We start from the raw sequence: 55,804 nt of genomic DNA on the forward strand, positions 1-55,804 counted from the left end.
CACGGCCGGCTCGGCGCCGGCCGGCGGCGCCCGATCCGGCCGCCATGTCGGCAGCGGCACGTCGGCATATTCCTGCCCGGAGGCGTCGAGCATCGCCTTCGGCTTCGGCCCCGTGGCGCCGCCGAGGCCGACGGCGATCAGCGTCGGTACATGGTCGAGCTTTTCCTGATAGGGCGATTTCGGCACATCCTTGCCCTTGTCGCCGACGGCGGGTGCGGCTTCCGACTGCTCCTCGACCGGCTTCTTCTTGCAGATCTCGTCGTTCATGTCGTTGGCCGACATGGTGTCGCCATAGGCAGGCAGCGCCGCCACCGTCAGCCAACTCGGCGCCGGGGTTGCAAAGCCCTGGTCGAGCAGTTTTGCCGCCGCCTCGGCGCGGGTGACGGCCGATTGCTCGCCGAGCACCACGGCGACCAGGGTGCGGCCGTTGCGGGTCGCCGAGCCGATCATATTGAAACCGGACGAGCAGACGAAACCGGTCTTCATGCCGTCGGCACCCGGATAGCGGCCGATCAGGAGGTTGTAGTTGGAGATCGCCTTCTTGCCGACGGCAAGGCCTTCGATCGAGAACCAGGGGGCATATTGCGGAAATTCCTTGCGGATCGCCATCACCAGCAAAGCGAGATCGCGCGCTGTCGTATACTGGTCCGGCGAATAGAGCCCGTTCGGATTGACGAAATGGGACCCGCTCATGCCGAGCCTCCGCGCCTCCGCGTTCATGCGTTCGGCAAAGGCCGCTTGCGAACCGCCGATATTCTCGCCGACCGCCATGGCGATATCGTTGGCCGATTTGACCAGCATCATCTTCAGCGCATTGTCCAGCCGCATCACCGAACCCGGCTTGAAGCCCATCTTGCTCGGCGGCTCGCCGGCGGAATGTTTCGTCACCTTGATCGGCGAATCGAGCTGGACCTCGCCCGCGGCAATCGCACGAAACGCCACATAGGCGGTCATCAGCTTGGTCAGCGATGCCGGGTACCAGCGCCTGAACGCCTCCTGATGCTGCAGGATCTTGCCGCTGTTCAGGTCGAACAGGATGGTCGGATTGGCCAAGGCAGGCCCGGCCAGCGCCGCAAGCACCACCGCGCCCGCCACCAACAGTTTGAGGAAATGCCTATAGCGCATCATGAAAACCGAAATAGCCTCTTGCCGCAGTCGCCCCTGGCTCCGTAAGATTTCGTTACACGATCGCCAGGATAATGGTCCGGCTCTCTGTTCCCGGACCACAGTCGCGGTGCTATTTACTCTATGTGACGTCAACATGGCAAAGTGCTGCCGATCACAATGTGGAAGCAGCAGCACAATGCAAAGCAGCGTGCATGGTTGCAGGGCAGCAGGCACAATTGCACAGCAGCAGGTCAAGACCGCCTGCTCCAACAGCGAAATGGAACCATCATGCCGATCCTGAACCGAGCCGCCGAAATGCAGGATGAGGTGGCCGGCTGGCGCCGCCATTTGCATCAGACGCCGGAGCTGAATTTCGACGTCTTCAAGACCGCCGCCTTCGTCACCGAGAAGCTGAAGGCTTTCGGCTGCGACGACATCGTGACGGGTTTGGGCAAGACCGGCGTCGTCGGCATCATCCGCGGCCGCCACGGCGAAGGCTCGACGATCGGCCTGCGCGCCGACATGGACGCCCTGCCGCTCAACGAGATCAGCGGCAAATCCTATGCCTCGACCGTCCCGGGCAAGATGCACGCTTGCGGTCATGACGGCCACACCGCGATGCTTTTGGGTGCCGCCAAATACCTCGCCGAAACACGCAATTTCGCCGGCTCCGTCGCGGTTATCTTCCAGCCGGCCGAAGAGGGCGGCGGCGGCGGCAACGAGATGGTCAAGGACGGCATGATGGAGCGCTTCGGCATCTCCAAGGTGTTCGGCATGCACAACATGCCGGGCCTGCCGGTCGGCCAGTTCGCCATCAGGCCGGGCCCGATCATGGCGGCGACTGCCGAGTTCACCATCACCGTCAAGGGCCGGGGCGGCCACGCGGCGATGCCGCACGGCACCATCGATCCGATCGTCATCACCAGCCAGCTTGTCGGCGCATTGCAGACGATCGCCTCCCGCAGCACCGATCCGGTCGAGGCGGTGGTCGTCTCGGTGACGAAATTCCATGCCGGCGACGCCTATAACATCATTCCCGAGAGCGCCGAGATCGCCGGCACCGTACGCACGCTGAAGAAGGAGGTCGCCAAGAAGGCTGAAGAGCGCATCCGCGCGCTTTGCCAAGGCGTGGGCGCTGCCTTCGGCGCGACAATCGAGGTTGATTACAATGCCAACTACCCCGTCACCTTCAACCATCCGGAAGAGACGGTCTTTGCCAGCGACATCGCGGCCGACGTCGCCGGCGACAGCCATGTGCACCGCGCCATCCAGCCGGTGATGGGCGGCGAGGATTTCTCCTACATGCTGGAAGCGCGGCCGGGCGCCTTCATCTTCATCGGCAATGGCGATACCGCCGGCCTGCACAACCCGGCCTACGACTTCAACGACGAGGTCATCCCGCACGGCATGAGCTATTGGGTGAAGCTGGCGGAGACGGCGCTGGCGGCGTAGCCGTTCGGCATCGGCGGTGCGGCGACCGCCGCACCTCTGGGCGGCAAAATCGGGCAGGACATGTTCTGCTGGTCACTTCCGGCCGGACGACTTCCGGGCAAGGCCGAAGGCAATGCCCAGAGCAATACCTATACCAATGCCCGCAACAATGTTGTCCAACACGGCGCCGATGGCCACGCCGATCACGACGCCGAGTGTGAGGTGTTTGGCATCCATTATGCCCGGTCATGTAGCGTGGAAGGGAAGAGCTGCAACCGCTACGGTCCGCTCTTCGGATCCTCGACCTCCAGCGCCTCCATAACCGGCGCCAGCTCATTGTCGTCGGCAGCCTGCGGCTCTTCGCCTGTCCTTGCCTTCTTCAGGGCTGCCTCGATCGCCTCCTGGATGTTGCCGAGCTCGTCTTCGCGAACCTCGTGGCCGTAGCCGGCAGCATCGGCATCCTGCTCGAATTGCTGCGCCAGGACGGCGACGCTCACCTCGCTCTCGGCCGGCAGATTGCCGACATTCTCCTGCAGCCAGGTTTCAAAGAACTCTTTTGTGGCGCTCATGCGGTGTCTCCTTCGGGACACTAAAGCGCGCCGGCATCCCGAAAGTTCCGCTATCTTAACCGTCTTTGCACCGCTCGCCATGTCGGCTACGCAGGAACCCGCCGCTTCAACCAATCGACCATTAGCGCGGTGACTTCGCCCGGCTTCTCCTGCTGTGACCAATGTCCACAGCCGGCGACCACATGTTTTTCGAGATCGGCGATGTGGGCGTCCATTCCATCCATCATCGCTGGAGATAACACGACGTCGTCCTCAGCGCCGATCATGAGCGAAGGCACTTTTATCGTCTGGTCGACATTCAAGCCGGCTCTCCAATTGCGGGACAAGTTGCGGTACCAGTTGATGCCCGGCGTGAAACCGGTGCGCCCGAAGCTCTCGGCATAGAAAGCAAGCTCGTCTGGCGTCAGGATCAGCTCGCCGGGCAGCGTCTTCGGCTCCGGCTGCGAGAGCGCCTGTAGGAATGTCATGTGTCGGGCCTGCGGCGGCAGCTTGGCGTATTGCGCGGCGGTGATAACACCCTTGCGCATATTGCTCCTGAACACCCGCGCCACGTCGTGCGCCATCAAACGGTCCGCGAGATCACCATCTTCGAACATCAGCACATACATGTCGGGATTGTAGACTTCGCGCATCTGCGCGATCGGGTCTTTTGCCGGGTTGGCCACGAACGGCTTGTCCGGGGCGGTCAGCCCCTTGGTGAGGCTCGGATGCAGCCACAGCATTTCATGGGGAATGAATGGCGTGTTGACACCGATGACGCCAGTGACCCGTCTCTGATGCAAAAGCGGCATCTGCCATGCGACCAGGCCGCCCCAGTCATGGCCCGCGAACACGGCCTTTTCGACGCCGAGAGCATCGAGGAGACCGACGAGATCGCCGGTCAGGTGGACCATGTCATAATCCTCGACCTTGGACGGCCGGTCGGTCAGACCATATCCGCGCTGGTCGGGAACAATGACGTGGTAGCCGGCGGCCGCGAGCGGCGGGATCTGGTGACGCCAGGAAAAGGCGAGTTCGGGAAAGCCGTGCAGCAAAACAACCGCCGGTCCCTTGCCGGCTTCATAAACAGCCATATCGATGCCGTTGGAGCGAACGTATCGGACCGGCGGCATGGCCGGCGACGCGCCAAAGACCGGCAGGCAAGGCGCAAGAAGACTGCCGGCGGTGCCGAGAAGCACCGCCCTGCGGGAAAGGGTGATCATGGCAGAAGTTTCCTTAGCTGCTCGAATTCTGATCGAATGACGGCCGGGCCGGCCGAGACGTCTCGGCCGGCGCGGATCAGCACGAGAATGCCTTGGTAGAGAAGCAGAAGCCTGACGACGTGGAGATCGACCTGCCCTCCACCGATCTGGCGCTCCACGACCTGCCGGATGGCGGCTTCCAGCACGGCGAAGCCTTCCGCGAGACCTTCCGAGGCGACCGACGGTTGCGCACCGAACTCGACAGCAGCGTTCGTTAACAAACAGCCGAGGTCGCCGGATTCCGGGGCGGGCAGCAACAACGACAGGAACAACTGTTCCAAACCATCCAGATCGCTTGCTTCGCCGATGTAGGTCTCGATACGGTGTCGGATGACGGCATCGATATAGTGGCCGAAGGCCGCCCGATAGAGACCTTCCTTGTCGCCAAAGGCATTGTAGATCGAGCCAGACGTCAGGCCGGTGGCATCGCTCAGATCCTTGATCGAAATTCCCGCGAAACCGGCCCGTCGAAACGCGTTCATCGCGTCACCCAGCACAGTGGCTTCGTCAAATAGTCGCGGTCTGGTCATGGAACAACCCAATGTAAAATGATCATTCTAGAATGAGCATTTTACATCGCCAGTCAAGCGACTCTTTTTGCAAAGACAGCTCGACGGGCACACAGGCACGCCAACGATGCCAGGTTGCATCGCGATCTCCCGGAGCTTGGGCCCCTCTGTGAGATTAAAAACCAGGCGGCGTTGGCGCCGCCTGGCCCGGCTGCTTACTGGCTGGCAGCAGTCGTCGGTTCGCACGACACGTTCGGGTTCATGTCGGCGAACGCGCCGGTCGGGTTGCCCTTCCAGGCCCAGACATGCAGCTCGTAAAACGGGCCGAGGCCATAGCGGTTGGGCGCGCTGTTGAAGTTGAACAGATGCCCATCGAGCGAGGCCGGGCCTTTCGAGGTGATGTATTCGACCGCGATCAGTTTTAGCGTGCCGTCGGCCATCGGCTCGTACATCACCGCTTCGGGCTTGGCGACATCGACCGCGTTGTCCTTGAGGTAGCCGGGATTGACGTAGTGGATGCCCATGGCGCCGCCGGTGATGCCGCTGGCGCAGGGGATCGGCGCATAGCCCTCGGCGGTCGCCGCCGCCACATTCTCGAAGCGGCTGTTGGCGGCGCGTACCTTGTCGGCCAGCGGATTGGGACCGGACGCGGGCGCTGCCTGATGCGCCTGCGCCAATGCAGTGCAGGCCGACAGCAGCGCCGCGGCAGCGAGGAATTTGTTGCGAAAGTTGATTGTCATAGTCATTCCATTCTTCTTGAAAAGCACAGCCCGGCCGGCCGCCGGAAGTAAGGAGGTCCGGCAGGTGGGCGCTGTGGCTGTTGTTGCTGGGAGATCCCTGTCCCGATGCGACGAATGCAGGGGAAGATCATCCCTTCGGCAGATACGGGATGGTTCCGGCCAGATCGGAGTTGTCGATCAGCTGGAAACGGCTGTCGCTGCCGCCCTGACGGGCCGAAACGAAGGGTGCGTAGGCGGGATCGTCGGTGAAGGCGCGCGCCGCGGCCTCGGTCGGGAACGCCATCAAGGCAATCAGCGTCGTGTCGAGCGGCTTGCCTTCGAGCGTCTTCACATTGCCGCTGCGCGACAGATATCTGCCGCCGTGCTTGTGAACGAGGTCGTGGACCGACGCGGCATAGGCCGGCATCCACTTCGGGTCCCTCACCTTGATGTCTGCGATAACGTAAGCGGTCATGGGTCATGTCTCCTGGTCGTGCACAGGGGTATCCCGTGCAGCGGCAGAGGGGTCGCATGGCGAGGCCGGCGCCAGCCAGTCCGCGATCTGTACTGGTGCGGCGAATTCGAAATTCGCATTCACTTTGGAGCAACGCAGCGAGCGAATTTCGGATTCAAAAGCCACACCAGCAAGTGCTTGGATTTCCAGTGTGGTTTTGGATTTGAAGTTCCTAACGCTGATGCCACCCAGAAAGCAGGAACTTCAAATCCACCACACTTGGGCCGGTACAGTTTCTGTACTCGCCGCACCGCTGGGAAAGGCCTATGCTCCCGGCTGAGTTTGAGGGGAAGGCAACATCATGACCCAGGCCGGATACAAGCAGTTCTGCCCGTTATCGATGGCCGCGGAGGTGCTGTGCACCCGCTGGACCATGGTTCTGCTTCGCGAATTGGTGGCGGGCTCGACCCGTTTCAACGATCTGCGCCGCGGCGTCCCCAAAATGTCGCCGACCCTTCTGTCGCAACGGCTCAAGGAGCTCGAGCTGGCCGGGATCGTCGAGCGCAAGGAGGTGCGCGGCGAGAAAGGCATCTTCGAATACCGGATGACCGAGGCAGGCAGGGATCTGCGGTCCGTCGTCGAGGCGATGGGCTTTTGGGGGCAGAAATGGGTCGAGTCGCGGCTGTCGCTGAAGAACCTCGATCCGTCGCTGCTGATGTGGGACATGCGGCGCAATCTAAACGCGTCGCCGCTGCCCGACGGGCGCACGGTGATACAATTTCTGTACCAGGAGCTCCCCGCCTCCAAACGGTCGTGGTGGCTGATCGTCGAGAAGCACGGCGAGGTCGACCTCTGCTGGTACGATCCGGGGTTCGATGTCGATCTCTACGTCTCGACCGACCTGCACACCATGACCGAAATCTGGATGGGGCTGATCACCGTCGAGAAGGCCGGGCCGAAAGTCATTCTGACGGGCGATCAGGATATCGCCCGCAAAATGCAGACTTGGCTGGGCCTGAGCCCGTTCGCTGTCGAACCCAAGCGAGCAGCCTAGCTGCCTCTTGGCGAAACGATCCGAAGCGGTTATGTGTCGGGCGCGATGGTCCCGTAGCTCAGTAGGATAGAGCGGCAGATTCCTAATCTGTAGGTCACAGGTTCGATTCCTGTCGGGATCACCAAGTTTTTCAAGCACTTAGCCAACAAGCCGCCGTACTTTTTGGTAAATTAGTACGGCAATTAGTACGGCGAATTTCGCATGAACTTCGGCTTCAGCTGCTCAATCCAACCGAGTTGTGGATTTCCATGATTCTGGAATTGAGTAGATTGTTGGGACGGGCGGCCACCGATGTCGCTTCAGGTGGCGATTTGAGGTGGGGTCTGTCGAGACGCAATGCCGCGCCTCGGCAGGCATTGATTTTACGATGTTTTTTCTAGTCTAGGAGCCCACAGCGATTTGTATCACAGTTTGTATCTCAGTCCGTATCGCACGAGGCTGACCTAGCCACCTGGTAAAATGGCACGTCTTACGAGGCCTGAGCCGTAATCAATGTTGTCGTGCCAGCGCTACATACGGTCCCTTGCACGTTTGGTCTGGAACGACAGCCATGGAGCCGAGAGCGGACTGGCAGCTCCTAGGTGTGGATCACGGAAAAGTTCGCATTCGACGATTAAGAGCTGGATGACTGCTACCGCCCCCCATTTCCGACATTGATGGATGGGACGCGCGTCCCATAAGCAGCCAACGTCAGTGCCGAGGCTGCAAGGTCAAAGGGTGGCTTTCAGTAGGCCGGCTGTGGCTGCCCTCGAAAAATGCGGTACTGCAAGAACGAAATTTGTTGCCGAGGAATTGATCTGCAGCGCCATACTCTCACAGGGTCCTCAGCTCCTCGTCGGCAATCGCGGCTTGGATCGATCGACAGATCTTTCAGCGAATCTACAAATTTGAAGGGGCGCTTACCGGCGCAACCTGATCGCCACGCTTCAGGAACGCGAGGTTGACCGTGCCGGTGGGGAACTGGCGGCGAAAAAGGCACTGCCGTTCCGAGCTGCCGCCGAGGGCGAAACCGTGACCGGCACCTTCACCGGGCCGCGCAGCTATCCAGTGGCAAGTTCGCCATCGTCGAGAAGTCCCACGAGTTCACGCTTGTCCCGTGGCGGCCAGTCATCGACCGCCAGCTCGGCCGCGAGGTCAGTGGCATCGTGCAGGGCGGATCGGTGTCCTGGCAGTTGGGGCGGCAGCGGGGATTGGGGCTTTCGCCCTCAAACCCCTTGACCGACTTCACTGAGCACCCGTCGCAGCCATTGATGCCCTGGGTCGGCGTCGTGGCGCGCATGCCAAGTCTGCACCACTCGAAATGAAGGAATATCCAATGGCGGCGGAAAAAGTCGGAGCGGTAGCCGCCCTGCCAACGGTGCGAAGAGACGACGGGGTTCCGTTGCCACGAGCTCGGAGGCATCGACCAGCATCGGTGCCATCAAGAAGTGGCCGACCGTCACGACGACATTCCTCTTCAATCCTTTCTCGGTGAGCACAGCATCGACATAGCCGCTCGGATTGCCCTTCATCGAAACCTGAAGATGGCGCAGCGAGAGATAGCGGTCGAGGTCGAGACTATCGGCCAGATCGGTGTGATCGCCGCGGCCAGCGCAGATGAAGTCCTCTTCGTATAGCAGTTCTTCTCGCATATGGGTCGGCGGCTGGGGGAAGTTGCCGGCGATGAGTTCGACTGCGCCGTCGTCCAGCATCGGCAAACCGACGCTGCGGCTCGTGTTGCGGACCACCAGAGAAACGCCTGGTGCTTCGCGGCCGAGCCGTGCAGTCAGACGCGGTAGCAGCACGAAAGCGGCATAATCGGAGAGACCGACCACGAATTGCCGAGTGCTTTCGGTCGGATCGAACGAGCGCCCGCCGAGCAGGACGCCTTCAACCTGTTCGAGGATCGACCGAACACTCGGCGCAATGTCCTGCGCCAGTGGCGTCGGCGTCATGCCGCGCGGGGATCGGACAAACAGCGGGTCTCCGAACAGAGCCCGAAGGCGATTGAGCGAATGGCTGACCGCCGGCTGGGTCAGCCCAATCCGCTCGGCCGCGCGCGTGGCGTGCCCTTCGGCAACGAGGGCGTCGAAGACGACCAGCAGATTGAGATCGACGTTAGCGATATGAATCTTCTTCATCACGGCGATGCTAATAATGAATTGGATTTATCGCAATCGCCGATGCAAGGTCTGACCTGAAATAAAGCGGGGGCGGGCAGAGTTAGAGAACATGAGTGTCAGGTCCCACCACCGCAGCAACGGGAAGAGTAAGTTCTCGCCGACGCTTTATTGAGGCTGCCTTCATCGCAGCAAGTTCTTTCGCCATCAGTCGGAGCGGGCAAGCCATGGCCTCGGAAACTCATGAGGATCGATTTTCACGCGGCCTGGAGATGCTCCGCCGGATCGGCGGGGAGAATTTCGATGGACCGATCAATGCTCTGGCGGAGACCTCCGCCGATTTGTCGCGCTTCACCGTCGAATATCCCTATGGCGATGTGTTGTCCCGCCCGGGGCTGGATCTCCCGCTAAGGCAGCTCTGCACCGTCTCGATGCTGCTGGCCGACGGAAGCGCCCAGCCGCAATTGAAGTTTCATATCGCCGGCTTTCTCAATGCCGGCGGCACCCCCGAAGCGATCGTCGAACTGCTCTTCGTCTCGGTCGCGGTCCTGGGCTTCCCTGCAACCGTCAATGCCGTCGGCATCGTCCGGTCGGTATTCGCCGAACGCGAGCTGGCATTTCAGCCCATCAAGCCCGCGACGGGTGACGGAGCGGGACGCGGATGGGCCGGACGCGAGATGCTGGAGCGGCTCGTAGCGGGCGACGCCCAGGGCTATTTTGACCGCTTCGCCGGCACCGCGCCCGACCTCGCGCAGCTTTCGATCGATTTCGGGTTCGGGGAGGCGCTGGCTCGGGACGGCCTCGATCACAAGGCCAAGCTGCTCGCGATCACGATTTGGCTTTCCCGGTCCCGATCGACATAGGTCCGCGACCTTCGACCCACCATGAAGCATCGAATTTTCGACAGCGAATGTATAGCGCTTATCCGGCGCGCATGTCGCTCTGTTCGAGCCTTTGAACCCCGGCGCTGACCACGGATGTGCTGGCAGCATTGGGATCTTTCCGGTTCGGATGGAAAAGATGCAGGAGGGGGCGTCGGCGTGCTCCTGCGGAAAGCCGCACCCCCTCATGCAAACGCAGCCTCCCCGCGTGGGGAGCGCTTGCCTGCGCTACGGCGGCGGCTTTCCATGCGAGCCGCTTCAAAAATGATGCTGCGAAACGGCTCCGGCTTTATCCGACGAACGCCTCACGCATCCGAGCGAACATGCCTGGCTGTCTCCCGGCAATCGCCGCACGGATGTGACGGGCGGCCGTTACGGCGCTCACCGTCGCGCCGAAATGACAATAGCAGATGATCTCATGCAATTGCCTGTCGGTCAGTTCGAAGAACCGCTTCGCTTCGCCGTAGTTGTCGTTTTCCAACCCGGCGGCGCGGAGGACAGGATCCTCGAAAGCGACTGAGATCGGCGAGCCGTCGCCGCGCATGGCCCCGCGTGATCTAACCGGCTGATACTCGGTCTGGTGTAGCGTCGAGAGTCGCCGGTCAGGGTTCCGTTCAAGGAGCTCCGCCCAGCGTTCAAGACGTTCGCTGCGCGACATGGCCTGGCGCAGGTAGTCCTGATCGATCTCGGCGACGATCTGCAGTTGCTCAAGCGTCTGGTGCTTCATTTTAGCCTCCTATTCGGACGATAGTTGGCCCACCCATATCCTTCTTATACCTGCGGCCAGCGTGACTCCGACCGATCGTAAAGTCCAATCACGATGATGCTGGGAGGGCTTCCCCCCCACGAAAATGCGGAGGCTTCGCAAAGATCCGGCCATTAATTTGGCGAACGCGGTCAAATGCGCGGCTGTTCGACGATGTCGGTCTGGAGTCCGTGCCGATCGAGGTGATCGACGGGCAGAGTCTGTGCTGGAGTAGCCCGGCTCCATCGCTGGCCGGGCAGCGGGATCAAGCGAGTGGCAGTTTAGCTTCGAAACCGCCGAAGGCCGGGCTGATGCGAGTTCTCCGCCCGGTCGTTGGGCCCTTGTGGCTGCAGTGTACGACTTCCGGCATGACCTGGCGCCTGGCTACTCCGTAGGATCGCAGTTTGTCCGTGTCGAAACCATTATCGAAGTTACCCGGCCCGATGGCGGAGTGTTGCGGATTGCGCGATCCAAGGACCGGTCCGTCCAACAACCAACAAGTTGCGCGGAAGCCATCTCAAAAACGGTCCAGGCTGTGCGTCGTCAGGATGGTAGCCGAACCAGCGAAACAGCCAATCAGGTGTCCCTTCCTTCGACCTTTAGAGACTGAGCAGTCAGCTGCCGCCAAGCGAGAATGACGATCGCTCTCACTGCTGCGGCGCTGGTATCGGTGTGCCGCCAAACCAACCCGCCGCATACGCAATCACGACCAATACCACGATCACGGCTACCACGCCGTACCAGAGGCGCCTGTCCTTGAGATCCATCGTTACCTCCTGCCCGCTACGTGTTGGCCACTGGGCGAATTCCTTGAGCCTTTAGCCGTCATTTCCCAGATGAGCGACCCATTTGCCGTCTGGCAGGCACACAGTAGGCTGGATAAGGGGTCTTTGAGAAGCGCGCAATACGACCGCGCCGGCATGATCGCCAGCGGCTGCGACCGGCGGCGGCAGGCGTGCTCGACGAGTGGCGTTGCGGCATGGATGTCAAAAGATCGGCGATGCCATCCAGCGCCTGTGTGATCGATGCGGCGCGCGTTATCCTGATCTTCCAGCACGGCTCCGCGCAGCCGCACCCCTCATTAGACCGTTTCGAGACGGCTGAACCGAACCGGGATGAGTTTGCGAGTCTTCAGTTGCCCTGCCGCATCCTTGTCGATGACCGTCAGAAACTGTGCATTTTCAGATCCCAAAGGCAGAACCAAGCGTCCTCCCGGCTTGAGTTGCTTCAGTAAAGCCGGCGGTGTCCGCTCAGCCGCCACCGTGACCAGGACCTTGTCGAATGGGGCGTGCTCAGGCCAGCCGCGAGACCCGTCTCCGACACGAATGCCGACATTGGAGAAGCCGAGACCCTGCAGGAGAGCCTCGGCATGGCTTGCGAATTCCTCGATGATTTCGACGCTCCAAACTTGCCCGGCAAGGTCCGCGAGGATTGCGGTTTGGTAGCCTAGGCCGGTGCCGATCTCGAGCACTACCTCGTGCGGTTGCGGCGCAAGGAGATCGGTCATGAGAGCAACGATGAAGGGCTGCGAGACGGTTTTATCAAAGCCGATCGGCAGCGGCATGTCTTGGTAGGCATAAGGCGCAACTGATGCTGGCACGAAGAGATGCCGCGGTATCCGCCTCATCGCCGCCAATACCCGCTCATCGAGCGCCGCCTTGCCAAGTTCTTCGCTTGCAAGATCGGTGTGAATTGCAATCATCTCGACCATGTGCCTGCGTAGAACCGCGAGATGCTCTTCGTTCATCGGCTTCATGACGGTGGGGCGCTCCTCAACCAGTCTGCTGCCTCATAACCTTATACCCTGTTCGTCTTGTCACAGTAACCATGTCGTCGAGAACGCGGCTTCGGTTGGGGCGGGTTGTACCGCCCTGCTATTTCGTCGCCGTCCTTGGTGCTCTCCCGTTCCTCGCACCGGGGTGGAACGGCGTGCGCATCAGAAGCTCGCCAGCCAGGCGACAACATCGATATAGCGGATCGCCAGCCAATTGAGCACCAATAGGCCGAAGGCCAAAACGACGCCGAACCCTGCGCTGTCGTTCACCGGCTCCATCCCGTGCTGATCGTGCGTGATCTGGCGATTGACGATGGCCGAACCTGGGCGAGCCAGCAGCGCGATTCGCGCTGCAGGCCGGCCATACGATAATCAGCGTTAGCCCGCGTGGCGCTGCTGAGAAGAACCGGAATTTCGTGATGGCTTGCCGCCGCCATTGGCGCGGCACTGGGGGACTGGCTGTCCTTCTGGATCGGCAAACGGCTTGGAAAGCGGGTTTCGCACTATTGGCCCCTCCCCTGTTCTTCGAGCGGTGGGGGGTCGCCGGCGCTTCTTCGGTCCCTTGCGTGCATCCGTACCCATGGTGGCGGGCATCTGCGCGATGCCCGCTCTGACGTTTCAGTTTGCCAATATCGCTTCGGCTCGCCGGAGTTCGTAGCCGACGTTGCACGGTTTTTCGACGTCACGAGAGGACACGTCTTGCTCGCCGGTCCCAAGACGATCGCGAGCGTTCCGGATTTTGCTCGCGCGGATCGGGAACTTGTCGTCGTTCGCTCCAGTATGGATCCCGAGGACACGCTCAAGCGCTTTGCCGGCCGTGTCGTCTTCATCGGCGGCGGTCCACCGGTCTGGGACGCCTACGCGCGCTTCGTCAGCCACTGGGATGTCACGCGGCTGCCCTATGACGGGCCGGCGGACCGCTGGTTCGATGCAAGATGGCTTACGGGGTGGCGAAGTTGCCAGAAATCACCGCGACCAATGAAGGCTCGGCTCGTATCGATCTGGGATTATTTAGATCACCTCGCGACCCAAGTTCCAGACCGCATTTTATGCAACTTTACATCGAACACAGAACCGACAGCGGTGCAGCTTGCAATTATTTCGCCGAACGGCGTCACACGGTGATGGTCGTGCAGCACCAGCCCGCGCACAAAACGATCGCGGACTCCTTCCTGCAACTGGTGCAATCCCCGAAAGTCCTGCGGAACCGTTTGCGGAGGCCTTCACCTCGATACCGACGACCCGACCGCGTCGATCCTCGATCACGACGCCGACCTCGTCCTGATCCTTGGTCCGGTAGTGTGAGAAAGACACCCGTCGCTCTGACCACCATGCGAGCTTCAGGAATTCCGACACCACGAACCTCTCGAGCAAAGCACCGAACCGCGATCGGTCCTACGTCCTTCGTCTACGGCCGCTCACAAGATTGTCAACAATCTGATAAAGTTTTGTTGACAGGTGATTGATTTGAGCCTTCACTCACAAAAATCCGCGTATCGGTCGAGTTCTGTCGCAACAATGCGCGGCCTCCAAAGGGGAAAGAACAATGATCAACAGACGTTCAATAATCACATCCGCGGCGCGCGGCGCCGTCTCCGCGCTGGCAATCATGGCCGGCGGCACAATAGCGGTGCACGCCGCCAACAAGGAACTCAAGATCGGCTTTGTCGGCGTGACGAGTGGCGCGGCCGCTGCGTGGGGCACATCCAACGTCCGCTCGATGCAGACGCGCGCCGCCTGGATCAACGAAACCGGCGGTGTGAAGATTGGTGACGAGACCTATGACGTCAAAATCGTCACCTTCGACGACCAGAAGGACCCGAAGCGGGCGATCGCCGGCATGGAGAAGATGGCCCAGGAGGGCATCCACTATGTCGTCGGTCCGAATGTCGACGACGGCGCGGCGGCGGTGCGTCCCGTGGCAGAATCCAAGGGCATCATCTATTTTCCCTACGCATTCCCGAAGGAACTCTACACCCCGCCGGCATCCAACGCCGTGCTCGGCATGATCGCCAACTACCAGTCGGCTCCGGCGATCTACAAATATCTCATGGAAAACAGGGGCGTGAAAAAAGTTGCCTTTGTCGCCGCCAACGAATCCGATCCGCTGAGCCAGCGGGATGGCGGTGTTGCCGCGGCAAAGGCGCTCGGGCTCGAGGTTGTGGCTGCCACGGATGTCTACCAAAACGATACCCGCGATTTCACGCCGGTACTGACGCCGATCGTTTTGCAAAAACCGGACCTGCTGGTGCTTTCGGGCGTCGCGCCGGGCAATGCGCCGCTGCTGATCCGCGCCGCGCGCGAGCTCGGCTACGAAGGCCTGATCTCCACCGAAACGGCGCAGGATGCCAAGGTGTTGGAAGAGGGCGCGGGCGAGTTGGCCAACGGCTTCATCTCGGTCGGCGGCGCATCGACGCCCGAAATCGCGTCCGACACGATGAAGGAGTTCGTCGAACGCTATACGAAAATGTTCGGCGAATACAATGACGAGTCCAACACCAAGGTCTACGCGCTCGAATACATCATCGAGACGCTGAAGGCGAACCCGGCCGCGATCGACAATGTCGAGGAGTTCAAGAAGACGATCGACACTTTCTCGGCGCCCAATCCCTATCTGAAGGACGATGCCAAGCTGACCTATGTCGGAATGACGTCATTTGGCCAGAAGCGCCAGCTTTCGGTCCCGATGGTGGTCACGGAATACCGCGACGGCAAGTTCGAGACGCTCTTCGTCGCTCAAGTCGATTGACGCAACTGCACTGAAGCGGATTGCCGCAGAGACTCGAGCATTCGTCTTCAGCCTCTGAACGGCCGGAACCATCCTGATGGAACAAGTCATCGCCAACGGGCTTTATCTTGGCGCGCAATACGCGTTGATCGCGCTCGGTCTGACCCTGATCTTCGCGCTAATGAACGTGCTTAACTTTGCCCATGGGCAGATGTACGTTCTCGGCGGCTTCGTCACCTACACCGTCTATGGCCAGCTCGGCATGCCTTTCGTCGTCGCGCTCGTCGCGTCCGGGGTCACGCTGCTGGTCATTGGAGCGCTTGTCGAGAAATTCCTTTTCAGGACGGTGATTAAGCGAAGCGTGCGGGAGGAAAGTACGATGCTTCTCGCGGCGGCGGTCGCATTCTTCCTCGACGCCGTGATCCTCCTCCTGTTCGGCGAAAAGCAGCGCGGCGTGCCGAAGATCGTCAAAGGCGTCTTCGTCTCCGACAGCCTCATAATGCCTTACGACCGGCTGCTGGTCGGCGCACTCGCCATACTGTTCATCGCCTCCTTCGTGCTTTTCATGCAGTACAGCAAGCCGGGACGTGCCATGCGGGCGCTGGCGCAGGACCGGGTCGCGGCGCAGCTGATGGGCGTCGAGGTCGACCGCTATTCGATGATCGGCTTTGCGCTCGGCGCCATGCTTGCCGGCATAGTCGGGGGGCTGCTGGTCGCCATCACCGGCGTCAATTCGGGCATCGGCGGGCCGATCTCGATCAAGGCGTTCTTGATGGTGATGATCGGCGGGGCCGGCGTGGTCAGCGGAGCGATCGCCGGCGGCTTCATCCTCGGCATGATGGAATCGGTCGGCCTGACGGTGCTACGCCAATATGGCGACGTCACTTATCTCGTCATCTTCGCCGCGCTGATGGTGTTCCTGAGCATCCGCCCGAACGGGCTCATGGGCAAGCCGTGGGGATGATGGACATGAAGCGTACACGCAACATCCTCGTCGTCGCTGTCTTCCTGCTGGTCGTACTCGTCGGCGTGCCCTGGCTGATTGAGGCGACCGGTCGGCTCGACCTCTACTACACGCTGACCTCGGTCGCGCTGCTCAGCATCGCCAGCGCCGGGGTGTGGGTGACTTTCTACATCGGCCGCATCAATATCGGCCAGGGCGCCTTCGCGCTTATGGGCGGCTATGTTTCGGCCATTCTTGTCGTCCAGTACGGTGTGTCGTTCTGGCTGACACTGCCGCTGGCTGGGCTGTTCTGCGCCGCTGCAAGCGTGCTGATCGGACTGCCCATCCTCAGGCTTCGCGGCGTCTATTTCGCCATGGTCACGCTGGTTTTGACCGAAGTGGCGCGGCTGCTCGCGCTGGCGCTGCCGATCACCAACGGAGCCAAGGGCATGGTCAGCATTCCGCTCCCCGGCGGCATCTCGATCTTCGGGCTGACCATCCTTCCAGATTTCGCGACGCTCCCCAATCCGCGTCCCGCCTTCTATCTGGTGTCGGTTGTGCTGATGGTGCTGTGCTTTGCGGCGCTCTACCGCCTAGTCCATTCGCGCATTGGCAAACTCTGCCAGTCGTTGCAGCAGAACGAGGAACTGGCCTCCTCGATCGGCGTCAACATCGCCTATCTGCGCGTTATCGCCTACGCCATCTCCTCATTCCTCGGCGGTCTCGGCGGTGCGATGTTCGTCGCCATCTCGCAGTCGATCTATCCGTCGAGCTTCACCGTCACCGACTCGGTGAACTTCATGCTGAACTGCTTTCTCGGCGGGCTCGGCCACGTCTTCGGGCCGATGATCGGCACCTTCGTGCTCTATTTCGGCTGGGATTTCCTGTTCGAGACCGGCGAGTTCCAGTTGCTGATCTTCTCTTCGGTGCTGATCGCGCTGATGCTGTTCCTTCCCAACGGCCTGCTCAGCCTCAGGCTGTTCGGCAAGAAGCAGGGCTAGGACCATGACTGAGCTTCTCCAGATCAAGGCAGTGACCAAACGCTTCGGCGGGCTGGTCGCGGTCAACAATGTTTCCTTCGCGGTCCGCGAACGCGAAATCCTCTCCGTCATCGGCCCCAACGGCGCCGGCAAGTCGACGCTGTTCAAGTTGATTTCCTCTTTCCTCAATCCGACCTCGGGCGAAGTGCTATTCCGGGAAGAGCGGATTTCAGGCCTGGCGCCGCATATCGTCGCCCGGAAGGGCGTGGTGCGCACGTTCCAGGAGACGACGATCTTCAAGGGCATGACGGTGCGCGACAATGTCATCATCGCGCATCACCTGCGTTCCAATGCCAGCCTTGCCGGCTTCTATCTCGGCACGAACACCGCACGGCGCGACGAGGATGAATTCGGCCGCTCGGCCGACGAGATCATCGACTTCCTCGATCTCGGCGCGCAACGGCATGAGATCGCCAGCACGCTGCCGCACGGCCATCTGCGCGCGCTCGGGATTGCCATCGGGCTCGCTACCAACCCGACCGTGCTTCTGCTCGACGAGCCCTTCGCCGGTATGAACCATGACGAAACCGTGCGCGCGGTGGAGATGGTGCGCGGCGTGCGGAAGCGCGGCGTGACTGTCCTGCTGGTCGAGCACGATATGCCCGCCGTCATGAACATTTCCGACCGCATCGTCGTCCTGAACTTCGGTGTGAAAATCGCCGAGGGAACGCCGAAGGAAATCCAGGAGAACGAAAAGGTCATCGAGGCCTATCTCGGCGTCGAAGATGAGACGATCGGATTTTAGCCATGAGCGAACTGCTGAAAGTCTCCGACATCGAACTCTACTACGACCATGTCTATGCACTGAAGGGCGTGTCGCTCAACGTCAACGAGGGCGAGACCGTCGCGCTGATCGGCGCGAACGGCGCGGGCAAATCCTCGATCCTGCGCGCCATCACCGGCCTGAAGAAAGTCCGCAGCGGCGAGATTCATTTCCGGGGCCACCGCATCGACGGAACGCGCCCGGACGAGCTGGTCAGGATGGGCATCGCCATGGTGCCGGAGGGTCGGCGCGTCTTTTCCTACATGACGGTGCGCGACAATCTGATGATGGGCGCCTTCACCCGCACCGACAAGGCCGAAAGCGCCAGGACGCTGGACATGGTGCTCGCGCGCTTTCCGCGCCTGAAGGAACGCTATTCCCAGACGGCGGGCACGATGAGCGGCGGCGAACAGCAGATGCTGGTGATCGGGCGGGCGCTGATGGCCAAACCGAAGCTTCTGCTGCTCGATGAACCCTCGCTCGGCGTCGCGCCGAAGCTCGTCCAGGACATCGCCCGCTCCATCGTGGCGATCAATCGCGACGAAAAGGTCAGCGTTCTCTTGGTCGAGCAGAATTCGCGCATGGCGCTGCGCATCTCGCAGCGCGCCTACGCACTGACGACCGGAAAGATCGCGCTGGCCGGACATTCGGCTGAGCTGCTTGGCGACGACCGGGTCAAGAAACTCTATCTCGGCGGCGAAATATGAAAGCGCAAATGGACATACTCGTCGTCAATCCCAACACCACTGCGTCCATGACCGAAAAGATCAGCGAGGCGGCGCGCGGCGCGGCTTCGGCCGGCACCAGGATCATCGCCGTCAATCCGAAGGACGGGCCGCCGAGCGTCGAAGGCTATTTCGACGAGGTCTTCGCCATCCCGGGAATGATCGGCGAGATCCAGAGATATCCGGCGGCGAGCGCCTGCGTCATCGCCTGCTTCGACGACACCGGCCTCGACGCAGTACGCTGCGTCGGCGAGATGCCGGTGGTCGGCATCGGCGAAGCGGCGTTTCACATGGCAAGCCTAATTGCCGGCAAGTTCAGCGTGGTGACGACGCTGTCGCGTTCGGTGCCGGCGATCGAGCACAATCTGGTGCGCTACGGCCTCGCCAGCCGCTGCGCTAGGGTGCGGGCAAGCGACGTTCCCGTTCTGGAGCTCGAAGTGCCCGGCTCCGACGCCCGCCATCGAATTTCGGAGGAGATCGAGCGCGCCATCCGCGACGACCGGGCCGAAGCGATTGTGCTGGGATGCGCCGGCATGGCCGACCTCGCCGCCGCGCTCAGCCGCGAACATGGCCTTCCTGTGCTCGACGGCGTCGCCTGCGCGGTACAACTCTGCGAGAGCCTCGTCAGCCTTGGCCTGTCGACCTCGAAGCGCGGCGGCTACCAGGTTCCACTCGAAAAGTCCTTCGCCGGAATCTTTGCGTCCTTTTCGCCCTCCGGCCGTGTATCCTGATGCGTGCAAAATTGTTGACATTCCCACACAGGATGTTCGATGTCCGGCCGGAAACGCGGTGTTCGCGCCGCTATGCGATCCGGCCGCCGGGACAATGAGACGATGGACCTGCTTGGACCAAAGACACGGGATGGCGACAAGCCGACGATGCGCTGGTTTCCGGTCTATGCCGGCCTGCGCGACGCCATCGTCAGCCACCGCCTCGCACCGGGCACAAAGCTGCCCGAGGACGAGCTCGCCTCGATCTATTCGGTGAGCCGCGCGGTGATACGCGCGGCGCTGCAGGCGCTGTCGCATGACCGCTTGGCTCGGCTCGAGCCGAACCGCGGCGCGTTCGTCGCCCAGCCGACCAAGCAGGAAGCGCGCGAGGTGTTCGAAGCGCGAGCGCTGATCGAGCCCAAGGTCGCGGCGCTTGCCGCCGAAGTGGCAAAGCCGGCCGAGATCGCGCAACTGCGGCTTCATCTCGAAAAAGAGCACGAGGCCCTGCATGCCGGCCGCGACAGCGACGCCATAATGCTGTCGGCAAAATTCCATGTCGGCATCGCTGAAATCGCCGGCCATTCGATCCTGACCGGCTTCGTCAAGGACCTGTTGTCGCGGTCGTCGCTGATCATCGCGCTCTACTGGCGCCGCCGCGACACCACCTGCGAAAGCCACGCCCATCACGCCCTCGTTGATTCCATCGAAAAGCACGACGCAAAAAACGCGTCCGACCTGATGCAAAGTCATCTCATCGACCTTCTGTCGGGCCTTGATCTGTCGCTTGGCGAGAAGAAGCCCGAGAGCCTGTCGGACATCTTGCGCTGATCTCCGCTGTCAAACTCTTCGCCGGAGTTCGCCTATGTCCGCACGTGCTGGGCGTGATCGAAGCAATGCATAGCATGCATCGGTCCATGAGGACTGCTTCTTCGTTCCTGCCGTCATAACAGTAGCGCTCGTTGAGTCCGCGGCGCTGCCCTCCAGCTTCGGCTACTCCTGCTGCCGCACAACGGACGGGCAATGCGCCGATCAGAGCTTGAGGCACGCAGTCGCAGCAAGGATTGGCAAACTGCCGGTTTTTCTTACGGCCTTTAGATACGACCTGATGCGATCGGTCGATGGCCCTCGCGAGAGGCCAGTTCCAGACTGTCTGTTTATGCGACTTTGGAAGCACAAAAGGGGAACATCTAGCGGCTTATGTGTTTTCGACGTCAACAGCCTCTGGCGGTCAGATCGGCGATCGACCGGCATTGTGAATGCCTGGAAGGGGCCGGAACCGGACTGTCAGCTTTCAAGATGACTGGACAAGATAGCCGGCCCTTGCGTCCAGCCTCGTCTGACCGCTGTGCGCCAGAAGCGACCTTTCGGACCACCGGGGCTAATGGACGACCTCCTGGCTTTGGCCGGGCGGGCTCGTCAGGGCGCCGCGATAGGTGTACAATTTTAGCCATGTTGGGTCCGGGGCCGGATGATGATCGTCCCTCCATTGAACCGGAAACTGCTGGCAATCCTTGCAGCGGATATGGTCGGCTATTCAACGGCGATCGAAATTGACGAAGCTGGCACCATCGGACGCCTGAGAGCTATCCGGGCCGACGTAACCGATACGGCGATCGCTCTGCACCAGGGTCGAATTGTCAAACTATTAGGAGATGGCGCACTTGTCGTCTTCGACAGCGTGGTCGATGCGGTAATCTGCGCAGCCGAAATTCAAAAAGCTGTGGCCGTTCGCAATGGTGGACTGCCGGAGCATGAGCGGATTGTGTTCCGCATCGGGATAAATCTTGGCGATGTGGCGCTCGTGGATGGCGATGTGTATGGCGACGGCGTCAATATCGCCGCTCGGTTGCAGCAACTCGCTGACCCGGGCGGCGTGATCGTATCGGGCACGGCCTTTGACCATCTGCAGGGCAAGCTTGATTGGCCCCTCGATTTCGCTGGCGAGCAGCAAGTCAAGAATATCAATCGCCCCGTGCGGATGTACCGGCTGAGGCTCGATGGCAAGCCGGCGCGCCGCCCGCTTCTCGGAATGATGCCGCGCTGGGCCAGGACGGCTGCGGCGGCCATCGTGGTGCTGGCTCTGGCGGGTGGAGGGACATGGTGGGTCTTTCAGCCTGCGCCACTGGGGGCCAAGCCGTCGATCGCGGTGCTGCCCTTCAATAATTATGGCGGCGACGGGGCCACCGGGCGTTTGGCCGATGGCCTCACCGAAGACATCATCACCGATCTCGCGCAGTTTCCCGAACTCGACGTCGTGGCACGCAATTCGACGCAAGCGTACAAAGGCAAGTCGCTGGATGTCCGCCAGGTCGCGAGTGCGCTCGACGTCGGCTATGTGCTGGAAGGCTCGATCCAGCGCCTGGGCGGTCGGCTGCGGATCACCGCGCAGCTGATCGATGCAAAAACCGGCAACCATCTGTGGTCGGAGCGATGGGACCGGCCTGCTGAAGACGTATTCGCCGTTCAAACCGAGATCGCCGAGCAGGTCACCAACCGCCTCGGCAACGGCGTGGGGCTGATTCAAGGCGCGGGGCGGGCTGCAGCGAAGCGTAAACGGCCGGACAACTTGACTGTCTATGATTACTACCTGCTCGGAACCGAAAGGATTGAAAAGATTGCCGTAGCGGATGAGGAGGAGGCCATCAGGCTGCTCAACCTCGCTGTCGAGCTGGACCCGGGGTTCGCCCGCGCCTGGGTGGAACTTTATCATGCTCATAACATATTGGCTGGCTTCGGTATCAATCCCGAGAGCGAGATCAAGGCGGCTGCCGATGTAGCCGAACGCGCGGTGCGGCTCGATCCGAGCGACGCCGAGGCGCACGCCGTTTTTGGCATGAGCCTCAAAGACAAGGGCGACAACGCCCGCGCCAAGGTCGAGCTGGACACGGCCCTCCGCCTCGCTCCGGGTTCGGCCGAAATCCTGACATTCTATTCCGGCTTTGCGGCAGGCTTCGACGAACCCGAACGCGGCGCTCAGTTGGTCGACCAAGTTATACGGCTCGACCCGAATTACCCGATGTGGGCAACTGCTTTCTACTCCACTGCCTATTTTATGGCTGGTCGCTATGAGGACGCCTTGAAGATGCTGGAGCGCAAGACGCCCGATAACTACGGCAAAGGGGGTTGGGTGGTGCGTAGCAGCTCCTTTGCGGCTCTGGGTCGAATCGATGAGGCGAATGCTTCGGTCCGGGAAACCCTCAAACGGTATCCGGACCTGACCGTCGAGGGCATGGTCAATGAATTCAGCTTGAGCAAGACGGAGCGCGGTCGTTTCATCGAGACAATGCCGCTAGCCGGCTTCCCGGCGTGTGCCAAGACCGGGTCGCTGGCAAAACTCGCCAAACCTGTGCGGCTGCCGGAATGCGAGGCGGGGGAGGCGCAGCCTCTCGGGCAGCCATAGAACAAGCTCGGCGCAAAAGGGAGACGTGAGCCGCGAATCGCCCCGGCACTGGCGGGCGCTGTCGCCGAAGGTTGGAGGCGATGACACATATGGTTGTGACGCCGCGCGAGGCTCCCGCTAGCGAACGAAGAACTCAGGGTCAAACGCTCAAGTGAGTATCCCTACGGTGGAAGCCGGCTGAGCAAGTGATTTTCTGAGCAGTGGCGATTATGTCAGGAATGGGCCGACAACGGATCGGCAGCTTCGAGCCCGTGGATATCGAAAGCGGACATTCACGTCGATGTGGGCATGATCATCATCTGACCCTGAACAGACTGGGAGCGAGGTGCCAAAAGCTTCAACGCCGAAGAGCGATTTAGGTCAAATCAGACGATCCTCATTACGACATCGATGTTGCCCCGTGTCGCTTTGGAGTAAGGACAAATCTCGTGCGCTTCATCCACCAGAATTTGTACCACATCGCGCTCCAGACTCGGCACGGCAATATCCAGTTGGACGCTAAGAAAGTGGCCGTTTTCTCCGTAGTTCAGATTCACCTCGGCCTCGATGCTCATCCCTGCAGGCAGCGCGATTTTTCGTTCGTGGGCCGCAGATGCGATTGCGCCTGCGAAGCTGGCCGACCAGCCGGCCGCGAGCAACTGCTCCGGATTGGTGCCGATGCGCGCCGATCCAGGCGTCGATAGCCAGATGTCCAGAAGGCCGTCGGAACTGCGCGAGGCGCCATTTTCGCGACTGCCCGTGGTTGCGGTCCTGGCCGTATAGACAACCCTTGTGATGTGGCTCATGGGCATTCTTTGCTGGTAGCGGTAACCGCCGCTTCGGCGGTTGCCGCGAACTCGATCAGGCGTCGACTTCGACAACGGCATCGGCAAAGGCCTGCGGCGCTTCCTGGGGCAGGTTGTGCCCGATGCCGCCGGTGACGACCCGATGCGCGTATCTGCCCGGGAACATCGTGGCGTATACGCTGGCGTCCGGATGCGGCGCGCCATTGGCGTCGCCTTCGAGGGTGATCGTCGGCACGCCGATGACCGGTGCCTGCGCGAGTCGCTCCTCGAACGCGTCGTATTGCTGCTCGCCGGCGGCGAGTCCGAGCCGCCAGCGATAATTGTGGACCACAATGGCCACGTGATCGGGATTGTCGAAGGCTGCGGCGCTGCGCTCGAATGTGGCATCGTCGAAATTCCACCGCGGCGACGCGAGTTGCCAGATCAGCCTGGTGAAATCTCGTGTGTATTTCTCGTAGCCGGCGCGGCCGCGATCGGTGGCGAAGTAATATTGATACCACCATTGCAGCTCGGCCTTGGGTGGCAGCGGCAGCTTGCCGGCTTGCTGGTTGCCGATGAGGTAGCCGCTCACCGAGACCATCGCCTTGCAGCGTTCAGGCCATAGTGCGGCAATGATGTTCGCGGTGCGCGCGCCCCAGTCGCAGCCGCCAATCGTCGCCTTTTCGATGCCCAGTGCGTCCATCAGGGCGACAATGTCCGCGGCAATCGCTGACTGCTGACCGTTGCGCATCGTGTCGTCCAACAGGAATCGGGTCGTGCCGTATCCGCGCAGGTAGGGAACAATCACGCGGTGGCCTTTCGCTGCCAGCAGAGGAGCGACATCGGCATAGGTGTGGATGTCATACGGCCAGCCATGTAGCAGGATGACGGGCGGGCCGTCGGTCCGTCCAAGTTCCGCATAGCCGACGCTCAGCACGCCGGCCTCGATCCGCTTCAAGGGCCCAAAGGACGCCGCAGGCTCTCCAGTCGTCTGTTGCGCTTGTGCCGGGCCGATCAGGCCGAACTGAGTGGCGGCGACAGCCATCGCGGCGGCGCCAAAGAACCGACGGCGATCTTGGTCGATTTCATCGGGGATATTGAGCGAATGCATTTGGGAACCTCTATCCTTGCGCGGGCGATCAGCCGAACGTGAATGCAAAGACCTCCACGCCTGAGTCGAGAAACTCGATCTCGAACTGGCGATCGACGATGGGTTTCGATTGTCGGATCAGTTGGTACAGGCGCTGCTCTGTCACTGCGCCTTCGCCCATTTCATTGACGTCGATGCCGTGAGCCGTGCCTGGCGGCTGCCCGTCGATCAGCACGCGAAATCTCACAGACGTTCCCGGCGCTGCCGGACCCATGACCAGATGAAGGTCGCGCGCGTGAAAACGGTACGCGATGCGGGCATCGGACTTGTTCAGTACGGCGGTTTCTTTCCTTACCGTCCAACTGCCAGACAGCCCCCACTCATTCAGGCGTAGTCGCGCCGGCACGTCGTAGATGTGCGGCGCGTCCAAGACCGCTTCACCGCCGGAGGCAGAATTCTGGGTGCGTTCGTAGCCGAGATAATTTTCCGGAGACTTGAGGGTCTCCCAATCGGCCGCGGCCTCGATGCCGCGGGCATCCACCGACACAGGCTCACGGTCGAATCCGCCGGCGCCAGCCTCAGTCAGCAATTCCTGGATGACCATTTCCGACTGTTGGTATGAGCCCTCGCCAAAGTGGTGATACCGGACGCGTCCCCGCGAATCGACGAAATAGAGTGCCGGCCAGTACTGGTTGCTGAAAGCCCGCCATATGAGATGGTCGTTGTCGACGGCGATCGGGTAATCGATCCCCAGGTCTTTCACCGCCCGGTGCACGTTGTTCAGGTCTTTTTCGAACGAGAACTCCGGCGCGTGGATTCCGATCACCACCAAACCATGCTTCCGGTATTTCTCGTCCCAGGCCTGAACGTAGGGAAGCGTGCGCAGCCAGTTGATGCAGGTGTAGGTCCAGAAATCGATGAGGACGACCTTGCCATGCAAAGCCGACGCCGTCAGCGGCGGCGAATTTATCCACTCGTGCGCCACGCCAAGCGAAGCAAGCTCGGATTGACCCTCGAACTGGTCGGAGGAAAGTCCGTGAAGGAACGGAACCCTCATCGGTGCGGAGGCTATCGGCTGAGCCACATTCGTGTCTCCCAGAAAACTGGCAATCGGAGCCCCGATTGCCATTGCGAGCGCCACGGCGACGAGCAGCTTAATTGCTTTCATCGACGACGCCTTTTCAGTTTCGATCAATATCGCCGCGCAGACGGTTCAGCGGCGCGCTGCGCGCTGAATCCTTCAGAGCGGAAGCTCTTTGCCGGCCTGCTCAGCCACCATGTATTCCGCGTACCAGTCCGGCCAGTTCTCATCGCGCTGGCCGCCGTTGCGCTTCTCGTGCTCGCCGTGGGCCTCCGACGCGCGTCGCAGCGCGGCAACAAGATCCGCTCCGGAAGCGTAGGTCGTGGTGTCGATCCGGCCGGGAAAGCGGGTGGTGATTTCCTGCAGCAGCCATTCGTTGCCGTCCGGGTCCTTGAACGTCGCGAACGAGGAGTAGCTGCGCCGCTCGGGATCGCGCCCCTTGACCGCCGGCTTGCCGGGACCTGTGCGGTGAAACGCCTCGCTGACCTCGGCGCCGTGGCCAATGAGCTCGGCGCACGCCGCCTCGATGTCCGACACGACAAGATAAAGCCCGCTTGCCGAGCCGGGCTCCGCCGTCGTGACCCCCGTGCCGAAGTGGATCGAGGCAGGCGAGCCCGGAGGTGTGAACTGCACACCCCGGAACGTATCGCCGACGACGAAATCGCCGTCGAGCCGCCAGCCCAGGCCGATATAAAAGCTCTTGGCGCGATCGACGTCCGAGACGGGGATGACCACGACCTCGAGCTTCATGTCGAGCGCCTGCTTTTTGAGGGTCCCGGTCGCAGTTTCGTGCTTTTCGTCACGGGGCGTTTTCATGGTTTGAGACATTTGTCGTTCCTTTCGAGTGAGGTGGTTATTTGGTTTGCCGCAGCGGCCTGAACGCGGCGCGCAACTCGGCAGAAAAGAGCTCCGGCCGCTCCCACGCGGCGAAGTGGCCGCCTTTGTCGACCTCATGGAAGTAGATCAGGTTGGGGTAGGCGCGCCGGGCCCACGTCTCGGGGGCCTGATAGCCTTCCCCCGGAAAGACCGTGATGGCCACCGGCAGCGAGACTTCGCTGGTCTTTTCAGGGCCGGCAAAAACGGGACTGCGCCCGCCGCCGTACTCCCAGTAAATTCGCCCGGACGAGGTGGCGGTGTCCGTCAGCCAGTACAGCGTGATATCGTCCAGCACCTCGTCAGGCGACTTTTCGGGGTCGCTTTTGTCGTAGGTCCAGCCCGAAAAGCCCGGATGCCCGAGCATCCAAGCGGCGAGCCCTGCGGGGGAGTCATTGATGGCGTAACCGATCGTCTGGGGCCGGGTGCCCATCATCGTGGCGTAGGATCTGTTCCCCATCTTGGCGGCCATGCTGAGCGCATCGAACGCCGCGCGCTCCTTGTCCATGAGCCCCGCCGGCGCCGGTCCGCCGGCGGCGAGCACCGCGGCAATCTCTGGCGGTACGACAGCCGGCAGGTTGACATGAATGCCGAGCAGGCCTGCCGGGGCCAGACGTCCCATTGCATTCGAAACGGGAGAGCCCCAGTCGCCGCCCTGGGCGACGTAATCTGTGTAGCCAAGGCGCTTCATCAGCTCTGCCCAGGCTCGTGCAATGCGGTCTGTACCCCAGCCGGTATCTGTGGGTTTGCCGGAGAAGCCGAAACCCGGCAACGACGGCAGTACGAGGTCGAACGCGTCTTCCGGGCTACCGCCATGCGCCGTGGGATCGGTGAGAGGGCCGACGGTCTTGAGCAGTTCCAGCACCGAGCCGGGCCAGCCATGCGTCATGATCAGCGGCAGGGCATTGGGATGTTTCGAGCGAACGTGAATGAAGTGGATGTCCACTCCGTCGATCGTGGTCATGAACTGGGGCAGGGAATTCAGCTTCGCTTCCGCTGTCCGCCAGTCGTAGGCCGTGCCCCAATACTCGACGAGCGGCCTGATCTTCGCGAGCTGTATGCCCTGCGACTGGTCATCGACCATCTCCCGGTCGGGCCACCTTGTCTGCGCAATGCGACTGCGAAGATCATCGAGCGGCGCTTGCGGCACATAGACTTTGAAGGGCCGGATCGAGCGATCCTCGACCGGGTTGGCGGAGGCGGGCGCGGAAAGGATGCAAAGCCCGAATGCCAGCACGGCCGCCAGTTGGTCGAGCCTCATGGCTGCACCTTCTTGTCCGGAGTGTGGAACGTCACCGTTTGTTTGGTGAAGACTTTGCCTTCGGGATCCACCACCTCGATCAGCACCTTGTGCTGGCCGCTTGGCATGCCAACCAAGATGATGGTGTTGCTCTGACCGTAGTCCGCCCACGCCCAAGGCAGGTCGTCGACGGTGACGTGCAGATGCCCGACCCGCGGAGACACGTTGCGCGCGGCCGCCCCGCCCACAGGCAGGATGCGCAAGTTCTCCATCCGGTACGGGATGAACACGACGCCGCTGGCCAACGGACCCGGAAGCGGCGGCTCCACGATCAGCTTGGGTGCGGGCTCGTTGTCGATGGGAACGACCGTGCTCTGGGCAAACGCGCCCGTGGCGAGCACGGTGCAAACCGCGAGTGCGGTGAGCGTCTTGATGAGGGGGTTCATTGCAGTCGCTCCCTTCGGAGGTTCGCTACGCAGCTATCGCTGGGCGGAAGATGACGAGCGTCCGGCGCGCCATCCCCCGCCAACACGTCATGTCTGCAACGTCTTGAATGTTGCGCGCACCTCATCGGTGAAACTCTTCGGCTGCTCCCAGGCGGCGAAATGGCAGCCCTTGTCCGTGCGGCCATAGTGCAGAAGCTTCGGGAACGCGCGTTCGGTCCAACTCTTCGGTGCGGTGTAGATTTCACTGGGGTTCGCAGTCGCACCGACGGGAATGGTGATGCCCTTGGCGTCGAAGAAGCCGGCCTTCGCCGTTTGCGTATGTTCCCAATAGAGACGTGCCGACGAGATCGCCGTGTTCGTCAGCCAGTAGAACGTGATGTTGTCGAGGATGTCGTCGCGGGTAAGGCCCTCCGGCTCTCCATCGAAGGAGCGGGCGATCAGCGCATAACTGTCCGCATCGTGATCGAGGATCCACGCCGCCAGGCCGGCCGGTGAATCGACGATCCCGTAGAGCGTTTGCGGACGAAGAGCCATCTCGTTGGCGTAGCCCAGGCCGTTTTTGTAGAAGAACGCTACCTGCTCGTAGGCACGCTTCTCGTCGGGGCCAAGATCAGCGGGGGGCGGACCGCCGGAGGCCAGCGCCTTCACGATCTCCGGCGGAATGGTCCCCGGCATATTCGTGTGGATGGCGACCAGCTCGGGAGGTGCGATCAGGGCCATCTGTTCCGTGATGAGTGCTCCCCAATCGCCGCCCTGCGCGACGTAGCGGTCGTAGCCAAGGCGTTTCATCAGCACGATCCACGCCCGCGCGATGCGCCCGGGATCCCAACCGGTTTCGGTGGGCTTGCCGGAAAAGCCGTAGCCCGGCATCGACGGGATCACCACGTCGAACGCCTCCGCCTCCGTGCCTCCGTGCGCAGTGGGATTGGTGAACGGGTCGATGATCTTCAAAAGTTCGATGACCGAACCGGGCCAGCCGTGCGTGATGATGACAGGCAGGGCGCCCTGATGCTTAGACTTCACATGGATGAAGTGGATGTCGAGCCCATCGATCTCAGTGACGAAATTCGGCAGCGCCTTCAACTGCGCCTCGCACTTGCTCCAATCGTATTCCGTTCGCCAGTACTGCATGAGCTTCTGCATTGTGGCGAGTTGCACGCCCTGCGTTGGCCCTACAGTTGCTGGGGTCGACCAGATCCGCCGGGACGCCTCGTCGGAGACGAGTTCGCGCTCGGGCCAGCGCGTGGCGGCGATGCGCCGGCGCAGCTCATTGATCTCCTCCTGCGGGAAACTGACGGAGAAAGGGCGGATGGCATCGCTCGTGGATGCGGCGGCCAATTGCGACGGGAGCAGGCTTGCCGCGCCGGCGGCGGCGATGCCGGCCGCCGCAGTGCCCAAAAGTCGCCGGCGATCCTGGTCGATTGCTTCGGAGGTTCTGGTCGTGTCCATGGGTCTCTCCTGGGTTGATGGGTTTGCGATCTATCTACGTAGCTTGAACTACGCCCAGGAGGCGGGATTAGCCCGTTATGCGTCGTGAGCTTGTGTTAGCCGCTGCCAGCCTGCCGCTTTTTTGAGCAGATAGGAGGCGCCTAGACTGTGAGACTCCCTATGGTGCAGGAGCGCTCCTTGACTTAAACTGCGGCGCTGGGTGCAGGCGGCTCCAAAAGAAGACGCCATGACGAAAACGGGAATACAAGCCAAAGACAGATTGTCGTTTGGCCCTTTCCATTTTGCTGCGGGTGAAAGGCTCCTGACAAGAGAAGGCGCTCCCGTAGAGTTGGGTTCGCGCGCCATCGACATTCTCATAGTCCTGACCTCTGCACCGAATGAAGTCGTCAGCAAGAAAGATCTAATGTCGCGGGTTTGGCCGGATGTCGTCGTCGAGGAAGGCAGCCTGCGGTTCCACATGACCGGACTGCGCAGGGCGCTGGGCGATGGAAAGGATGGCGCGCGGTACATCGCGACGCTTCCGGGGCGGGGCTATTGCTTCGTTGCGCCGGTTTTGCGATTAAACAGCCCACGCGACGAAGCCCTATTCATTGCCGCTGAGTTTCCGCACGCGAATCTTCCAAACCGCTTGAGCCGGATGGTCGGACGGGACGAGGATGTTCTTAAGCTGTCGGTGCAGCTGAATGCTTCGCGGTTCGTCACCATCGTTGGCGCCGGTGGCGTCGGCAAAACCACCGTCGCGATCGCAGTCGGGCATCACCTGATCGAAGCATTTTCAGGGGCGGTCTTGTTCGTCGATCTGGGAATGATCGGCGATCCCGGTCTGGTGACGACAGCCGTCGCCTCGATGCTTGGACTAACGGTTCAAACAGAGGATGCGACGCCCAACCTGATCGCTTACTTGCGCAACAAGCGGATTCTCTTGATCCTCGATACCTGTGAGCATCTCGTGGATGCGGTGGCGCCTCTGGCCTCGAGCATCGTCGATGCGGCGTCACAGGTCTACATCCTGGCGACGAGCCGCGAGGCGCTTCGGGTCGAGGGCGAACATATCTGCCGGTTGGATGCGCTTGCGTTTCCGCCCGACGAACCGGGGCTAACGGCGGCCATCGTCCAGACATTCCCGGCCACCCAGCTGTTCGTCGAGCGAGCGGTGGCAGGTGGCGCTCGTTTGGACGTCGGCGACGCCGAGGCCTTGATCATCGCAAGCATCTGCCGAAAGCTTGACGGGGTGGCGCTCTCGATCGAACTGGCGGCCAGACGTGTCGAATCCTATGGGCTGCAGCAGACAGCCGCGCTTCTCGATCAACGCCTGACACTGCTGTGGCTCGGTTCACGGACAGCGCCGCCGCGTCAGCAGACCTTGCAGGCGACACTAGACTGGAGCTTTGGGCTCCTGACCGACGTTGAGCGCGTGGTGCTTCGCAGGCTCGCTGTATTCGTCGGTCATTTCACGCTCGATGCCGCCCTGGAGGTCGTGACGAGCGCGACCCTCGACCGATCGACCGTCCTTGGCGCCATGGACAGTCTTGTCGCCAAATCGATCGTGGCGACGCGTCCGGTTGGAGCAATGATGCGCTACAGGCTCCTCGATACGACGCGCGCCTACGTTCTCGACATCCGGATCGATGACGCCGAGGCTGCCGATCTGGCAGTGCGCCACGCCGCCTACTATCGGAGATGGCTGGAGCAGACCGGGATCGAGTGGCCAAGCCTGGCGACCGGTGAGGAGCGGGCGCCCCACTTCGCCGCCATCAACAATGTCCGGGCTGCCCTGGAATGGTGCTTCGGCGACAGCGGAAACGCCGACATCGGCGTCGGACTCGCCAGCGCTGTCGCGCCGGTTTTCCTGGCAATGTCCTTGTTGCCGGAGTGTCATCGCTGGTCTGAAAGAGCAATATTCGCTTTCGACGATGCCGCCCTTGGCGGACTTGACGAGATGCATCTTCAGGCAGCCCTCGGCGTGTCCTTCATGTTCATGCGGGGAGGACGCGACAGGGCGCGCGTAGCTCTGGAGAGGAGCCTGGCGATCGCCCAGCAGCGCGGCGATCCGCTGGACCGGGTGCGTCTGTTGGGTTCGCTCAACATGTTCCATCTGCGGACGGGCAATTTCGCAACCGCCCTTGAGTTTGCAAGGCGTTGTTCAGCCACAGCCGCGACCTTGGACGACTCGGTCGTCAACGCGCTGGCACACTCGATCCTGGGCATCTCGCTCCACCTGCGAGGCGACCTCGCGGAGGCCCGCGCAGAGCTGGAGGCGGCGCTCGACCGTGGGCCGCGCTCCCAGCGGACCACGACGATCTATCTGGGCTTCGAAGGCAAAATCCTGGCCAGGGCCATCCTGGCGAGGAACCTTTGGCTACAAGGCCATCCGGACCAAGCCATGGCACACGCCCGACAGGCCGTCGAAGAGGCTGCCGCCATGGATCATTCTCTAACGTTGGCGATCGCGTTGATCTGGGCGATATCGGTCTTCCTGTGGACCGGTGACCTGAAGAGCGCCGAGGCGTACATAGATATGCTCATCGCCCGCGCGGAATCCCATTCCATGACTCCTTACCTGCTGGTCGGTCGGGGCTTCAAAAGCGAAGTCGCGATCCGTCAGGGCGATGCAAAAAGCGGCGTCGAGGGCCTGCAGACATCTCTTCGGAAGCTCCACGCGGCGCCTTATGAATTGCTCACGACGCCGCTCAACCTCTCGCTAGTTAGGGGACTGTCCGCGATCGGTCAGGTTGATGAAGCCATTGCGTTGATCGACGAGTCGCTTGGTCAAGTCGAAAAGAACGGCGACCAGTTGTACCTCCCGGAGTTGCTACGGATGAAGGGAAGCCTCCTTCTCCAGTCGGAGCGCAACCGTGATGAAGCTGCCGCCTACCTCATGCAGGCACTGGAGTTGAGCCGAAGTCAGCGCGCACGGGCATGGGAGTTGCGAACCGCAATCGACATGGCGACGCTGATGGCCGGGCGCGGGGAGATCAACAGCGCTCGCGAGCTCTTGCAGTCGGTTGCGGCGTATTTTGTGGAGAGCCTGAATACGGCGGATGTCGGGGCTGCCGAACACCTGCTGGCGACACTGAGGTAGAGCCTCAATGCCACTTCTCCTAATGGTGTCGTCCCCTCTCGGCGCAATTTCGACGGTGGTGTGGGCACTATTAATGTCGGCTTCGGGAGGACAGGAGTGGCTGGCTGAATGACCGACATGCTGAAGGGTTTCGGGTGCCGTCAGGCGTACGAAAGTCTCTCATGCAGGAACCCGCGGGCCGCAGACGACGGCCTATGGGGATTTGTGTTTCGGAGCGTGCCAGCGCCTGGGGCGAACTTCCGCATGGGATGCGGTGGGCATGTCGTGGAAGCGGCTTCCGGGCCCGGTCGCAGAGCCTGGAGCGTTGATTCCGACGGGATTGGTGTGCGTGACGACCGGCTCGACGGCAATGTGCACATAACATCCCGTTGACCGTCGCCGGCGTGGCGCGGTCGTACGAGCAACTTGGTCATGCCGGGTCATGAGGTGTTCTCCCGGTTCGGCGCTCGTGAGGTTGGCGGCGCACGAGGCTGGCACCACCGTTCGAACCTCTCGATGACCACCATGCGCCCGCCGCAGCAAGGGCAAGGCGGGCGGACGTCAGCCGGTTCTTCTGGAGTGTCGTTTTCGGGCGGCGGAGCGACGCCCAGCAGTTTGCGCGCGAGTGCGAGGCTGGCCTTGCGGGCGGAGCCGGCGAGCAGTCCATAGTGACGGATGCGGTGGAACCCACGCGGCAGGACATGGAGCGGGAAGCGGCGGATGAACTCGTCGGCGGCAAGCGTCATGGCGCGCTGGCGCTCGACACCATCGCGGCGATAGTCCTTGTAGCGGAAGGTGACTCCAGCCTCATCGAAGGTGATCAGGCGGCGGTTCGAGATGGCGACCCGGTGAGTGTAGCGCGACAGGTAGGCGAGCACCGCTTCCGGCCCAGCGAAGGGCGGCTTGGCATAGACCACCCAGCGCTTGCTGCGAACAGGCTTCAGATGACGCAGGAAAGCCCGACGGTCGGCCAGGTGAGCCGCCGATCCGAAGAGGGCGAGCCGACCGGCGTCGTGCAGCGCGACCAGCCGAGTCAGGAACAGACGGCGGAACAGCTTGCCCAGTACTTTGACTGGGAGAAGGAAGGCTGGCCGCGACGATATCCAGCGTGACCCGTCCGGCGCGATGCCGCCGCCCGGCACGATCATGTGGACATGAGGATGGTGTGTCATTGCCGAGCCCCATGTGTGGAGCACGGCAGTGATGCCGATGCGCGCGCCGAGGTGCTTGGGATCCGCCGCGATCGTCAGCATCGTCTCCGATGCCGCCTTGAACAGCAGGTCATAGACCAGCGCCTTGTTGTGGAAGGCGATGACGGCGACCTCGGCGGGCAGCGTGAACACGACGTGGAAGTAACCGACTGGCAGCAGGTCGGCTTCGCGCTCGGCGAGCCATGTACGCGCGGCGGCGCCCTGGCACCTGGGACAGTGCCGGTTGCGGCAGCTGTTATAAGCGATCCGCCATTGACCGCAGTCCGCGCAGGCTTCGACATGACCACCCAATGCAGCGGTGCGGCAGTGTTCGATCGCCGACATGACCTTGAGCTGCTGCAGGCTCAGATGCCCGGCGTGGGCGACCCGGTATCCGGGGCCGGCAGCACGGAAGATATCGGCGACCTCCAGGTCTGCGCGCACCGGTTCAGCCGGGAGGCGTCTTGCCTTCCATCAGCGCCATCAGCCGGTCGAGCGGCCCTGCGATCGCGTGGATCGTCCGGGTCGAGACCTTGGTGTAGAGCGCGGTGGTATCGAGCTTGCTGTGCCCGAGCAGGACCTGGATGACGCGGATGTCGACATCCTGCTCGAGCAGGTGGGTGGCGAAGCTGTGACGCAGCGTGTGCGGGCTGACGCGCTTGCGGATGCCGGCGACTTCAGCTGTTTCCTGGACCGCGCGATGCAGTTGACGCGACGAGATCGGCGCCGTGCAACCGCGCCCTGGGAACAGCCAGCCGTGCGGGAGCATCACCCCGCGCCGCTTGCCTTCGCGCCACCACAGACGCACCAGTTCCAGCAGTTGCGGCGAGAGCATGGCGTTGCGGTCCCTGCGTCGCCCTTGTCTTCTTCCCGTCCGAGTCGAGCTCAGCGGAAATCGATCTAGCGCGGATCACTCCTAGCCTTGAAGCGTGCCGCCTCTTCCGACCCGCGGGTGGCGTCTCCCGCGCTGTAGGAATGCGCGCCAGCGCCGGCGAGCTTGCCGCCATCGACGATCAGATATTCCTCACGGATCGGCCGGCCTTCGAACCAGCATTCGAGAATTTCGCGGGTACCCGCGGCGTAGCGCGCCTGGGCGGAGAGCGACGATCCTGAAATGTGCGGCGTCATGCCGTGATGTGGCATCGATCGCCACGGATGATCCTTGGGAGCCGGCTGCGGGAACCAGACGTCGCCGGCATAGCCAGCGAGTTGGCCACTCTCCAGCGCGCGGGCGATGGCGTCACGATTGCAGATCTTGCCGCGCGCCGTGTTCACCAGATAGGCGCCGCGTTTCATCCTAGCGATCATCGTCTCGTCGAAGAGGTTCTCCGTCTCCGGATGCAGAGGTGCATTGATCGTGACCACGTCGCAGACGCCGACCATGGATGCGGTATCCTGGTGGAAGGTGACGCCGAGTTCTTTCTCGACCGCCTCAGGCAGTCGGTGGCGATCGGTGTAGTGCAACTTGACGTCGAACGGCTTCAGCCGGCGCAATACTGCGCTGCCAATCCGGCCGGCGCCGACGGTTCCGATCTGCATTCCCTCGATATCGTAGGAGCGTGCGACGCAGTCGGCGATATTCCAGCCGCCTTTCACGACCCACTGGTAGGACGGGATGTAGTTGCGCACGAGCCCCAGGATCATCATGACCACATGCTCGGACACGCTGATCGAATTGCAGTAGGTCACCTCGGCGACCGTGATGCCACGGTCCATGGCGGCTTGAAGATCGACATGATCGGATCCGATGCCGGCGGTGATCGCAAGCTTCAGTCTGCTTGCCTTGGCTATTCGTTCTTCGGTCAGATATGCCGGCCAGAACGGCTGCGAGATCACGATTTCGGCGTCAACGAGTTCGCGTTCAAAAATGCTGTGGGGACCGTCTTTGTCCGAGGTTACTACCAGGCTATGGCCCGCGCCTTCGAGAAATTTCCTCAGGCCGAGTTCGCCCGACACGCTACCGAGCAAGACCCCTGGTTCAAAGTTGATGGTCTTCGGCGTGGGAAGTGTCTGGCCGCCGGGATAGCGGTCGAGCTTCGGCAAGCCGTCCCGCGCATATTTTGTCGGATAGCCGTCGACCGGATCGTCATAGAGGACGCAAACGACCTTTGCCATTGTGTATCTCCCTTCGTCTGACAACGAAGAGGAAAACGCTCTGTTGTTAACGCTGCCGGCCAACGATGGTCGGCACGGCGATGCTCTATTGAATTGCTGGTGGGGAGCAGACTCATCTGCCGGCGCTTCCTCATTCGGAAAGTTGTGCGCTATTGCGTATTACATGGAAGACCCGGGCATGGTTTCAAGTGCTGCGGGCGGCACTGGTGCAGCGTTCGAGTTCCTTTATTTCAGACCGCGCGCACGGTTTGCTGACAACAAATGCTTGATGCGGACACTTCAGAATTGGCGAGGTTCGGCACCGTGCATCATGATCAATGACAGGCTCCGACTTCGCAGACTTCTGTATCCCCCCAAAGATTGCAAACAACCTGTTAGCCAGCGCTTATCAAGCAGAGGAATCTCGCATCGTTTGCCGCTCAGACGGTATTGCCAAGCCAGTTCGCAACGCTCACCAGCCAGCGCTACAAGGCTAGCCTTTCCACAATGCGGGCCGTTTGTTGCCTTTCTACAGAAAATACGAAAACGCCGCTCGACCGGAAGGGAGCGGCGTTTACCAAGTGTGGTGTCCTACCCTAGACGAAACCCCAATTTGGCCGGGGCCGTCGGACTTGAACCGACGTTTCCAGCTTGTTCGCTATCAGTTTATAGGTGGTGTTTTCCTGTCGTCCTTGCAAGCGCCATCGGCGCAGCTTTGCAGGGTGTGCAAGGATAGTCGGAGTCGATATAATTCCATCCGAATTCCGTAATTGAACGACGCTGCTTTCCGGCTTCCGTGACGCGCACACTCGCTGGTTCTGTCGTCAGCAACGTCATCAATCGACCGGTCGCGTTCGACGCGGCTCGGAACGGCGATGATGCAACGACATCCTGACTCGCCGTAGCGGCAGACGCTGGCCCTGTCGCCTAACTGCTCCGCCACTGTTTTCAGTGGAGCCGTAAGCCCGCGCCGAAAAATACTAGAAGCCCCGCTCCTGCGGGGTTTTTCGTTGGGGGAAGCGTTGCGGCGACATCGACGGGTGATCCGCAGGAGAGGGAGCAGCGCCAGAGATCAGCGATGCGGCTTGGTCGGCACAAGACGACGGCAGGCCAACCTCACCAAGCCACTCGTCGTAGTGATGGTTTAGGGCCAACAACAACTCGTCTGGCTGATCCATGCCGCTTTGGAACAACTCGATGATTTGACGGCCAAGACGTTCCCTGGCCGGATCGCCCACTGCTATCCCGGCCTGACGGCAATAATCATCGACCACTGTGGCCAGTATTGAAAGCTGCTTTGAGTCCGCTGAGTCATTGAACGTCATTATCGCTTCTCCCTTTGTTGGGCGAAAGCGTGGTGGTCTCTTCCACTCGCCGGCTTGCCGGGAAGGTGCAGGCGACCATCGATATATAGTGTGCCGGTTTGGTACATACGACTCAATTTGGATCTGGCGACCCTCGAAAGGTTCAAAAGCCCATGAGAGTTGCGTTTCCTTCGCGCCAGCCTAGTGGATAAAATCAGACGCTTGGTACCCGCCGTGTAGGTCCCCTAAGGGTGGATAGTGTTGAAGAAGTCGGCGATGAAGCCGTGGATCCACTCGCACCGAAGCGTCTTGATTAAGGTCGACGCGACCTCCTCGCCCTAAGTGGCTCGGACGTATGTCCCGAGGGTGCAGATCTTGGCCAATTTCCTGAGGTTCTGGGCGATGGCTGCAAGGTGGAACTCATCGCGGGCACCACAGGGGCCGCGCAATCGCAATCGATCGAGCTTCAGGATGCGCTTGAGGTGCGCGAACAGCATCTCCACCTTCTTCCGCTGATAGCGTGAGGTCTGGTAGGCGTCTGTCTTTGCGATGTCGCGGGCCATGTCGCGCGCGCCCTCATGGATCGAGCGCAGCACCTTGCGCGCCGGCTCCTTCGGGCAACAGCTGGGCTTCAGAGCACAGGCGTCGCAATCCAGCTTGCTGGCGCGATAGCGCATCATTCCATTCTCGTCGACGAGAGGGTGCGGCACCCGATAGGTCTTCTGGCGCTGCCTGAGCGTCTTCCCGCCAGGACAGATGTATGTATCGGCCTTATGGTCGTAGGTGAAGTCGTCGCGCGAGAAGGTGCCATCCTTGCGCCTGGACTTGTCGAAGACCGGGATATGCGGCTCGATCCCACGCTCATGCACCAACCAGTTCAGCATTTCGGCCGAGCCGTAGCCGGTGTCGGCAATCAGCCGCTCCGGCCAGAGGCCGAGCTCGTCGTGCGCCCGCTCGATCATGGTCTTAGCGGCCGTCACCTCGGCTTGGCGCACCGCGGTCGGGGCTCCACGTCCACGATGATGGCGTGCTCCACGTCGATCAAATAGTTCGTGCAATAGGCATAGACGGCTGGGCCACCCCAAGCGGCAGTCCAGCGCGCGGCGGGATCAACAGGGGAGACGAACTTGGGCTCCACCGGCGTGGCGGCCCCGAAGGTGGCATCATCCAAGGTGGCGAGGTATTCGGCCACGGCCCGCTTGGCCTCTGGCTTGAGTTCCTCAGCTGTTTCAATCCCGCGCTGACGCTGCGCGTCGGCGACGATCATGCTGGCATCGACCGCAAAGCCTTCGCCGCCAACGAGCCCTTCTGCCATGCAGCGTCGGACGACGGTCTCGAACAGTTCGCGCAGCAGATCAGCATCGCGGAAGCGTCCGTGGCGGGTCTTGGAGAAGGTTGAGTGGTCCGGCACATCACCCTCGAGGCCAAGCCGGCAGAACCACCGATAGGCCAAGTTCAGATGTACCTCCTCGCACAGCCGGCGCTCCGAGCGGATGCCGAAGCAATAGCCGACGATCAGCATCCTGATCAGGAGTTCAGGGTCGATCAAGTCGACCCTTATCAAGTGCGTGTCAGGCGTTTATCAGCCCGACGAAGGCGAGATCTACTTCGAGGGCCGGCTCAGCCGTTTTGCCCGCCCGAGGGATGCGCGCCGGCAGGGCATCGAGACGATCTATCAGGACTTGGCGCTCGCCAACAATCTCGATGTCAGCGCCAATATCTTCCTTGGGCGCGAAGCGAAGAAGCGCTACCTCGCCGGCCTCATCCGGACGCTCGACGAGCAGATGATGCTTCGGGAGTCCCGGGCGGCGCTGGAGTCGCTCGCGATCCAATTCCCGAGCCTCACGCAGCCGATCGAGAGCCTATCCGGCGGACAACGTCAGGCCGTCGCAATCGCTCGCGCCGTCTATTGGGACGCCTGGTTGATGATCATGGACGAGCCGACCAACAATCTGGGCGTTCCCGAGCAGCACAAAGTCCTGGAGCTCATCAGGAAGCTGCGGGACCAGGGGGTCCCCGTCATCCTGATCACGCACACACTGCCCGATGTTTTCGCGGTCTCAGACCGCCTCATGGTGATGCGCAGGGGGCACAAAGTGACGGAGAAGCGGACGGCGGAGACGCATACTCAGGAGCTTGTGCAATACATGGTGGGCGCCCTGGACGATACGCGCGTACAATAGATGGCGGCGCTCGGTGTACTGGAAGAGATGACACCGAAGAGTGACACGAACACAACGCGCCCCAGCGGGAGGAGCGCTCAAGCACGGCCATCAGTGCGAACGATACGTCTTCGGCGCGGACAGGAAGCGGTTCGTTGCGAACAACGGTGCACTCCTGGCCACTGCCGCCACCGCGGGGACCGACAATCTCGTACTGACCCGACCGGGGCGCATTTGTCACACCGTGGAGCCCGCATCCACTTCAACTGAAGCAGCCAAGATGTTAAAATGGCAGTTAGCGCACCTCGGTGCACCTACGGGAGATGTGGGTTGTGATGACCCACGAGTTGCCCCGCAGTATTGATGCTTTGGCGGTCCAAGTGGCCCCCTGCGCCGTTCGCACCCCTTTCAAACGTTGCCGTCTGCGACGGAGCGCTCGCGCGCTTCGTAAGCGGTCAAAACGCGTGCGAGCGGTTCTGGCACCGGCCGCCCGACAGGCCGGAGCGGAAACGGGAGGAATAAGATGGTCAGAAGATTTCTTTTCTCCGTGGTCTTGGCGCTGTCGTCGCTGATGGCGACGCACGCGTGGGCCGACATAACAGTGCTCGTTCCCTCGGGAAGCGAGGGCGACGGCCTGAGAGCCGCTGCCGCCGACTATGCGAAGCTGAAGGGCACCAAAGTCGAGATCGTCCAGGCTCCCTACAGCAACGTCTTCGAACAGGCGGCCAATGCCGGCCAGACAAAATCGGGCGCCTTCGATATCGTTCTGATGGACGATCCGTGGATTCCGTTCTTCGCGGAAAACGGGCATCTTGAAGATCTGACGCCCTATTTCAAGAAGGCCGGGCTCGAAGGACCGGACAGCGACTTCCTGTCGAAATCCCTGGCAGTCTGCCGCAATCCTTACAACAAGGGGCCCTACGTGTGCCTGCCCTATGTGGGAAACGCGCAGATGTTCTTCTATGACGCCACCAAGTTCAAGGAAGCAGGCGTTGAGGCACCGAAGACGTGGGACGACGTGCTGAAGGCAGCCAAGGCGCTCTCCGAAAAAGGCGGCGGCCTCTATTTCGGCTATGTTTTCCGGGGCGGCCAGGGCAACCCCGTCGTCGCCGACTTCATGCCGATCTTCTGGTCCTATGGCGCGGACATGTTCAACGCTGACCGGACAAAAGTGACGATCGACACGCCCGAAGGTGCGGCCGCGATGAAGACCTTCATGGCCCTGCGCGACGTCTCGCCGAAGGGCGTCGAGAGCTACAACGCCAACGAGGTCGGGCAGGCCCTGGCAGCGGGCACCGCAGCCTCGTCGATCAACTGGCCGAACTGGGTGCGACCTTCGAAGATCCCAGCCAGTCGAAGATGGTCGGCAAGATCTCTTACTCGCCGATCCCGGCGGGCACCAAACCGGGCAGCTCGGAAATCGGCCACTGGACGATGGGCATCATGGCCGCTGCGAAGAACAAGCAGGAGGGCTTCGACTTCATGCTGTGGGCGACCTCACCGGAACAGATGAAAATCTCGGCCCAGCGCGGCAACCCGCCGGTGCGCAAGTCGATCTTTGCTGATCCCAGCCTGACCGGCCAGGAAAAATTCCGGCATTATCCAGTGCTCATGCAAGCGAACGAAGCCTCGACGCCGCGTCCGCGTCATCCGAAATGGCCCGAGATCGAGAACGCGTTCGGGATCGAGCTTTCCAAAGCCGTAGCTGGCACCGAAACGTCGGAGGAGGCGCTGAAGAGATCCCAGGCTGCGGTCGAAGAGATAACCGGCATCAAGTAGTTGGCCGCATATGGTGGTATCCGGTGATGCTGCTCCATTTTGCCGGATCAGCTCTCGGGGCAAGCACGAGCGCGTACGCGCCGGTTTGGATCTCGGGTTCGCCATGCTATGATTGACTGATATGACGGATAGAACTTCCGATGACCGTCTCTATCGGTGCGAAGTTCGGAAATTCGTTCGAGCGGTGGTTTGAGCGCCACCTGCGGGTATTGATGCTTGCGCCAGCTATGCTCGTGCTCCTGGCGCTCACGATATTTCCGTCGATCTACATGATCATTGCGGCGGCAACGCGGATCAGCCCGAATCCGGACCTGCCCTGGCAATTTGCCGGCGCTGACAATTTTCTGCGGCTTCTCACCGACGAGCAGTTTCACGTCGGCTTGTGGAACACGCTGGTGTTCACCGTCTTCGCTGTCGGCACCGAGTTCCTGTTTGGCCTCGGCCTCGCCTTGCTGCTCGACCGATACATCCGGCGCTTGAATTTCCTGAAAACGATCCTGATGCTGCCGATGATGCTGCCGCCGGTTGCGGTCGCGATCACCTGGAAGCTCATCTACGAGCCGCAATTCGGCGTGCTCAACGAGATCATGTTCCGGCTCGGCCTGCCCCTCCAAGCTTGGGCCGGCGACGTCCGACTGGCTATGTTGTCCGTGATCGTCGCCGACGTTTGGCAATGGACGCCGTTCATGTTCCTGCTGATGCTTGCCGGGCTCGCCAGCCTGCCGGACGAGCCCTACGAGGCGGCGGCGATTGACGGCGCCTCCGCCTGGCGGCAGTTCTGGGATCTGACGCTGCCGTTCCTGAAGCCGGTCATCGCCATCGCGCTGCTGTTACGCATCATGGACGCGCTGCGGCTCTTTGACCTCGTCTTCATCTTGACCGGCGGCGGCCCCGCCGACCGGACAAAGACGCTCAGTCTCTATATTTACCAAGTGGCGTACCGCTTCGCCGACCCCAGCTATGCGGCCGCCATCTCGCTTTTCGTGCTGTTCACGACCGTCGCGTTCAGCACCTGGTTCATCAAGCGCATGCGGCTTGCCGACTAGAGGACCTATGGCGCACCGCCGAAAGCGTATCGGAATCCAGCGCATCGCCGCCTATGTGGTGATCGCCGTAGCGCTCGTGGTCACCCTCTTCCCAGTCTACTGGATCGCGGCCAACTCGTTCAAATACGACATCGACATCTTCTCGATACCGCCGCAATGGGTCCCCGCCAATCCGACGTCGAAGCATTACCACGCCGCCTTCGTCGAGCGGCCTTTCCTAATCTATGCATTGAACAGCCTGATCATCGCGGTCTCGACGACGCTTGTCTCGGTCGTCTTTGGCTCCCTGGCCGGCTATGCGCTCGCCCGTTTCCAGTATCCGGGCAGATGGCGCTACCAGATCTCGTTCGGGATCCTGTCGACGCGCATGATGCCACCCATCGTGACGATCATCCCGCTCTACATCGCCTTCAACCATCTCGGCATGCTGAACACGAAGCCTGCGGTGATCATCGCCTATACGGCGTTCAACCTGCCTTTCTCTACCTGGATGATGAAGAGCTACTTCCAGGACCTGCCGGTCGAGCTCGAGGAGGCGGCGATGGTCGACGGCGACACGCGATGGGGCGCATTCCTGCATGTCGCTTTGCCGCTCGCCCGTCCTGGGCTGGCGGCCACAGCCATCTTTTGCCTGATCATTTCGTGGAACGAATTTCTGCTCGCCCTTATCCTGACCCTGACCGAACGATCGCAGACACTACCGATCGGCATTGCCGGGCGCGTCACGCAGTACAACACCTATTGGGGCGAAATCAGCGCCGCCGGCTTCACCGCCTGCATCCCGATCATGATCTTCGCCTTCGTCGTCCAGAAACACCTGGTTCGCGGCATCTCGTTCGGCGCGGTCAAGGGGTGAGCCATGGCCTCGGTCGTCTTCCAGAACGTGGTCAAGAAGTTCGGCACGTTCACCGCGGTCAGCGACCTCAATCTTGAGGTGCGCGACAAGGAGTTTCTCGTCCTACTCGGGCCTTCGGGCTGCGGCAAGACCACGACCATGCGCATGGTAGCCGGCCTCGAGGAGGTTACGGCTGGAGAGATCTTCATCGGCAGCGACCGGGTCAACGACGTGCTGCCGAAATATCGCGACGTCGCGATGGTCTTCCAGTCCTACGCGCTCTACCCCCACCTCAGCGTCGCCGATAACATCGGCTACCCCTTGAAGATCCGCAAGGTGGCGCAGGACAAGATGCGCCAGATGGTCATGGAGGTGGCACGCCGCGTCGAGCTCGACGGCCTGCTCGACCGGCTGCCGAAGCAACTCTCCGGCGGGCAGCGCCAGCGCGTCGCGCTGGCCCGCGCCATCATCCGCACACCAAAGGTCTTCTTGATGGACGAACCGCTGTCCAATCTCGACGCCAAGCTGCGGGTCCAGATGCGGGCCGAACTCAAGCACCTCCAGCACGAGCTACAGGTGACGACGATCTACGTCACCCACGACCAGATCGAGGCGATGACCCTCGCTCACCGGGTGGCGGTGATGAACAAGGGCGTGATCGAGCAGCTCGGCACGCCGAAGAAAATCTACAACGACCCGCGCACCCTTTTCGTCGCGGGCTTCATCGGTTCGCCGCCGATGAACCTGATCGACGGTGAGGTCAAGGACGGGGTCTTCACGAGCCTCGGCGGCGTCAGGGTCGACGGCCTCGGGGGCGCGAACGTTGCGAGCGCTGTACTGGGCGTCCGCCCGGAGGACATCCACGTCCTTCCTGCCGGAAGCGAAAAGACCAATATCGTGGCCCCGATCTATTCGGTCGAACTGACCGGCGAAAGCACGCTGGTCACCCTGCGCGCCGGAGCGGCCTTGCTCACTGTTCGCGCCGACAAGAATTTTGTGGGCGACTTTGATCAGATGGTGGAGGTCGGCTTTGCGCCCGGACGGGTGTTCCTGTTTGACCGCCAGAGCCAGGACCGTGTTGACTTCTAGGATGCTCCTCGCCGTCGCGGCACTTCTGTGGAGCGGAGGCGCCGCGGCAGGCGAGGATGTCATTGCGGACGATCCGCTTGTCGAAATTCCGGGGGGGCCGTTCGTCTTTGGCAACGACACGGGCGATGAAAACGAGCGGCCGCGACATGTCGTCGAAGGCCAGGCCTTCGCCATGAACCAGACCGAGATCACCAACGCGCAATACCGCCGCTTCGTCGCGGCGACGGGACATCGCGCCGCTTTCTACGACCGGCATCCGGCCCTCGGTCTGCCTGACCACCCGGTCGTCGGCGTCAGCTTTACCGATGCAGAGGCGTTCTGCGCCCATTATGGCCTGAAGTTGCCGTCCGAGCAGGAATACGAACGCGCCGCGCGCGGGCCGCAGGGAGCACACTTTCCCTGGGGTGATGCGCCGGTCGACGCGACACGCGCCAATTTTGGACGCGGCGCCTGCTGCGACGAGGACGCCAGCGACGGTCATGACATGACGGCACCCGCCCGGTCGTTTCCACTAGGGGCGGGCAGGGAGGGCCTGCTCAACCTCGTCGGCAACGTGTGGGAATGGACCCGCGACTTCTATGCACCCTACGGCGGCGAAGCGCTGCCCGAAATCGCCGGAAAGTATCGGGTGCTTCGTGGTGGCGCGTGGAACAGCGACCCCACCCGCCTGAGCACGACCCGCCGGCTTGCCTATGACCCTGATTTTCGCTTCGCCGCCAACGGAGGCTTTCGATGCGTACGCTCACCGGATTGATTGCCCTTTTGCTTATGGCGATCGCAACGCAAGGGTCGGCGGAGCCGAAGGCAGCGTCGGGATACGAAGTCGAAATCGTGCGAAGACCGGGAGCGATCTTTGCCGGACTTGCTCGCGACGGCGATGCGCTTCTGGTGACCGACCTAGCCGACGGCCGCCTCTACAGGCGCACCCCGAACGGCCGTTTCACCGCTTTCGGTCCGGTCCTGCCGCATGGCACCGACGTCATGGGCGAACCGACCGGGCCCTATCGGGTCGAGCGCCATGGCAGCGGCTATCTCGTCGCCCAGGGCTGGACGCCGGCGGACCATGACGAGGACTCCAACGACCACGCGATGCTCGAGGTCGACGAGGGCGCCGTCACGCGGGTCGTCAGCAACGACTTCTGGAACCCGTACGACTTCGCGTTGTCAGGCGACACGCTCTATGTCGTCGACGCCGCGCGGAACTCCGTCGAACGCCTTCTGGCCGACGGGAGCGGCCGCACGCAGCTCTTTGCCTTTGCTCGGCTGAGCACCAGCGGCCAGGCCCTAACCGCCCTCTCGCCGACCGAGTTCGGCGACGGTCAGAAATACGAGTTCGACGCGGTTCCGACCGGCCTTGCCGTGCACGGCAGCCGGCTTTACGTCTCCCTGTTCGGCGGATTTCCCTTCGTCGCCGGCAGCGGCCGTATCGTCTCGCTGAAGCAGGCCGGCCAAACAGGCAGCGTCCGCATCGAGGCCATCGGCATGAATGCTCCGGTCGATGTCGCCTTCGATGCAGAGGGCGAGATGCTGGTCCTCGAACATGGCACTTTCGATCAGTCGGATGGCTGGGCTTCTGGCAGCGGCAGGCTTCTCGGGTTAGACCTTGTCTCAGGAAAGAGGCAGGTGCTTCTCGATGGACTGACCCGGCCGGTCGACGTGCTCCCCTTCGACAAAGGCGCTATCGTCGTCTCGCAACTGGACGGGAAGCTCGTCTTTCTCAAACAGGCAGGGCCTGCCGAGCCGCACCCCTAAATATCTGTTATCGATGGCGTCGCCGGCGCTGGGGGAATGCGCACCGGCGCCGGCGCGCTTGCCGCCATCGACTATCAGATATTCCTCGCGGATCGGCCGGCCTTCCTTTGCCGTTCGCCATAGGCCTGAGCAACACCAAGACAGGTCGCTTCACGCGCAACAACGGAGGAGATATCGGAGATTTTCTTGGTGTGGGGGAAAGGCGGTAGCGCTCTCCCGACTCGAACCGCGACCGTTTTTTAGGTCGCGCCTACCGTTTTGCACGCCCTCCCCTGCCCGGCCGTGGCGGAAGGTTGAACCAGTTGGGCGACTGCTAGGTTCCAGACTGGAGGTAAGGTCGGCTCGCTGAAAGCACGGCAGGTGGCATGCGGCACATGCGCGACAACGGCGGCGGAGGGTTTGAGAGGGCCGGAGCCCCGACAGCTTTCGGCAGTTCGAACGATATAGTCGAACGGCCGAAATCGGGGCGCAAAGCTGATGGGGTGGACGCCCCCCGACGGCATCGCTGTGCCAGAATGGAGTGTTGCAACCATTCGAAGGGAGGCGTCCGTGCCTGAGGTTACCACGATCGGTCTGGATATCGCGAAGAATGTATTCCATGCGCATGGTTCGGATTCACGCGGTCGAGGCGTTTTCTCGAAGCGGCTGAGCCGGGCGAAGGTGCTCGACTTCTTCGCTGCGCAACCGCCTTGCACCGTGGCTATGGAAGCCTGCGGCGGTGCGCATCATTGGGGCCGTGAACTGATGGCGCTGGGCCATGACGTGCGGCTGATCCCACCCGCCTACGTCAAGCCGTTCGTGAAGCGGCAGAAGAACGATGCGGTGGATGCCGAAGCGATCTGCGAGGCAGCGCAGCGCCCAACCATGCGCTTCGTGGCCGTGAAGAGCGAGGAGCAACAGGCGTCCGCCCTCGTGTTCCGGACCCGCGATCTCTTGGTTCGCCAGCGAACCCAGCTCGTCAACGCCATCCGGGGACACCTCACCGAGTACGGTTGGGTGGCGCCAAAGGGATTGTCCTACGTCTCGATGCTCGGCGATATGCTCGAGGAGGAGATGGCCGCGTCCTTACCGACGGCGGCGGTCGCGATGCTCCGTGTCATGCTGGATCTCCTGGCCGAGCTGGACGAGCGGATCGCGTATCTTGACCGGGAGATCGCTCGCCGTGCCCGCGAGGACGAGACGGCGCGCCGGCTGATGACCATCCCCGGCATCGGGCCGATCACCGCGACGGCGTTGACCGCGCTTGCTCCCGCTGCCGAGACCTTTGCCAAGGGTCGCGACTTCGCCGCCTGGCTGGGTCTGACACCGTTGCAGCGATCGACCGGAGGCAAACAGAAGCTCGGCGCGACGTCGAAGATGGGCGAGCGAACGCTGCGCCGCCTGCTGATTATCGGCGCCAGCGCCGTCGTCAAACAGGCGTCGGGTCGCGGAGCTCCCAAGGGATCGTGGCTGGAACAAATGCTGTCGCGCAAGCCGCGCATGCTGGTGACGGTGGCGCTCGCCAACAAGATGGCGCGCATTGTCTGGGCCCTTTTGGCGAAGGGCGGAAGTTACCGAGCTCCGGCGGCGGTCGCGGCGTAAGCCGGGATCGACGTCAGAGGCTGTCGGGGACGCGAGGTCGGTCGAAGGAGGGTATGGCACAACAGTCGGCGAGACGGGGCTGGAAGAACCAGGGAATGGCAGAGCGCTACCCAAGCGCGCAAAGCTGATGTGGATCCAGTCCGCGAACTCCCATACGGGCCCGCAGCCGATGGCTGCATCAGGAGGCCGGACAGATGGCAGCATCCGACATCGTGCCTACCGCCAAAAAAATCGCTTGCGTCCGAAGGGGCGTCCACAGATGCTATTCGGCACAAAGATAACAAATAGCATCGGCGATCGGCTGAAGCCGCTCCTTGTCAGTCTGCTGGCGAACCGCGTAACCGGGGCAGATTTCCGGGCGAAGGGGTTTGCAGGCGAGCGCGTTCGTGATTCACCCTATGCGTGACGCTACCACCGACTGATTCGTTTGAAGGCTGTCGCTCGCGGAACTCCGCGGGTTGGTTACTGCGCTGATCGGCGAAGTGCGCGGTCCAAACATGGTTCGAAGTGGTCGATCGCAGGGCCGCGTCGCACGGTGCAGAAGGCCATGCATCGTTGATTATGCGCAAACTGCTATCGCGCGCCTAGTCGGAACTCGCGCATCGAACAGTACATCACGTCTTCCGTCCCCAGCGCACCGGCGGCCTCCCCGCTCGCAATCCAAATAGACGTCTTTCAGCTGTTTGATTGGCATGTCAGCGTGAGCGAACGCGAGGTCCTGAGCGTCAGAAGCCGACAATGAAGCCGGACTGATTGCGATCAGCACGGTGCCGAGCGTCACAGGCGCGAGGGACTTAACAACTGACATGATCATTTTGAGATCCTCCCCAGCTCCCGTCGGTCAACATTCAATCCCTGGGGTCGCAGGTGTAGTGCCGTTCGAAGGTCCCGTCCGCGCGCCGCTGCTTGTCGAAGCCGCGATGTAAGGCTCGATCGCGCGCTCGTGAACCAGCCAAAGGGGATCTCGGCCGAGGCGTAGCCACTGCCGGCGGCCAACCGTTTCGGGATCGAGGCCGAAGCGATCCTGGTGCGCTCGATCGTCGTGCCGGCCGCGCCTGCCTCCGCATGACGGATGGCGCGGCTTGGCAAAGCGCACATGATTTCGTCACGTGAGATGCCGATGTCGCCAAGAACGTCATCGGGTAAACGGCTCAACTGGTCCGTTGCCGACAAGAGAGCTTTTCGCTCGGCGCGGAGGCGTAACCACCTGCGAAATGGACCAATGGCGGCAGCATGAATTATAACCATGATCAGATCGTCCCTTCATTGATCTGAATTGACCGGTACGGAACGGCGCGAACGGCACTCCGGGCGAGAGCGTCAGCCGTCCGCGAGGCAAGTTAGGCGTAGTGGTCGATGGATTGGTTTTGCCGCGGCGTGCCCATACGGCGGGCGGTGGCTGGCCCCGGGCCACGCATGTAATAAAGCTCCGGGCGGTAGCGCGGCGCGACGAATTTGCGAAACCCCGCAGCAAGTTTTGTGACGGGAGCCAAGAATTTCATGACTGTTCCCTTTCCCTTCGCCGGCTTGCACACGAGCCGGCGGGCCTGACGTTGCAACAAGGATATGACAGTCGAACCAGGCTCGGCTGTGGGAATTCCCACACCGGGGAAAACATTGGCGAAATCCGCTCCCAGTTTGCATCCCGGAAAGCGGGGCCTGCGGCCATCAAATTTCCTTGGATAGGGAGTAAGATGAAGTACACTTGATTGAACAAGAGACCGTTGTGACAGGCTCTCTGGCCTTCATCTCAAGACTTTGCGATGCCGACCTCGCCGCGCTGACCAAACAGTGGCACGAGCGCAGCTATCGACACAACGAGCTAATCATTTCCCACGGCGACACTGGTCGCGATGTCTTCTTCCTGCTGGAAGGACGGGCTCGCGTGACACTGGTTTCAGCGGACGGCAGGGAGATAGCGTATCGCGATGTCGAACCGGGTGACATTTTCGGGGAGCTCGGAGGCATTGACGGGATTGCACGCTCTGCCAGCGTAGTCGCGCTGGAGGCAACCCGCGCTGCACGGCTGTCCGGCACAGCATTCCGGGATATCGTGATGACCCACCCGACTTTTGCCTGGATGCTGCTTGAGCATCTGTCTGCCCAGCTCCGGCGCATGACCGAGCGGGTATTCGAATACAGCACTCTGGTCGTGCGAAAACGGCTGATCGTCGAGCTCCTGCATCGGGCGGAGAAAGCCGCACTCGTCGACGGCGAGGTGTCCATAAGCCCGGCACCGACGCATTCCGAGCTGGCGGCAACGATGAGCACGCACAGGGAAGCGGTCTCGCGCGAAATGAGCGACCTCGCCAAGAGAGGCCTGATCGAAAAGCGCGGCAGCAGGTTATTGCTGCATGACGTCTCGGCACTACGGGCGCTGGTCGACAAGAAGGAATAGCGAAGGCTGTCGCTGCGGCGGGGGGCACAGCACGTTTCATACTCCTCGGCCGCAAGTGATTATTCCTTCCGGCAAACCGGGCAACCTAGCGTGCCAGCGCGCGGGTCGGGCTTTGATCGCTTCACCCCTTGCAAGAATCATGACTCGGCTTCTTGATGCGGGCACGGAACGTTATCCCCAGCCTGCTTGCAGACTTACAAGGGCGGATCGAAGGGTGAAGCCGCATGGACGTTAAATACCAAATCTTCGTCAACTCGACCTACGCCGATTTGGTGGACGAAAGACGGTCGGTCATCGAGGCCGTTCTTAACCCCGGGCATATTCCTGTGGGGATGGAGGCATTCCAAGCCAGCGACGACACTCAATGGGATACATTAAGCGGCGCATCGATGACAGCGACTACTACGTACTCATCGTAGCAGAGCGGTACGGCTCAGAGTTGAAGGGTAAGAGCTACACCCAGATGGAGTACGAGTACGCCGTCGCCCAAGACGTGCCTACCGTGGCGTTTTTGCTCGAAGGCGGTGCTCGCAAGACGTGGGCCGCGGAAAGGTCGAGTTCGAGAAAAAGGCCAAACTCGAGAGATTCCGAAAGCTGTATGAAAAGAAGCTCGTCAAATATTGGCGCAACAAGGACGATTTGGCGGGTAAGGTTGCGATGGCTATTAGACGTTATGACTCTGAGCGGCGGCCCGCCCTTAGTCTTTGCAGCTGTTAAGCAAACGGGGGTTGCTCGGGAGTGCCGAGCCGAGCCCCAAGCGAAGAAAGGACGGGCCATGGAGCAAGATAACGTTTTTTACGTCGGTGTCGATGTGTCGAAAGCCAAGCATGCTGTCGCGATTGCCGAGGGCGGACGCGGTGGAGAGGTCCGGTATTTCGGCGAGGCGTTCCCCGCGCGTCGTCACCGGAACGTCGTAGCCGTGAAGCCGAACCGGTCCCGTCATCGTGAACAAGCGTCACCTCGCCAGTCATCGTGATCGTGTCGCCTTCGGACAGTTTCGCCATCGGCATCGCCCTCGCAAAGGCCGCCGCTGAACTGGACGTGGAAAGCGCCATCGACGGTGAGATCGTCGTATTGAACGAGACTGGCCTGTCTGACTTCGGAGCCTTGCGGAAAGCCATCACCCAACGCCAGCACGACCTCTATTCGTCGCCTTCGATCTTCTGCATCTCAATGGTCACGACCTGCGCGACATGGCGCTGGAGGACCGCCGCGAGTTCCTTGCCGAGATGATCCCGGACGGTGGCCGTATCCAATTCAGCCAGGCGCTTCCCGGCGAGGCTAAGGCGATCTTCCCACCTGATAGACCAGGCGGGGCTCGAAGACATGGTGTCGAGGCGCAAGGACAGCAAATACCGGAGCGGCAATTCGACGGCTTGGCACAAGACCAAGGCTTACAGCATCGATGAATACGAGTTGCTCGGCGTCGAGCGTGAACCCGGAAAGCCGGCTTTCGCCCTAATGGCCGAGCGTGGCACAGGACGCTATGTCGGGAGCGCCTTTATCACCTTGAACCGGGAGATGCGGGAACGCCTCTGGGAGCGCGTACAGGAGCATTCTGGGCCTGCGCCAAACGGGATGAAACGGCCGGCGATGCAATGGGTCAAGCCGGGGCTGATCGGCCCGTGAAGCATCTCCGCGGCGAGGAGAATCTGCGCCATGCCTCGCTGCAGGATTTTCGGGAGGAAGACTAGGGTAAAACTCAGTCATTCTGGCTATGCCGCGAATGGCCGAGATGGGTTAGGCCCTGCCGTTTGAATCGGTCGGCGGCAACGAGCACAGAGCGCCATTTGCTGACCTTCATGGCGCTTCTCCAAACCTGCCGTTCGCGCTGCGACCTGATGCGGACCCAAAGCCGACGTTGTGCAGTGCCCACCGCCGTTGATATACTCGATCATTCAGTCAGCGGGGAAGGATTTTCGATATCTCGCGTCGCGACCTGACACTTGGCGCAGCCGGTGCTTACGCTGCGTTTGGACTCGACAATCCGATCACGTTTGTCGACGCGGCTTGCGCTCAACAGTCCGTCGCTCAACCTTTCCGCAAATACAAGGTTGGCGACATTGAAGTCTTCTCTCTGATTGATGGCATGCGTGACGTTCCGCTGCGGGAGGGTATGGTCAGGAATGTCAGCGTCGAACAATCAAGACCGCGTTGCGTGGTGCCGGTTTTCCCGACAATCAGGCGCCCCTGCGGTTTATCGTCATGGCGCTCAAGCTGCGCGATCAAGTGGTCCTGATCGACTCGGGTACGGGCGGTCATCCGATTTATGGTGAGGGGAACGGCCGGCTGTTCGAGAGCATGGCCGCGGCGGGCCTTGACCCCAAGGCAGTCAAGACGATCCTGATCTCCCATCTCCACGGCGACCACATTTATGGCCTCATGAACAATGAGAGCAATGCGCAGGTCTTCCCGGATGCCGACATCGTGGTGCCCGCCGCGGAATTGAAATGGTGGACGCGCCCGGGAGTCGAGTCGATCGATCTCGGACCGACGCGCAAGGGCCTCGCCCAGCGCATTCAGGCTACCGTGGCGACGTGGAAAAACGTCAGGACCTTTGAGGGAGAACCAGAACTCCTGCCCGGCGTGCACGCCGTTCAGGCCCCCGGTCATAGCCCGGGAATGGTCGCGCATCTGGTCACCTCGGGCGGCAAACAGTTCCTGATCAGCGCTGACGTGGTCAATCTTGCGCCCCACATTTCAACAAATCCCGAGTGGCAGCTTGCTATCGACCAGGATCCGCAACTGGCTGTCGAAACGCGAAGGAAGATCTTCGATCCCGCGGTCGCCGACAAGCTCACCATTTCGGGTACTCACTGGTTGATGCCGAACGCCGGCACGCTGTCCAAGGATGGCAACGGCTACGTATTCGCAGCCGAGGGGTAATATCCCTGCCACACTGCCCGTTGCCAACTGGACGGCGACGGCTGACCGAGCCACAGCGCCACCTTCCGATGCATATTGAAGGACTTGGGGGCTACCGTGTTGGCCCTTTTGGTCCTGAGCTTTCAAGTTCCAGGTCGCATTTGACCCGATGTCGGTCGGCAACTCCCCACCATTTTCGGGCATTCGCCGAGACAGCAGTAGAGGTTTCGTTAGTGGGTGAGCGGACCTTACTAGCGGTCTGCTCTGTATCCTTGTTGTTTCCATCGCGGGTTGCTGGTTGACCGACACGCGCTTTATGATGGCTGCCCCAAGCTCTGATCGGGCCCGTTGCCCGAGCGGCTCGTTGTGCGGGAGGGACTCTATGGCCCAGCAGGAGCAGTGGCAGCTGGAAGGCAGCGCCGCGGAACTCTACGAGCGCTACCTGGTCCCGGCAATTACCGCCCTGTGGGCTGCCGACCTGGTGGATCGTGCTGCGCCTCAATCTGGTGAGCGGGTTCTGGACGTAGCTTGCGGCACGGGCGTGGTGGCACGCTCGGCGGCCGAGCGCATGGGAAATGGGCAGGTCGTCGGCCTCGACATCAACACGGGCATGCTTGCCGTTGCTCGATCGCTCCCGAGAGGCGCTGGACCGCGTATCGACTGGTGCGAGGGAAGCGCACTCGAAATGCCGTTCCCTGACTCCACCTTCGATCTGGTTCTTTGCCAACTCGGACTGCAGTTTTTCCCGGACCGATCGGGTGCGCTACGTGAGATGTTCCGGGTGCTGGTGCCTAATGGCCGACTGGCCTTAAGCGTTTTCAGCGCTATTGACCAAACTCCTGCGGCGAAGGCGCTGGCAGATGCCTTGGATCGACATCTCGGTCCAGGCGCTTCGGCAACCAAACGGTCCGAGCATTCACTCGCCGATGCTGACGAGCTTTACCGATTGGTGGCTGGCGCGGGCTTTCGCCATGTGACCGTCCACACGATTACCAAGAACATCGGTTTCCCCTCGCCAAAGGAATACGTGCGACTACAGCTAGCAGCAACTCCCCAGGCTGGACTGGTGAGCGGAATGGATGCCGGACATCGCGACGCAGTCATCACAGCGATCACGGGTGATCTAAGTTCCTCGCTGGCAATCTATTCAACTGGAGGGGAGCTGATGTTCCCCCAAGAGGCTCACGTCTTGCTCGCACGCAAATAGCGCAGCTGACGTGGCGCCATGAGCAAAAGGAAGAGCGAGTGGAAGTTCGAAGGGCATATCTAGAGGATGCACCACTGATCGATCAGCTCCTCGAGAGGGCTTATCCTACGCTCATGGCCGCCGCCTATAGCCAAGAGGTCCTCGCCGGATCCTTGCCTGCTATGACGAAGGCGAACCCGGAGCTGCTGACGTCGGGCACCTATTATGTCGCGGAAGAATGGGGGCGCATTTTGGGGTGTGGCGGATGGACACTCGAGCGTCCCGGCACAGAAGAAATCACCCCCGACGTTGCCCATTTGAGGCATTTTGCGACCGATCCGGCCGTAGTTAAGAAAGGTACTGGTCGCGCCATCTTTCGCGAATGCGCGCAGGCGGCAGCCAAGGCTGGAGCAAAAATGTTTCAAGCGTATTCGAGCCTGAACGCGGAGCCGTTCTACGAGAGCTTTGGGCTGACCCGGATTGTGCAGATCGAGCTCCCGATGACCCCAAGCAACTCGTTCCCTGCGGTATTGATGGAAGGGCTGATACAGGTTGAATGATGCCCGAGTCCCAGTCGTACTCACGTTGATCGAACTGCAACTTTCCACAGATTTTGTTGAAAAAGTCCGCCATCAGTCAGTGTCTGCTTTGAAAGCTTCTCCTCCGCAAACGCGAATGGTGCGCCATCTGCGGGGGCGGCACGCCTACTGACCACTCTCTATCACCTCGGCTACCTCGTACAGATTGGGATCGATCTCGTCCGTCAACTGATCGAAGTGACCCCATTCCTTGCGGAATTCCGGCGCATGATGAGCCGCTCGCAAGAGATCGCGACTTTGCCATTGGACATAGTTGACGATGCGCCGCCCGTCGAGGCTGCGATGCAGGCTGATTGAGATGAACCCAGGCTGACGCGCCATAAAGCGCGCTCGCTCGGCCATGATGGACAATGCCTCGGACTGCTTGTCCGGTTCAGAATCGACGATGGTGATTTGGGTGACTGGCTGGTTGTCGGCTCGGATGTGTGTCATGGAAACCTCGCTGGATTGATGGCGAAATTGCGGGACAGTAGCTTCGGCCAAATCGATCTCAGTCGGCTGCAGGCCCAACGCTGCCGGTCTCTCCTTGTTCCAAGACGCGCGGAGTTGCTGTGCGCGAAGCGCGCGCTGCGTCCAATTCTGCGACTTTCCTTAGGTATGGCTGTGAAGGGCAAGTCTGCTCGCCAAGTTCGCTTTGCTACTGAGCGCGCTCGTCGGCGGCGTGGGCCATCCCGTCCTTGAAGTCGACTTTCGTGCCCGGCTGCACGATCGAGCCGAGGTCTTCGGCATCCCAGTTGGTCAGTCGGATGCAGCCATGCGAGAAAGTCGTGCCGATCTTGCCCGGTTCGGGCGTGCCGTGGATGTGCTATGCTTAGAGATGGGAGACACGGCGGTCGCCGAAGTGCCCGCACGCCTCCCTGTTTATGGGAGGATAACATGGCCTACTATGTGCTGCTCACCAACTTCACAGATCAGGGGGCTAAGACAGTCAAGGACACCGTAAAGCGTGCTGAAGCATTCAAGGAGATGGCGGCCAAAAGCGGGGTCAAAGTACATTCGCTTTACTGGACGCTCGGTCAGCACGACGT

Annotated in this window: 51 protein-coding genes, 1 tRNA gene and 8 pseudogenes (2 of these 60 cut by a window edge); 31 read left to right on the forward strand and 29 right to left on the reverse strand. The window is 61.5% G+C overall.

Annotated elements, in window-relative coordinates:
• Positions 1-1,125, reverse strand: partial view of a D-alanyl-D-alanine carboxypeptidase family protein gene (locus tag NKH63_RS05525; protein WP_352548874.1) — the 5' portion only. 54 nt of this gene lie to the left of the window's left edge; only the first 1,125 of its 1,179 coding nucleotides appear in the window; it begins with the start codon at positions 1,123-1,125; its stop codon lies beyond the left edge, outside the window.
• A 270-nt stretch (positions 1,126-1,395) separates the two neighbouring features.
• Between NKH63_RS05525 and NKH63_RS05530 the strand changes: the two genes are divergently transcribed.
• On the forward strand, positions 1,396-2,559 hold the full coding sequence (locus tag NKH63_RS05530) for a M20 aminoacylase family protein (protein WP_352483482.1): 1,164 nt from the start codon (positions 1,396-1,398) through the stop codon (positions 2,557-2,559).
• Positions 2,560-2,631: 72 nt separating this feature from the next.
• Here the strand turns inward: NKH63_RS05530 and NKH63_RS05535 are convergent, their stop codons facing one another.
• The 6 genes from NKH63_RS05535 to NKH63_RS05560 form a co-directional block, all read right to left on the reverse strand.
• On the reverse strand, positions 2,632-2,775 hold the full coding sequence (locus NKH63_RS05535; protein WP_352917678.1) for a glycine zipper domain-containing protein: 144 nt from the start codon (positions 2,773-2,775) through the stop codon (positions 2,632-2,634).
• Between the two features lie 41 nt (positions 2,776-2,816).
• Entirely contained in the window at positions 2,817-3,107 is a 291-nt protein-coding gene (locus NKH63_RS05540; RefSeq protein WP_023722345.1) for a DUF768 domain-containing protein, read from the reverse strand.
• An 86-nt stretch (positions 3,108-3,193) separates the two neighbouring features.
• A complete protein-coding gene (locus tag NKH63_RS05545; protein ID WP_352917807.1) occupies positions 3,194-4,219 on the reverse strand; it encodes an alpha/beta fold hydrolase in 1,026 nt (341 codons plus the stop codon).
• Positions 4,220-4,305: 86 nt separating this feature from the next.
• A complete protein-coding gene (locus NKH63_RS05550; protein ID WP_352917679.1) occupies positions 4,306-4,878 on the reverse strand; it encodes a TetR/AcrR family transcriptional regulator in 573 nt (190 codons plus the stop codon).
• Positions 4,879-5,072: 194 nt separating this feature from the next.
• Positions 5,073-5,597: a hypothetical protein gene (locus NKH63_RS05555; protein ID WP_502896310.1), complete on the reverse strand. Its 525-nt coding sequence runs from the start codon at positions 5,595-5,597 to the stop codon at positions 5,073-5,075.
• A gap of 127 nt (positions 5,598-5,724) precedes the next feature.
• Complete coding sequence (locus NKH63_RS05560; protein ID WP_023677873.1) at positions 5,725-6,051, reverse strand: DUF1330 domain-containing protein; 327 nt, start codon at positions 6,049-6,051, stop codon at positions 5,725-5,727.
• Between the two features lie 340 nt (positions 6,052-6,391).
• Here NKH63_RS05560 and NKH63_RS05565 point away from each other — a divergent pair, with 340 nt between their 5' ends.
• The 3 genes and pseudogenes from NKH63_RS05565 to NKH63_RS05575 form a co-directional block, all read left to right on the forward strand.
• Positions 6,392-7,084, forward strand: a complete 693-nt coding sequence (locus NKH63_RS05565) for a winged helix-turn-helix transcriptional regulator (RefSeq protein ID WP_023722341.1) — start codon at positions 6,392-6,394, stop codon at positions 7,082-7,084.
• A 47-nt stretch (positions 7,085-7,131) separates the two neighbouring features.
• Positions 7,132-7,208: transfer RNA gene (locus NKH63_RS05570), tRNA-Arg, on the forward strand.
• Positions 7,209-7,984: 776 nt separating this feature from the next.
• Positions 7,985-8,277 (forward strand): annotated as a pseudogene (locus NKH63_RS05575) (DUF3363 domain-containing protein); the annotation flags it as partial.
• A 12-nt stretch (positions 8,278-8,289) separates the two neighbouring features.
• On the opposite strand, the gene NKH63_RS05580 reads toward NKH63_RS05575, so the two are convergent.
• Positions 8,290-9,204 carry a LysR family transcriptional regulator gene (locus NKH63_RS05580; RefSeq protein WP_023722340.1) on the reverse strand — a complete coding sequence of 305 codons (915 nt, stop codon included), beginning with the start codon at positions 9,202-9,204 and terminating at the stop codon, positions 8,290-8,292.
• Positions 9,205-9,410: 206 nt separating this feature from the next.
• On the opposite strand from NKH63_RS05580, the gene NKH63_RS05585 reads away from it, so the two are divergent.
• On the forward strand, positions 9,411-10,046 hold the full coding sequence (locus tag NKH63_RS05585; protein WP_023722339.1) for a carboxymuconolactone decarboxylase family protein: 636 nt from the start codon (positions 9,411-9,413) through the stop codon (positions 10,044-10,046).
• Positions 10,047-10,353: 307 nt separating this feature from the next.
• Here the strand turns inward: NKH63_RS05585 and NKH63_RS05590 are convergent, their stop codons facing one another.
• From NKH63_RS05590 to NKH63_RS05600, 3 genes and pseudogenes are all read right to left on the reverse strand, one after another.
• Positions 10,354-10,791 (reverse strand): hypothetical protein, encoded by a 438-nt coding sequence (locus tag NKH63_RS05590; RefSeq protein ID WP_292659986.1) that lies wholly within the window; start codon positions 10,789-10,791, stop codon positions 10,354-10,356.
• Between the two features lie 305 nt (positions 10,792-11,096).
• Positions 11,097-11,221, reverse strand: a pseudogene (locus tag NKH63_RS05595) (IS6 family transposase); the annotation flags it as partial.
• A 669-nt stretch (positions 11,222-11,890) separates the two neighbouring features.
• Positions 11,891-12,565: a protein-L-isoaspartate(D-aspartate) O-methyltransferase gene (locus NKH63_RS05600; RefSeq protein WP_023722337.1), complete on the reverse strand. Its 675-nt coding sequence runs from the start codon at positions 12,563-12,565 to the stop codon at positions 11,891-11,893.
• Between the two features lie 663 nt (positions 12,566-13,228).
• Between NKH63_RS05600 and NKH63_RS05605 the strand changes: the two are divergent.
• A pseudogene (locus NKH63_RS05605) lies at positions 13,229-13,528 on the forward strand (diacylglycerol kinase); the annotation flags it as partial.
• A gap of 102 nt (positions 13,529-13,630) precedes the next feature.
• Here NKH63_RS05605 and NKH63_RS05610 read toward each other — a convergent pair.
• A complete protein-coding gene (locus NKH63_RS05610; RefSeq protein ID WP_352484977.1) occupies positions 13,631-13,942 on the reverse strand; it encodes a DUF4143 domain-containing protein in 312 nt (103 codons plus the stop codon).
• 187 nt (positions 13,943-14,129) lie between these two features.
• On the opposite strand from NKH63_RS05610, the gene NKH63_RS05615 reads away from it, so the two are divergent.
• The 8 genes from NKH63_RS05615 to NKH63_RS05650 all read left to right on the forward strand — a co-directional run bounded on the left by NKH63_RS05615 (position 14,130) and on the right by NKH63_RS05650 (position 22,892).
• Positions 14,130-15,332, forward strand: a complete 1,203-nt coding sequence (locus NKH63_RS05615) for an ABC transporter substrate-binding protein (RefSeq protein WP_031195079.1) — start codon at positions 14,130-14,132, stop codon at positions 15,330-15,332.
• A gap of 76 nt (positions 15,333-15,408) precedes the next feature.
• Entirely contained in the window at positions 15,409-16,275 is an 867-nt protein-coding gene (locus NKH63_RS05620) for a branched-chain amino acid ABC transporter permease (protein ID WP_023722333.1), read from the forward strand.
• A 5-nt stretch (positions 16,276-16,280) separates the two neighbouring features.
• Positions 16,281-17,255, forward strand: a complete 975-nt coding sequence (locus NKH63_RS05625) for a branched-chain amino acid ABC transporter permease (RefSeq protein WP_352917681.1) — start codon at positions 16,281-16,283, stop codon at positions 17,253-17,255.
• 4 nt (positions 17,256-17,259) lie between these two features.
• Positions 17,260-18,039: an ABC transporter ATP-binding protein gene (locus NKH63_RS05630; protein WP_352917682.1), complete on the forward strand. Its 780-nt coding sequence runs from the start codon at positions 17,260-17,262 to the stop codon at positions 18,037-18,039.
• A 2-nt stretch (positions 18,040-18,041) separates the two neighbouring features.
• Positions 18,042-18,764 carry an ABC transporter ATP-binding protein gene (locus NKH63_RS05635; protein WP_352917683.1) on the forward strand — a complete coding sequence of 241 codons (723 nt, stop codon included), beginning with the start codon at positions 18,042-18,044 and terminating at the stop codon, positions 18,762-18,764.
• Between the two features lie 8 nt (positions 18,765-18,772).
• Positions 18,773-19,513 carry an aspartate/glutamate racemase family protein gene (locus NKH63_RS05640; RefSeq protein ID WP_352917684.1) on the forward strand — a complete coding sequence of 247 codons (741 nt, stop codon included), beginning with the start codon at positions 18,773-18,775 and terminating at the stop codon, positions 19,511-19,513.
• A gap of 102 nt (positions 19,514-19,615) precedes the next feature.
• The gene (locus tag NKH63_RS05645) at positions 19,616-20,320 is read left to right on the forward strand and encodes a GntR family transcriptional regulator (RefSeq protein WP_023722328.1); all 705 of its coding nucleotides are present in this window, start codon (positions 19,616-19,618) and stop codon (positions 20,318-20,320) included.
• Positions 20,321-20,963: 643 nt separating this feature from the next.
• The gene (locus tag NKH63_RS05650; protein WP_352917808.1) at positions 20,964-22,892 is read left to right on the forward strand and encodes an adenylate/guanylate cyclase domain-containing protein; all 1,929 of its coding nucleotides are present in this window, start codon (positions 20,964-20,966) and stop codon (positions 22,890-22,892) included.
• 365 nt (positions 22,893-23,257) lie between these two features.
• Here the strand turns inward: NKH63_RS05650 and NKH63_RS05655 are convergent, their stop codons facing one another.
• The 7 genes from NKH63_RS05655 to NKH63_RS05685 form a co-directional block, all read right to left on the reverse strand.
• On the reverse strand, positions 23,258-23,677 hold the full coding sequence (locus NKH63_RS05655) for an Ohr family peroxiredoxin (protein ID WP_352917685.1): 420 nt from the start codon (positions 23,675-23,677) through the stop codon (positions 23,258-23,260).
• A 55-nt stretch (positions 23,678-23,732) separates the two neighbouring features.
• Complete coding sequence (locus NKH63_RS05660) at positions 23,733-24,767, reverse strand: alpha/beta fold hydrolase (RefSeq protein WP_502896300.1); 1,035 nt, start codon at positions 24,765-24,767, stop codon at positions 23,733-23,735.
• A 28-nt stretch (positions 24,768-24,795) separates the two neighbouring features.
• Complete coding sequence (locus tag NKH63_RS05665; protein ID WP_352917686.1) at positions 24,796-25,941, reverse strand: redoxin domain-containing protein; 1,146 nt, start codon at positions 25,939-25,941, stop codon at positions 24,796-24,798.
• 45 nt (positions 25,942-25,986) lie between these two features.
• Positions 25,987-26,643 (reverse strand): VOC family protein, encoded by a 657-nt coding sequence (locus NKH63_RS05670; RefSeq protein WP_352917809.1) that lies wholly within the window; start codon positions 26,641-26,643, stop codon positions 25,987-25,989.
• Positions 26,644-26,680: 37 nt separating this feature from the next.
• Complete coding sequence (locus tag NKH63_RS05675; protein WP_352917687.1) at positions 26,681-27,961, reverse strand: epoxide hydrolase family protein; 1,281 nt, start codon at positions 27,959-27,961, stop codon at positions 26,681-26,683.
• Positions 27,958-28,386 (reverse strand): DUF6130 family protein, encoded by a 429-nt coding sequence (locus NKH63_RS05680; RefSeq protein ID WP_352917688.1) that lies wholly within the window; start codon positions 28,384-28,386, stop codon positions 27,958-27,960. Before NKH63_RS05680 ends, NKH63_RS05675 begins: the two co-directional genes overlap by 4 nt.
• 87 nt (positions 28,387-28,473) lie before the next feature.
• Positions 28,474-29,835 carry an epoxide hydrolase family protein gene (locus NKH63_RS05685; protein ID WP_352917689.1) on the reverse strand — a complete coding sequence of 454 codons (1,362 nt, stop codon included), beginning with the start codon at positions 29,833-29,835 and terminating at the stop codon, positions 28,474-28,476.
• A gap of 226 nt (positions 29,836-30,061) precedes the next feature.
• On the opposite strand from NKH63_RS05685, the gene NKH63_RS05690 reads away from it, so the two are divergent.
• Positions 30,062-32,917, forward strand: a complete 2,856-nt coding sequence (locus tag NKH63_RS05690; protein WP_352917690.1) for an ATP-binding protein — start codon at positions 30,062-30,064, stop codon at positions 32,915-32,917.
• Positions 32,918-33,336: 419 nt separating this feature from the next.
• Here the strand turns inward: NKH63_RS05690 and NKH63_RS05695 are convergent, their stop codons facing one another.
• From NKH63_RS05695 to NKH63_RS05715, 5 genes and pseudogenes are all read right to left on the reverse strand, one after another.
• Positions 33,337-34,530 (reverse strand): IS91 family transposase, encoded by a 1,194-nt coding sequence (locus NKH63_RS05695; RefSeq protein ID WP_502896301.1) that lies wholly within the window; start codon positions 34,528-34,530, stop codon positions 33,337-33,339.
• A gap of 4 nt (positions 34,531-34,534) precedes the next feature.
• Positions 34,535-34,948 (reverse strand): annotated as a pseudogene (locus tag NKH63_RS05700) (tyrosine-type recombinase/integrase); the annotation flags it as partial.
• 38 nt (positions 34,949-34,986) lie between these two features.
• Positions 34,987-36,201: an NAD-dependent formate dehydrogenase gene (locus NKH63_RS05705; protein ID WP_352917691.1), complete on the reverse strand. Its 1,215-nt coding sequence runs from the start codon at positions 36,199-36,201 to the stop codon at positions 34,987-34,989.
• 959 nt (positions 36,202-37,160) lie between these two features.
• Positions 37,161-37,505: a hypothetical protein gene (locus tag NKH63_RS05710; protein ID WP_352531499.1), complete on the reverse strand. Its 345-nt coding sequence runs from the start codon at positions 37,503-37,505 to the stop codon at positions 37,161-37,163.
• Positions 37,506-37,822: 317 nt separating this feature from the next.
• Positions 37,823-39,030, reverse strand: a pseudogene (locus NKH63_RS05715) (transposase); the annotation flags it as partial.
• A gap of 22 nt (positions 39,031-39,052) precedes the next feature.
• Between NKH63_RS05715 and NKH63_RS05720 the strand changes: the two are divergent.
• The 7 genes and pseudogenes from NKH63_RS05720 (at position 39,053) to NKH63_RS05750 (ending at position 46,147) form a co-directional block, all read left to right on the forward strand.
• A complete protein-coding gene (locus NKH63_RS05720) occupies positions 39,053-39,667 on the forward strand; it encodes an ATP-binding cassette domain-containing protein (RefSeq protein ID WP_352917692.1) in 615 nt (204 codons plus the stop codon).
• Between the two features lie 502 nt (positions 39,668-40,169).
• Positions 40,170-41,425: pseudogene (locus tag NKH63_RS05725) on the forward strand (ABC transporter substrate-binding protein).
• Positions 41,426-41,565: 140 nt separating this feature from the next.
• Complete coding sequence (locus NKH63_RS05730) at positions 41,566-42,471, forward strand: carbohydrate ABC transporter permease (protein WP_352496620.1); 906 nt, start codon at positions 41,566-41,568, stop codon at positions 42,469-42,471.
• A 7-nt stretch (positions 42,472-42,478) separates the two neighbouring features.
• A complete protein-coding gene (locus NKH63_RS05735) occupies positions 42,479-43,327 on the forward strand; it encodes a carbohydrate ABC transporter permease (RefSeq protein ID WP_352917693.1) in 849 nt (282 codons plus the stop codon).
• 3 nt (positions 43,328-43,330) lie between these two features.
• On the forward strand, positions 43,331-44,395 hold the full coding sequence (locus NKH63_RS05740; protein WP_352496618.1) for an ABC transporter ATP-binding protein: 1,065 nt from the start codon (positions 43,331-43,333) through the stop codon (positions 44,393-44,395).
• Between the two features lies 1 nt (position 44,396).
• On the forward strand, positions 44,397-45,149 hold the full coding sequence (locus NKH63_RS05745; protein ID WP_352917694.1) for a formylglycine-generating enzyme family protein: 753 nt from the start codon (positions 44,397-44,399) through the stop codon (positions 45,147-45,149).
• Positions 45,128-46,147, forward strand: coding sequence for a ScyD/ScyE family protein (locus tag NKH63_RS05750; protein WP_352917695.1), 1,020 nt, complete (start codon positions 45,128-45,130; stop codon positions 46,145-46,147). Before NKH63_RS05745 ends, NKH63_RS05750 begins: the two co-directional genes overlap by 22 nt.
• Before the next feature lie 15 nt (positions 46,148-46,162).
• On the opposite strand, the pseudogene NKH63_RS31315 reads toward NKH63_RS05750, so the two are convergent.
• Positions 46,163-46,249: pseudogene (locus NKH63_RS31315) on the reverse strand (formate dehydrogenase); the annotation flags it as partial.
• A 447-nt stretch (positions 46,250-46,696) separates the two neighbouring features.
• Here NKH63_RS31315 and NKH63_RS05755 point away from each other — a divergent pair.
• Positions 46,697-47,728 carry an IS110 family RNA-guided transposase gene (locus tag NKH63_RS05755; RefSeq protein WP_352912028.1) on the forward strand — a complete coding sequence of 344 codons (1,032 nt, stop codon included), beginning with the start codon at positions 46,697-46,699 and terminating at the stop codon, positions 47,726-47,728.
• A gap of 1,340 nt (positions 47,729-49,068) precedes the next feature.
• On the opposite strand, the gene NKH63_RS05760 is transcribed toward NKH63_RS05755, so the two are convergent.
• A complete protein-coding gene (locus tag NKH63_RS05760; RefSeq protein ID WP_167522729.1) occupies positions 49,069-49,230 on the reverse strand; it encodes a hypothetical protein in 162 nt (53 codons plus the stop codon).
• A 224-nt stretch (positions 49,231-49,454) separates the two neighbouring features.
• Between NKH63_RS05760 and NKH63_RS05765 the strand changes: the two genes are divergently transcribed.
• The 4 genes and pseudogenes from NKH63_RS05765 to NKH63_RS05780 all read left to right on the forward strand — a co-directional run bounded on the left by NKH63_RS05765 (position 49,455) and on the right by NKH63_RS05780 (position 51,755).
• Positions 49,455-50,126: a Crp/Fnr family transcriptional regulator gene (locus tag NKH63_RS05765; protein ID WP_352917696.1), complete on the forward strand. Its 672-nt coding sequence runs from the start codon at positions 49,455-49,457 to the stop codon at positions 50,124-50,126.
• A 224-nt stretch (positions 50,127-50,350) separates the two neighbouring features.
• Positions 50,351-50,625: pseudogene (locus NKH63_RS05770) on the forward strand (DUF4062 domain-containing protein); the annotation flags it as partial.
• Positions 50,626-51,319: 694 nt separating this feature from the next.
• On the forward strand, positions 51,320-51,535 hold the full coding sequence (locus NKH63_RS05775; protein WP_352496613.1) for a hypothetical protein: 216 nt from the start codon (positions 51,320-51,322) through the stop codon (positions 51,533-51,535).
• Positions 51,453-51,755 carry a hypothetical protein gene (locus NKH63_RS05780; protein WP_352496627.1) on the forward strand — a complete coding sequence of 101 codons (303 nt, stop codon included), beginning with the start codon at positions 51,453-51,455 and terminating at the stop codon, positions 51,753-51,755. Before NKH63_RS05775 ends, NKH63_RS05780 begins: the two co-directional genes overlap by 83 nt.
• A gap of 265 nt (positions 51,756-52,020) precedes the next feature.
• Here NKH63_RS05780 and NKH63_RS05785 read toward each other — a convergent pair whose 3' ends face one another.
• Positions 52,021-52,269 (reverse strand): hypothetical protein, encoded by a 249-nt coding sequence (locus NKH63_RS05785; protein ID WP_352496612.1) that lies wholly within the window; start codon positions 52,267-52,269, stop codon positions 52,021-52,023.
• A gap of 62 nt (positions 52,270-52,331) precedes the next feature.
• Between NKH63_RS05785 and NKH63_RS05790 the strand changes: the two genes are divergently transcribed.
• The 3 genes from NKH63_RS05790 to NKH63_RS05800 all read left to right on the forward strand — a co-directional run bounded on the left by NKH63_RS05790 (position 52,332) and on the right by NKH63_RS05800 (position 54,737).
• A complete protein-coding gene (locus tag NKH63_RS05790; RefSeq protein WP_352917697.1) occupies positions 52,332-53,012 on the forward strand; it encodes an MBL fold metallo-hydrolase in 681 nt (226 codons plus the stop codon).
• Between the two features lie 361 nt (positions 53,013-53,373).
• Positions 53,374-54,198 carry a methyltransferase domain-containing protein gene (locus tag NKH63_RS05795; RefSeq protein WP_352494226.1) on the forward strand — a complete coding sequence of 275 codons (825 nt, stop codon included), beginning with the start codon at positions 53,374-53,376 and terminating at the stop codon, positions 54,196-54,198.
• A gap of 113 nt (positions 54,199-54,311) precedes the next feature.
• Positions 54,312-54,737 carry a GNAT family N-acetyltransferase gene (locus tag NKH63_RS05800; RefSeq protein WP_352494225.1) on the forward strand — a complete coding sequence of 142 codons (426 nt, stop codon included), beginning with the start codon at positions 54,312-54,314 and terminating at the stop codon, positions 54,735-54,737.
• A gap of 144 nt (positions 54,738-54,881) precedes the next feature.
• On the opposite strand, the gene NKH63_RS05805 is transcribed toward NKH63_RS05800, so the two are convergent.
• Together NKH63_RS05805 and NKH63_RS05810 are read right to left on the reverse strand one after the other, a co-directional pair.
• A complete protein-coding gene (locus NKH63_RS05805; RefSeq protein ID WP_352494224.1) occupies positions 54,882-55,286 on the reverse strand; it encodes an antibiotic biosynthesis monooxygenase family protein in 405 nt (134 codons plus the stop codon).
• 127 nt (positions 55,287-55,413) lie between these two features.
• Complete coding sequence (locus NKH63_RS05810) at positions 55,414-55,578, reverse strand: L,D-transpeptidase (protein WP_352494243.1); 165 nt, start codon at positions 55,576-55,578, stop codon at positions 55,414-55,416.
• Positions 55,579-55,652: 74 nt separating this feature from the next.
• Between NKH63_RS05810 and NKH63_RS05815 the strand changes: the two genes are divergently transcribed.
• On the forward strand, positions 55,653-55,804 hold the 5' portion of the coding sequence (locus NKH63_RS05815; protein ID WP_065012366.1) for a GYD domain-containing protein. 142 nt of this gene lie beyond the right edge of the window; only the first 152 of its 294 coding nucleotides appear in the window; its start codon is at positions 55,653-55,655; the stop codon falls past the right edge of the window.

Origin of the sequence: Mesorhizobium sp. M0960 (genome assembly GCF_040319055.1) — a bacterium.
Lineage (GTDB): Bacteria > Pseudomonadota > Alphaproteobacteria > Rhizobiales > Rhizobiaceae > Mesorhizobium.

What these genes read in the sequence shown, in the direction of transcription:
- NKH63_RS05635 (WP_352917683.1), top strand. Translation starts at nt 18,042, where the DNA reads ATGAGCGAACTGCTGAAAGTCTCCGACATCGAACTCTACTACGACCAT.
- NKH63_RS05650 (WP_352917808.1), top strand. Translation starts at nt 20,964, where the DNA reads ATGATCGTCCCTCCATTGAACCGGAAACTGCTGGCAATCCTTGCAGCG.
- NKH63_RS05630 (WP_352917682.1), top strand. Translation starts at nt 17,260, where the DNA reads ATGACTGAGCTTCTCCAGATCAAGGCAGTGACCAAACGCTTCGGCGGG.
- NKH63_RS05625 (WP_352917681.1), top strand. Translation starts at nt 16,281, where the DNA reads ATGAAGCGTACACGCAACATCCTCGTCGTCGCTGTCTTCCTGCTGGTC.
- NKH63_RS05800 (WP_352494225.1), top strand. Translation starts at nt 54,312, where the DNA reads ATGGCCGCCGCCTATAGCCAAGAGGTCCTCGCCGGATCCTTGCCTGCT.
- NKH63_RS05745 (WP_352917694.1), top strand. Translation starts at nt 44,397, where the DNA reads ATGCTCCTCGCCGTCGCGGCACTTCTGTGGAGCGGAGGCGCCGCGGCA.
- NKH63_RS05640 (WP_352917684.1), top strand. Translation starts at nt 18,773, where the DNA reads ATGGACATACTCGTCGTCAATCCCAACACCACTGCGTCCATGACCGAA.
- NKH63_RS05540 (WP_023722345.1), bottom strand. Translation starts at nt 3,107, where the DNA reads ATGAGCGCCACAAAAGAGTTCTTTGAAACCTGGCTGCAGGAGAATGTC.
- NKH63_RS05545 (WP_352917807.1), bottom strand. Translation starts at nt 4,219, where the DNA reads ATGCCGCCGGTCCGATACGTTCGCTCCAACGGCATCGATATGGCTGTT.
- NKH63_RS05710 (WP_352531499.1), bottom strand. Translation starts at nt 37,505, where the DNA reads ATGACGTTCAATGACTCAGCGGACTCAAAGCAGCTTTCAATACTGGCC.
- NKH63_RS05760 (WP_167522729.1), bottom strand. Translation starts at nt 49,230, where the DNA reads ATGAAATTCTTGGCTCCCGTCACAAAACTTGCTGCGGGGTTTCGCAAA.
- NKH63_RS05790 (WP_352917697.1), top strand. Translation starts at nt 52,332, where the DNA reads ATGGCGCTCAAGCTGCGCGATCAAGTGGTCCTGATCGACTCGGGTACG.
- NKH63_RS05780 (WP_352496627.1), top strand. Translation starts at nt 51,453, where the DNA reads ATGGTGTCGAGGCGCAAGGACAGCAAATACCGGAGCGGCAATTCGACG.
- NKH63_RS05565 (WP_023722341.1), top strand. Translation starts at nt 6,392, where the DNA reads ATGACCCAGGCCGGATACAAGCAGTTCTGCCCGTTATCGATGGCCGCG.
- NKH63_RS05705 (WP_352917691.1), bottom strand. Translation starts at nt 36,201, where the DNA reads ATGGCAAAGGTCGTTTGCGTCCTCTATGACGATCCGGTCGACGGCTAT.
- NKH63_RS05670 (WP_352917809.1), bottom strand. Translation starts at nt 26,643, where the DNA reads ATGAAAACGCCCCGTGACGAAAAGCACGAAACTGCGACCGGGACCCTC.
- NKH63_RS05750 (WP_352917695.1), top strand. Translation starts at nt 45,128, where the DNA reads ATGCGTACGCTCACCGGATTGATTGCCCTTTTGCTTATGGCGATCGCA.
- NKH63_RS05550 (WP_352917679.1), bottom strand. Translation starts at nt 4,878, where the DNA reads ATGACCAGACCGCGACTATTTGACGAAGCCACTGTGCTGGGTGACGCG.
- NKH63_RS05535 (WP_352917678.1), bottom strand. Translation starts at nt 2,775, where the DNA reads ATGGATGCCAAACACCTCACACTCGGCGTCGTGATCGGCGTGGCCATC.
- NKH63_RS05690 (WP_352917690.1), top strand. Translation starts at nt 30,062, where the DNA reads ATGACGAAAACGGGAATACAAGCCAAAGACAGATTGTCGTTTGGCCCT.
- NKH63_RS05590 (WP_292659986.1), bottom strand. Translation starts at nt 10,791, where the DNA reads ATGAAGCACCAGACGCTTGAGCAACTGCAGATCGTCGCCGAGATCGAT.
- NKH63_RS05530 (WP_352483482.1), top strand. Translation starts at nt 1,396, where the DNA reads ATGCCGATCCTGAACCGAGCCGCCGAAATGCAGGATGAGGTGGCCGGC.
- NKH63_RS05645 (WP_023722328.1), top strand. Translation starts at nt 19,616, where the DNA reads ATGGACCTGCTTGGACCAAAGACACGGGATGGCGACAAGCCGACGATG.
- NKH63_RS05580 (WP_023722340.1), bottom strand. Translation starts at nt 9,204, where the DNA reads ATGAAGAAGATTCATATCGCTAACGTCGATCTCAATCTGCTGGTCGTC.
- NKH63_RS05740 (WP_352496618.1), top strand. Translation starts at nt 43,331, where the DNA reads ATGGCCTCGGTCGTCTTCCAGAACGTGGTCAAGAAGTTCGGCACGTTC.
- NKH63_RS05560 (WP_023677873.1), bottom strand. Translation starts at nt 6,051, where the DNA reads ATGACCGCTTACGTTATCGCAGACATCAAGGTGAGGGACCCGAAGTGG.
- NKH63_RS05600 (WP_023722337.1), bottom strand. Translation starts at nt 12,565, where the DNA reads ATGAAGCCGATGAACGAAGAGCATCTCGCGGTTCTACGCAGGCACATG.
- NKH63_RS05680 (WP_352917688.1), bottom strand. Translation starts at nt 28,386, where the DNA reads ATGAACCCCCTCATCAAGACGCTCACCGCACTCGCGGTTTGCACCGTG.
- NKH63_RS05730 (WP_352496620.1), top strand. Translation starts at nt 41,566, where the DNA reads ATGACCGTCTCTATCGGTGCGAAGTTCGGAAATTCGTTCGAGCGGTGG.
- NKH63_RS05660 (WP_502896300.1), bottom strand. Translation starts at nt 24,767, where the DNA reads ATGCATTCGCTCAATATCCCCGATGAAATCGACCAAGATCGCCGTCGG.
- NKH63_RS05555 (WP_502896310.1), bottom strand. Translation starts at nt 5,597, where the DNA reads ATGACAATCAACTTTCGCAACAAATTCCTCGCTGCCGCGGCGCTGCTG.
- NKH63_RS05655 (WP_352917685.1), bottom strand. Translation starts at nt 23,677, where the DNA reads ATGAGCCACATCACAAGGGTTGTCTATACGGCCAGGACCGCAACCACG.
- NKH63_RS05775 (WP_352496613.1), top strand. Translation starts at nt 51,320, where the DNA reads ATGGCGCTGGAGGACCGCCGCGAGTTCCTTGCCGAGATGATCCCGGAC.
- NKH63_RS05675 (WP_352917687.1), bottom strand. Translation starts at nt 27,961, where the DNA reads ATGAGGCTCGACCAACTGGCGGCCGTGCTGGCATTCGGGCTTTGCATC.
- NKH63_RS05615 (WP_031195079.1), top strand. Translation starts at nt 14,130, where the DNA reads ATGATCAACAGACGTTCAATAATCACATCCGCGGCGCGCGGCGCCGTC.
- NKH63_RS05795 (WP_352494226.1), top strand. Translation starts at nt 53,374, where the DNA reads ATGGCCCAGCAGGAGCAGTGGCAGCTGGAAGGCAGCGCCGCGGAACTC.
- NKH63_RS05735 (WP_352917693.1), top strand. Translation starts at nt 42,479, where the DNA reads ATGGCGCACCGCCGAAAGCGTATCGGAATCCAGCGCATCGCCGCCTAT.
- NKH63_RS05685 (WP_352917689.1), bottom strand. Translation starts at nt 29,835, where the DNA reads ATGGACACGACCAGAACCTCCGAAGCAATCGACCAGGATCGCCGGCGA.
- NKH63_RS05585 (WP_023722339.1), top strand. Translation starts at nt 9,411, where the DNA reads ATGGCCTCGGAAACTCATGAGGATCGATTTTCACGCGGCCTGGAGATG.
- NKH63_RS05620 (WP_023722333.1), top strand. Translation starts at nt 15,409, where the DNA reads ATGGAACAAGTCATCGCCAACGGGCTTTATCTTGGCGCGCAATACGCG.